The organism is Pseudarthrobacter sp. NPDC092424 (assembly GCF_044754925.1).
Lineage (GTDB): Bacteria > Actinomycetota > Actinomycetes > Actinomycetales > Micrococcaceae > Arthrobacter.
The window spans coordinates 110,742-168,026 of sequence record NZ_JBIVQC010000001.1 but is presented as its reverse complement, the minus strand read 5'-3'; the positions used below and the strand labels follow the sequence as shown (position 1 = coordinate 168,026).

At 67.5% G+C, this 57,285-nt stretch carries 48 protein-coding genes and 1 tRNA gene (2 of these 49 running past the window's edge); 17 read left to right on the top strand and 32 right to left on the bottom strand.

Translation table 11 applies throughout. The annotated features are described in order from the left end of the window. A protein-coding gene (locus tag ACIQCN_RS00855) for an MFS transporter (RefSeq protein WP_400604233.1) crosses the window boundary here: on the top strand, positions 1–1,107 show its 3' portion. 135 nt of this gene lie to the left of the window's left edge; the window shows 1,107 of its 1,242 coding nt (coding positions 136–1,242); its start codon lies beyond the left edge, outside the window; its stop codon occupies positions 1,105–1,107. 156 nt (positions 1,108–1,263) lie between these two features. After that, positions 1,264–1,767, top strand: coding sequence for an Lrp/AsnC family transcriptional regulator (locus ACIQCN_RS00850; protein ID WP_400603115.1), 504 nt, complete (start codon positions 1,264–1,266; stop codon positions 1,765–1,767). Positions 1,768–1,840: 73 nt separating this feature from the next. Here the strand turns inward: ACIQCN_RS00850 and ACIQCN_RS00845 are convergent, their stop codons facing one another. Beyond that, entirely contained in the window at positions 1,841–3,088 is a 1,248-nt protein-coding gene (locus ACIQCN_RS00845) for an MFS transporter (protein WP_400608930.1), read from the bottom strand. Positions 3,089–3,239: 151 nt separating this feature from the next. Here ACIQCN_RS00845 and ACIQCN_RS00840 point away from each other — a divergent pair, with 151 nt between their 5' ends. The 5 genes from ACIQCN_RS00840 (at position 3,240) to ACIQCN_RS00820 (ending at position 6,464) form a co-directional block, all read left to right on the top strand. Then, a complete protein-coding gene (locus ACIQCN_RS00840) occupies positions 3,240–3,725 on the top strand; it encodes an Lrp/AsnC family transcriptional regulator (protein ID WP_400603113.1) in 486 nt (161 codons plus the stop codon). Positions 3,726–3,774: 49 nt separating this feature from the next. Further along, positions 3,775–4,200, top strand: coding sequence for a DUF1761 domain-containing protein (locus ACIQCN_RS00835; RefSeq protein ID WP_400603112.1), 426 nt, complete (start codon positions 3,775–3,777; stop codon positions 4,198–4,200). A gap of 22 nt (positions 4,201–4,222) precedes the next feature. After that, positions 4,223–5,218, top strand: a complete 996-nt coding sequence (gene corA, locus ACIQCN_RS00830) for a magnesium/cobalt transporter CorA (RefSeq protein ID WP_400603111.1) — start codon at positions 4,223–4,225, stop codon at positions 5,216–5,218. Positions 5,219–5,220: 2 nt separating this feature from the next. Beyond that, a complete protein-coding gene (locus ACIQCN_RS00825; protein WP_400608928.1) occupies positions 5,221–5,736 on the top strand; it encodes a hypothetical protein in 516 nt (171 codons plus the stop codon). Between the two features lie 224 nt (positions 5,737–5,960). Further along, positions 5,961–6,464, top strand: coding sequence for a hypothetical protein (locus ACIQCN_RS00820; protein ID WP_400603109.1), 504 nt, complete (start codon positions 5,961–5,963; stop codon positions 6,462–6,464). A 48-nt stretch (positions 6,465–6,512) separates the two neighbouring features. Here the strand turns inward: ACIQCN_RS00820 and ACIQCN_RS00815 are convergent, their stop codons facing one another. From ACIQCN_RS00815 to galU, 5 genes are all read right to left on the bottom strand, one after another. Beyond that, positions 6,513–7,988 carry a hypothetical protein gene (locus ACIQCN_RS00815; protein WP_400608926.1) on the bottom strand — a complete coding sequence of 492 codons (1,476 nt, stop codon included), beginning with the start codon at positions 7,986–7,988 and terminating at the stop codon, positions 6,513–6,515. Between the two features lie 459 nt (positions 7,989–8,447). Then, a tRNA-Ala gene (locus tag ACIQCN_RS00810) sits at positions 8,448–8,520 on the bottom strand. 68 nt (positions 8,521–8,588) lie between these two features. Further along, positions 8,589–9,497 (bottom strand): hypothetical protein, encoded by a 909-nt coding sequence (locus ACIQCN_RS00805; RefSeq protein WP_400609323.1) that lies wholly within the window; start codon positions 9,495–9,497, stop codon positions 8,589–8,591. A gap of 105 nt (positions 9,498–9,602) precedes the next feature. Next, positions 9,603–10,223 (bottom strand): GNAT family N-acetyltransferase, encoded by a 621-nt coding sequence (locus tag ACIQCN_RS00800; protein WP_400608924.1) that lies wholly within the window; start codon positions 10,221–10,223, stop codon positions 9,603–9,605. A 4-nt stretch (positions 10,224–10,227) separates the two neighbouring features. After that, positions 10,228–11,133, bottom strand: a complete 906-nt coding sequence (gene galU, locus ACIQCN_RS00795) for a UTP--glucose-1-phosphate uridylyltransferase GalU (protein ID WP_400603106.1) — start codon at positions 11,131–11,133, stop codon at positions 10,228–10,230. Between the two features lie 42 nt (positions 11,134–11,175). Between galU and ACIQCN_RS00790 the strand changes: the two genes are divergently transcribed. The 3 genes from ACIQCN_RS00790 (at position 11,176) to ACIQCN_RS00780 (ending at position 13,072) form a co-directional block, all read left to right on the top strand. Next, entirely contained in the window at positions 11,176–11,832 is a 657-nt protein-coding gene (locus tag ACIQCN_RS00790) for a 5-formyltetrahydrofolate cyclo-ligase (RefSeq protein ID WP_400603105.1), read from the top strand. A gap of 135 nt (positions 11,833–11,967) precedes the next feature. Next, positions 11,968–12,240 (top strand): FmdB family zinc ribbon protein, encoded by a 273-nt coding sequence (locus ACIQCN_RS00785; protein ID WP_400608922.1) that lies wholly within the window; start codon positions 11,968–11,970, stop codon positions 12,238–12,240. Between the two features lie 97 nt (positions 12,241–12,337). Further along, positions 12,338–13,072: an RcpC/CpaB family pilus assembly protein gene (locus tag ACIQCN_RS00780; RefSeq protein ID WP_400608920.1), complete on the top strand. Its 735-nt coding sequence runs from the start codon at positions 12,338–12,340 to the stop codon at positions 13,070–13,072. A gap of 6 nt (positions 13,073–13,078) precedes the next feature. Here the strand turns inward: ACIQCN_RS00780 and ACIQCN_RS00775 are convergent, their stop codons facing one another. From ACIQCN_RS00775 to groES, 12 genes are all read right to left on the bottom strand, one after another. Next, a complete protein-coding gene (locus ACIQCN_RS00775) occupies positions 13,079–17,245 on the bottom strand; it encodes a DUF4011 domain-containing protein (protein ID WP_400608918.1) in 4,167 nt (1,388 codons plus the stop codon). Between the two features lie 129 nt (positions 17,246–17,374). Further along, entirely contained in the window at positions 17,375–18,964 is a 1,590-nt protein-coding gene (guaA, locus tag ACIQCN_RS00770; RefSeq protein WP_400603101.1) for a glutamine-hydrolyzing GMP synthase, read from the bottom strand. A gap of 72 nt (positions 18,965–19,036) precedes the next feature. Continuing rightward, positions 19,037–19,540: a DUF3817 domain-containing protein gene (locus tag ACIQCN_RS00765; protein ID WP_400603100.1), complete on the bottom strand. Its 504-nt coding sequence runs from the start codon at positions 19,538–19,540 to the stop codon at positions 19,037–19,039. Further along, a complete protein-coding gene (locus tag ACIQCN_RS00760) occupies positions 19,537–20,376 on the bottom strand; it encodes an SURF1 family protein (RefSeq protein ID WP_400608916.1) in 840 nt (279 codons plus the stop codon). Before ACIQCN_RS00760 ends, ACIQCN_RS00765 begins: the two co-directional genes overlap by 4 nt. 59 nt (positions 20,377–20,435) lie before the next feature. Beyond that, complete coding sequence (locus ACIQCN_RS00755) at positions 20,436–20,924, bottom strand: PTS sugar transporter subunit IIA (protein ID WP_400603098.1); 489 nt, start codon at positions 20,922–20,924, stop codon at positions 20,436–20,438. A 41-nt stretch (positions 20,925–20,965) separates the two neighbouring features. After that, complete coding sequence (locus ACIQCN_RS00750) at positions 20,966–22,705, bottom strand: glycerol-3-phosphate dehydrogenase/oxidase (protein WP_400603097.1); 1,740 nt, start codon at positions 22,703–22,705, stop codon at positions 20,966–20,968. 77 nt (positions 22,706–22,782) lie between these two features. Then, positions 22,783–23,919: a GuaB3 family IMP dehydrogenase-related protein gene (locus tag ACIQCN_RS00745; protein ID WP_400603096.1), complete on the bottom strand. Its 1,137-nt coding sequence runs from the start codon at positions 23,917–23,919 to the stop codon at positions 22,783–22,785. A gap of 89 nt (positions 23,920–24,008) precedes the next feature. Continuing rightward, positions 24,009–25,520: an IMP dehydrogenase gene (gene guaB, locus ACIQCN_RS00740; RefSeq protein ID WP_400603095.1), complete on the bottom strand. Its 1,512-nt coding sequence runs from the start codon at positions 25,518–25,520 to the stop codon at positions 24,009–24,011. Between the two features lie 234 nt (positions 25,521–25,754). Next, positions 25,755–27,878 (bottom strand): acyltransferase family protein, encoded by a 2,124-nt coding sequence (locus tag ACIQCN_RS00735; protein ID WP_400608914.1) that lies wholly within the window; start codon positions 27,876–27,878, stop codon positions 25,755–25,757. Between the two features lie 79 nt (positions 27,879–27,957). Then, complete coding sequence (locus tag ACIQCN_RS00730; protein ID WP_400608912.1) at positions 27,958–29,481, bottom strand: ATP-dependent DNA ligase; 1,524 nt, start codon at positions 29,479–29,481, stop codon at positions 27,958–27,960. Between the two features lie 93 nt (positions 29,482–29,574). Continuing rightward, the gene (groL, locus tag ACIQCN_RS00725; protein ID WP_400603093.1) at positions 29,575–31,185 is read right to left on the bottom strand and encodes a chaperonin GroEL; all 1,611 of its coding nucleotides are present in this window, start codon (positions 31,183–31,185) and stop codon (positions 29,575–29,577) included. Between the two features lie 76 nt (positions 31,186–31,261). Further along, positions 31,262–31,555 carry a co-chaperone GroES gene (groES, locus tag ACIQCN_RS00720; protein ID WP_003805290.1) on the bottom strand — a complete coding sequence of 98 codons (294 nt, stop codon included), beginning with the start codon at positions 31,553–31,555 and terminating at the stop codon, positions 31,262–31,264. Positions 31,556–31,781: 226 nt separating this feature from the next. Between groES and ACIQCN_RS00715 the strand changes: the two genes are divergently transcribed. After that, the gene (locus ACIQCN_RS00715) at positions 31,782–32,717 is read left to right on the top strand and encodes a DMT family transporter (RefSeq protein WP_400608910.1); all 936 of its coding nucleotides are present in this window, start codon (positions 31,782–31,784) and stop codon (positions 32,715–32,717) included. On the opposite strand, the gene ACIQCN_RS00710 is transcribed toward ACIQCN_RS00715, so the two are convergent. Further along, the gene (locus tag ACIQCN_RS00710) at positions 32,648–33,037 is read right to left on the bottom strand and encodes a hypothetical protein (protein WP_400603091.1); all 390 of its coding nucleotides are present in this window, start codon (positions 33,035–33,037) and stop codon (positions 32,648–32,650) included. The two genes, ACIQCN_RS00715 and ACIQCN_RS00710, sit on opposite strands and share 70 nt — an antisense overlap. A 53-nt stretch (positions 33,038–33,090) precedes the next feature. Between ACIQCN_RS00710 and ACIQCN_RS00705 the strand changes: the two genes are divergently transcribed. Further along, positions 33,091–34,341, top strand: a complete 1,251-nt coding sequence (locus tag ACIQCN_RS00705; protein ID WP_400608909.1) for an SAM-dependent methyltransferase — start codon at positions 33,091–33,093, stop codon at positions 34,339–34,341. On the opposite strand, the gene ACIQCN_RS00700 is transcribed toward ACIQCN_RS00705, so the two are convergent. Both ACIQCN_RS00700 and ACIQCN_RS00695 read right to left on the bottom strand, forming a co-directional pair. After that, a complete protein-coding gene (locus ACIQCN_RS00700; RefSeq protein WP_400609321.1) occupies positions 34,325–35,122 on the bottom strand; it encodes a shikimate 5-dehydrogenase in 798 nt (265 codons plus the stop codon). The genes ACIQCN_RS00705 and ACIQCN_RS00700 overlap by 17 nt on opposite strands. Before the next feature lie 58 nt (positions 35,123–35,180). Then, positions 35,181–36,608 carry a glycoside hydrolase family 3 N-terminal domain-containing protein gene (locus ACIQCN_RS00695; protein WP_400608907.1) on the bottom strand — a complete coding sequence of 476 codons (1,428 nt, stop codon included), beginning with the start codon at positions 36,606–36,608 and terminating at the stop codon, positions 35,181–35,183. A 374-nt stretch (positions 36,609–36,982) separates the two neighbouring features. Between ACIQCN_RS00695 and ACIQCN_RS00690 the strand changes: the two genes are divergently transcribed. Beyond that, positions 36,983–38,134 (top strand): glutamate--cysteine ligase, encoded by a 1,152-nt coding sequence (locus tag ACIQCN_RS00690; protein WP_400608905.1) that lies wholly within the window; start codon positions 36,983–36,985, stop codon positions 38,132–38,134. 105 nt (positions 38,135–38,239) lie between these two features. On the opposite strand, the gene tsaD is transcribed toward ACIQCN_RS00690, so the two are convergent. The 6 genes from tsaD to ACIQCN_RS00660 form a co-directional block, all read right to left on the bottom strand. Then, entirely contained in the window at positions 38,240–39,334 is a 1,095-nt protein-coding gene (gene tsaD, locus ACIQCN_RS00685; RefSeq protein ID WP_400603087.1) for a tRNA (adenosine(37)-N6)-threonylcarbamoyltransferase complex transferase subunit TsaD, read from the bottom strand. Continuing rightward, positions 39,331–39,828, bottom strand: coding sequence for a ribosomal protein S18-alanine N-acetyltransferase (gene rimI, locus ACIQCN_RS00680; RefSeq protein WP_400608903.1), 498 nt, complete (start codon positions 39,826–39,828; stop codon positions 39,331–39,333). Before rimI ends, tsaD begins: the two co-directional genes overlap by 4 nt. 41 nt (positions 39,829–39,869) lie before the next feature. After that, positions 39,870–40,535 carry a tRNA (adenosine(37)-N6)-threonylcarbamoyltransferase complex dimerization subunit type 1 TsaB gene (gene tsaB / locus ACIQCN_RS00675; protein WP_400608901.1) on the bottom strand — a complete coding sequence of 222 codons (666 nt, stop codon included), beginning with the start codon at positions 40,533–40,535 and terminating at the stop codon, positions 39,870–39,872. Continuing rightward, entirely contained in the window at positions 40,535–41,101 is a 567-nt protein-coding gene (tsaE, locus tag ACIQCN_RS00670; RefSeq protein WP_400603084.1) for a tRNA (adenosine(37)-N6)-threonylcarbamoyltransferase complex ATPase subunit type 1 TsaE, read from the bottom strand. Before tsaE ends, tsaB begins: the two co-directional genes overlap by 1 nt. Continuing rightward, the gene (alr, locus tag ACIQCN_RS00665; RefSeq protein WP_400608899.1) at positions 41,098–42,318 is read right to left on the bottom strand and encodes an alanine racemase; all 1,221 of its coding nucleotides are present in this window, start codon (positions 42,316–42,318) and stop codon (positions 41,098–41,100) included. Before alr ends, tsaE begins: the two co-directional genes overlap by 4 nt. A 66-nt stretch (positions 42,319–42,384) precedes the next feature. Beyond that, entirely contained in the window at positions 42,385–43,476 is a 1,092-nt protein-coding gene (locus ACIQCN_RS00660; protein WP_400603082.1) for a carbohydrate kinase family protein, read from the bottom strand. Between the two features lie 70 nt (positions 43,477–43,546). Between ACIQCN_RS00660 and ACIQCN_RS00655 the strand changes: the two genes are divergently transcribed. The 4 genes from ACIQCN_RS00655 (at position 43,547) to ACIQCN_RS00640 (ending at position 49,090) form a co-directional block, all read left to right on the top strand. After that, the gene (locus tag ACIQCN_RS00655; RefSeq protein WP_400608897.1) at positions 43,547–44,947 is read left to right on the top strand and encodes a 6-phospho-beta-glucosidase; all 1,401 of its coding nucleotides are present in this window, start codon (positions 43,547–43,549) and stop codon (positions 44,945–44,947) included. A gap of 72 nt (positions 44,948–45,019) precedes the next feature. Continuing rightward, positions 45,020–46,285 carry a D-inositol-3-phosphate glycosyltransferase gene (mshA, locus tag ACIQCN_RS00650; protein WP_400603080.1) on the top strand — a complete coding sequence of 422 codons (1,266 nt, stop codon included), beginning with the start codon at positions 45,020–45,022 and terminating at the stop codon, positions 46,283–46,285. A gap of 10 nt (positions 46,286–46,295) precedes the next feature. Continuing rightward, positions 46,296–47,972 carry a formate--tetrahydrofolate ligase gene (locus tag ACIQCN_RS00645; protein ID WP_400608896.1) on the top strand — a complete coding sequence of 559 codons (1,677 nt, stop codon included), beginning with the start codon at positions 46,296–46,298 and terminating at the stop codon, positions 47,970–47,972. 164 nt (positions 47,973–48,136) lie between these two features. Further along, the gene (locus tag ACIQCN_RS00640; protein WP_400604322.1) at positions 48,137–49,090 is read left to right on the top strand and encodes a DUF559 domain-containing protein; all 954 of its coding nucleotides are present in this window, start codon (positions 48,137–48,139) and stop codon (positions 49,088–49,090) included. A gap of 157 nt (positions 49,091–49,247) precedes the next feature. Here the strand turns inward: ACIQCN_RS00640 and ACIQCN_RS00635 are convergent, their stop codons facing one another. From ACIQCN_RS00635 to glgX, 5 genes are all read right to left on the bottom strand, one after another. After that, positions 49,248–50,333, bottom strand: coding sequence for an inositol-3-phosphate synthase (locus tag ACIQCN_RS00635; RefSeq protein ID WP_400608894.1), 1,086 nt, complete (start codon positions 50,331–50,333; stop codon positions 49,248–49,250). A 160-nt stretch (positions 50,334–50,493) separates the two neighbouring features. Continuing rightward, positions 50,494–51,534 carry an L-glyceraldehyde 3-phosphate reductase gene (gene mgrA, locus ACIQCN_RS00630; protein WP_400608892.1) on the bottom strand — a complete coding sequence of 347 codons (1,041 nt, stop codon included), beginning with the start codon at positions 51,532–51,534 and terminating at the stop codon, positions 50,494–50,496. 5 nt (positions 51,535–51,539) lie between these two features. Then, positions 51,540–53,321 (bottom strand): malto-oligosyltrehalose trehalohydrolase, encoded by a 1,782-nt coding sequence (treZ, locus tag ACIQCN_RS00625; protein WP_400608890.1) that lies wholly within the window; start codon positions 53,319–53,321, stop codon positions 51,540–51,542. After that, a complete protein-coding gene (gene treY / locus ACIQCN_RS00620) occupies positions 53,318–55,642 on the bottom strand; it encodes a malto-oligosyltrehalose synthase (RefSeq protein WP_400608889.1) in 2,325 nt (774 codons plus the stop codon). Before treY ends, treZ begins: the two co-directional genes overlap by 4 nt. Next, on the bottom strand, positions 55,639–57,285 hold the 3' portion of the coding sequence (gene glgX / locus ACIQCN_RS00615) for a glycogen debranching protein GlgX (RefSeq protein ID WP_400608887.1). It continues 609 nt past the right edge of the window; only the last 1,647 of its 2,256 coding nucleotides appear in the window; the start codon falls outside the window, past its right edge; the stop codon is at positions 55,639–55,641. The genes treY and glgX overlap by 4 nt, the downstream gene beginning before the upstream one ends.

Here is a 57,285-nt window from a genome sequence, read left to right as displayed (position 1 = left end):
ATCCTCGCCGCGGACCTCCGCATCACGGCCGCCGAAGCCGCGCTCACCATCTCCCTGGCCACTGTTGGCCTGGCCGTCACGGTGATCCCCTGGTCCTTCCTGGCGGACAGGATCGGCCGCATCCCGGCCATGACCTGGGGCATCTCGGTGGCCACGTTCCTGGGACTCGTGGTGCCACTGTCCAACAGCTTCGGCATGCTGCTGTCGCTGCGCCTCCTCGAGGGCATGGCGTTGGGCGGCATCCCGGCCATCGCCATCGCCTACCTGAACGAGGAAGTCACCAAGGCACACGCCGCGCTCGCCGCCGGCAGCTACGTTGCCGGTACCACGTTGGGCGGCCTCGCCGGCCGGCTCGTGGCAGGACCCGTGGGCGAACTCTGGGGCTGGCGCGCCGCGGCCCTGGCGGTGTCCGTGCTGGCGACGCTGGCCGCCGTCGCTTTCCTGGTGCTGGTCCCCCGGGCACGGGGCTTCGTCTCTATCCACGGCCCAGGCCTGCGCGGTGCCCTGCGGACGCTGGGCGGGCACTTGGCCAACATCCGGCTGCTGGCCCTCTACGTCCAGGCCTTCCTGATGATGGGCGGATTCGTCGCCGTCTACAACTACCTTGGGTTCCGGTTGTCCGGCGCGCCGTTTAGCATGCCGGCCACCCTGATCAGCCTCATATTCCTGGCGTACCTGTCCGGGACCGTGTCCTCGCGCTGGGCCGCCGGCATGACCCTGCGCTTCGGCCGGCGCGGCGTCCTGCTGGCCGGCCTGGCGCTGGCGACGGCGGGGCTCGCCTTGACGCTGACCAACCAACTGGCAGTCATCCTCGCCGGCCTGGTCCTTTTTACGGGCGGCTTCTTCGCAGCGCACAGCATCGGGGCCGGCTGGACCGGAGCGATTGCGGCGACAGGCCGCGCCCAGGCCGCCTCGCTGTACAACCTCGCCTACTACCTGGGGTCGAGCATCATCGGCTGGGCGGGCGGCCTGGCCTTCCAGGCGGCGGGCTGGAACGCCCTCGCCGCGGCGGTCATGGTCCTGGCGGTCACGACGGCGGTGCTGGTCGCCGTCGTCCATCCTCCCCGGGGCGAGCACGGCCCCGCCGACGCCCGCCGGGGCCGCTGACGCGCCCCAGGGAATGCCCGTGGGCGAGGAGGACGAATTTACCGGCCAGTAGCCCGTCCGGGTCAGCGCGAAATTCGGCGTGACGCGCCCGCGGCGTTCCTCCGGCGCGGAATCTGCCGTTTAGGATGAACAGCAGTAAAACTTCAAGGAGCCGCAGTGAGCACGAACGCCAGGAACACCAGGCCCGGGGCACCCCACGAACCGCTGGACGCGATCGACGAACGCCTGCTCGCAGCGCTGGTGGCGGACGCCCGCATCTCCAACAAGCAGCTCGCTGAACTGGTGGGCATCGCCCCCTCCACTGCCCTCATGCGCACCCGTGCATTGTCCGAGCGCGGCATCGTCCAGGGCTACGAGGCCAAGCTGAACCTTTCGGCGATCGGACGTTCCGTGCAGGCGCTGGTGGCGGTGCGGCTGCGGGCGCACGACCGGGACCAGATCGACCGGTTTACCTCCCGGGTCCCCCACCTTCCGGCGGTCCTGTCGACCTTCCACACGTCGGGCTCCGTGGATTACCTGCTGCACATTGCTGTGGGCAGCACCGAGGACCTCCGCGACTGGGTCCTGGACAACCTGGCGACGGATCCCGTGGTCGGCCACACCGAGACCACGCTGGTGTTCGAGCACATCCAGGGCAACCACGGCCCCATTCCCGGTTAGGTCGGGCACCGTATCGGACGCCTCCGTCAGGCCCGCCCGTCAGGGTTGCCGGCCAGACCGGCGCAGCGGTCCGTCAGGCAGCGGTGCGCCCGCGCACCGCCTGCACGAGTGTCAGAGCTGCCAGCCCCAGGGCAACGGCCCCGCACGTCCCCGCGAAGCCCGCTACAGCTGCGCCCAGGCCGAAAGCCCCAGCGGCCCAGCCGAGGCCCAGCACGGGCGCGGCGCTGCCCAGGTACGTAATTACGTAGACGGTGCTGATGATCTGTGCGTGCCGGGCGGGCTCCACCTGAGCCGCCACATTGTTGAAAACCGTCCGGAAGGCCAGGCCCTGGCCGGCGCCGGCCGTGATGCTGGCGGCCACCAGCAGTGTGGGACTGTGCCACTGGCCCGCGAAGCCCAGCAGCGCCACGGACACACCGAGCACCGCCAGGCCCGCCGGGACCACATAACGGCCGCGCACGCTGAGCAGCTGGCTCAGGGCCGACGCCGCCAGGGTGAGCCCAGCGAGCAGGCCGATTGCTGGCCGGGAATCGGTGCCGAGGACCTGGGCGAAGTAACCCGGCGCCAGCGACAATGCGAAGCCGAACACCGCAAAGCTGAGAAAGCCGACGGCGGAGGCGAGCCAGAATGCGCCTCGCGCCTCCCGGGACACCGACGGACGCCGCGGGGCCAGTGCCTGCAGCGGGCGCGGACCGGTGGGCAGCTGGATGGCTGGACGTGCCCGCAGCAGGTAGAGCGGCACCAGCAGCGCGGCCAGGACCACGGAATGGACGTAGTAGGGCGTTGACGTGGCATCCGGGAGGAGCGAAAGCATGCCGCCGATGACCGGGCCAGCGGCCACGCCCCCGGCGGAAGCAAGCAGTGTGAAGCGGGAGGCCCACTCCGGACGCTGCGGCAGCAGTTCGCGCAGTGCCGCCGCGCTGGCGCCGGTAGCCAGGCCCACGGCAGCACCCTGGAGTGCGCGGCCGGCGCTGAGCGCAGCCAGGCTTTGGGCCTCAGCAAAGATCCACCCACCGGCCAGGCCTCCCAGCACTGCAAGGATCAGGGCGGCCCTGCGGCCGATATGGTCCGACCAGTGCCCGGCCAGCATGAGGGTTGCCACGAGGGCCAGCACGTAGGTGGCGAACGCAGCGGTGACTCCCAGGCTGGAAAGGCCAAGCTCTTCCTGCAGGAGCGGATAAAGCGGCGTGGCGAGGTTGGCACCGACCAGGAGCACGAAAATGACCGCCCCCGCCATGACCAGGCGGGAGGTGGTGGAGGCATCCCAGCCCGCGGTGGTTGCCGAGGCGGGGCGCATGCGCAGTTCGCTGAAGACGGTCAATGTGGTGCCTTTGCTGAATCCGCGCAGCAGCAGTCCTTGTGGGGTGCGTGCGCGGGTGTACCTGTGATGGCTCCAGAATGCGGCACTCCTGCCTTATTGAGCGCTTATTCGTGGGATAATTGAGCAAAATATTCAAATCTATGCCCGCGCAATGCAGGAGAGTGACCATTTGAACACCCTGGACCCAACGGACCTGAAGATCCTCCTGGCCCTGGTCCGCGACCCCCGGGTGCAGATCGCGGAACTCAGCGAATCCCTGGGCATCGCACGAAACACGGCGCAGACCCGTGTCCGCAGGCTGCTGCGTGCCGGCGTGCTACGCCCCGGCGGCCGGGAGGTGGACCTCGAAGCTGTGGGCTATGACGTGCTGGCCTTCGTCACCATTGAAGTGTCCCACCGTGAATTGGACGGCGTAGTGGCCGCGCTCAGGCTGATCCCCCAGGTCCTCGAAGTGCACGAAATCTCCGGCCGGGGCGATGTCTGGTGCCGGGTCGCGGCCCGGGATACCCACAACCTCCAGGCTTCGCTGCGCCAGGTGCTGCGGATCAAGGGCGTCATCCGCACCGAAACCGTCCTGGCCCTGCACACGCACATCCCCTACCGCACCGATCCCCTGATCAGCGGCCTGGCCAGGTAACCGGCGGGGTAACGGGGCGGCGTGCACGGCGCAGACTAGGATTTCCTGCATGGATTGGCTCACTTACGCTTCACAGATCAATTGGCTGGCGGTGCTCCTGGCCTTTATCTCCACGCTCGCGGTGGGATTCATCTGGTACATGCCACCGGTGTTGGGCAACCGCTGGATGGCAGCGATCGGCAAGACCGAGGAAGACCTCAAGAACATCAGCGGAGGCCCCTGGCTCTGGCTGCCCATGATGCTGGCATCCGCCGTCACCGCCGTCCTCCTGGCTGTCCTGATGGCCGCCCTGGGCCTGGACAACGCCCTCGAAGGCGCCGTCTTCGGCCTCACCGCGGGCCTCGTGTTCCGTGCCGGCGGCCATGTCATCCACAACGGGTTCGCCGGGCGGCCGGCGGCAGTGACGCTGATCGATTCCGGACACGACCTCGTGGCCATGGCACTGGCAGGCGCAATCATCGGGGCGCTGTCCTGATGCGCCGGGTCCGGAGCCACGCGTGACCATCATTGACAACGCCGTCTATGTGGACGGAGTGCGGCATGCCGAACCCAAGAGCCTCGAGCAGACTTTCGAGACCCTCGCCGACCACGGCGGAATGGCCTGGATTGGCCTGTACCGGCCCACGGCCGATGAGATGGCGGCCGTGGCCGCGGAGTTCGGGCTTCACGACCTGGCGGTAGAGGACGCAGTCTCGGCGCACCAGCGGCCAAAGCTGGAGCGCTACGGGGACAGCCTTTTCACTGTCCTCCGCCCTGCCAGGTACCTGGACGAGACAGAGACGGTGGAATTCGGCGAACTCCACGTCTTCACGGGAAGCAACTTCGTGGTGACGGTACGCCACGCCGAAATGGCCGGAGTAGCCGGGGTGCGCCGCCGGCTGGAGTCCCGGCCGGACCTGCTGCGCCACGGCCCGGAAGCCGTGCTGTACGCGCTGCTGGACCGGGTGGTGGACGACTATGCCCCTGTGGTGGCCGGACTGGAAAACGACATCGACGAAATCGAGGACCAGCTCTTCAGCGGCGATACTGCCGTCTCACGGCGCATCTACGAACTGGCACGCGAGGTGATCCAGTTCCAGCGGGCCATCCACCCCCTGCCTGGCATGATGCAGCAGCTCAAGCGCGGGTTCGAAAAGTACGGGGTGGATTCGGAGCTCCAGCACAGTCTCCGCGATGTGGAGGACCATGTGGCCCGGGTGATTTCCCGCGCCGATTCCTTCCGCGAACTGCTGCAGAATGCCTTGACCTTGGACGGAACCCTGACGGCCAACCGGCAGAACGAGGCCAGCGCCCGGCAGAACGAGCAGGTCAAGAAGATCTCCTCCTGGGCCGCAATTTTCTTCGCCCCGTCGTTCGTCGCGGGCGTGTACGGCATGAACTTCGATCACATGCCCGAGCTCCACTGGCCCTGGGGTTATCCCATGTCCCTGGGGCTGATGCTGGCCACGGCAGTTGCGATGTACGGCATCTTCAAGAGAAAAGGCTGGCTGTAGGAGTGGCGCTCCGGGCACTCAGCCGGGGACGGATCATCGTGCCCGGCACCCCGCGCCAGCTGGGAACCTGCGGCCTGTTCCCGCCGTCGTCCGCCCAGCGCCGGCCTGTGGCGGCGGGCGGACGCATCTTCGATGCAAAGGCCTGCGTGCCCGGCTTCCTGTGGATCGGTTTCGGTGAACTGTGCGCCGCGGATGTCCCGGCCGGCGTGTTCACCGTGCTGGCAGCAGGGCACAGCTTGTGGGTGGTTGACGACGTCCCGCCGCCGGGCACTGGCACGGCCGGCCGAGCCCCGGCCGCGGCGTGGCAGCGTTTCGCGGACCTGCTGGAGGAACTGGCGGCCATGGATGCCGCACTGTTCCTCGCGGTGCGCGAAGTACCCGAATGGTCCGAAGCAGCCGGGTCCGCGACCGATCCGGAGGTGAGGGAGGCGCTGCTGCGAATTGGCGGCATGCTTTCCGGGCTTCCGCGGACGGAATCGCACGAACGCCTCGCCGTGGAAGGAATCTCCGGGTCCTAGCTGTGCTCACCAGGACGTTGGTTCCACCTGCTGATGGGTGGTTTGACAGCCACCGTCCGGGATCCGCCCGAGCTTCGCCCCCTGACGTGGGCAGTCTCTGTGGCTGGTCCGGTCCGACCACACGCTCTTCCACTGGCTCTTGACCTGAAGCTCTGGCGGGAGCACCATTCACGCACGAGCGCCTTTCCACCCGACGCCCCTCACCCACTACGGAAGGCATTCGCATGACACTCCTACGTTTCCTGGCACCAGCTGCCGCTGCCGTCATGGTGCTGGCTTCGGCGGCCCCGGGCGCCGCGGCCGCACCTGAACAATTCGGCCCGTTCGAGGAGTCATACTCCTTTACGGTTGACTGCGGACCCTTCGATGTGGCCATCAGCGGGACAGCGTCCACGCGCTACACGCGCTTCACCGACAGCGAGGGAAATGTCACCCGGGTCCAACAATTCGTATCGGCGCCGGCAGACACCTGGGTGAACCTGACATCGCAGGAGTCCATCGTCGTCAGGGGCAACTTCCTGCAAACGTGGGATGCATCGAACGGACAACTTGCCATCGTGGGCTTCCGCTATCTGGTAAATGAACCGGGCGATGGCGTGACAGTCCAGGAGGTCGGCAGGATCATTTACGCCGACCGGACCGAGCTGGAAGTGATAAGCATGACCGGCCAACACGAGGTCTACAGCGAAGAGCTGATTGGCCCCGCCTTCTGCGGAGAACTGGAGTAGACGGGTCCGGCGATAGCGGCCCCGTGGACTGAACCCCCTGCTGCGGCCCTATTCCGCCGCCACAGGGCAGATGCCCGGCGGGTTGGCGTTCACACATATGTTCTTCGTCCAAGTGTTCAACGTCCCCTCGTCGCGCGCGTCCAGCCGTCCATTGTCGAGCATGGTGTTTGATTCAAACGTGTTGTTCGATCCGCGCACCGAGATGCCGTCGCCTTCGTTCAGGTCCGTACCCTTGTTGTTGTTTGCAATGTTTCCCGTCACGATGTTGGCGTTGTTGTTGGCCGCCATGAACAGACCAACATCGTTCCAGCTGAGGTCGTTGCCGAGGATCCGGGTTTCCCTTGCGCGTGCAGCGGGGGTCATTGACAGGCCCGCTGTGGTCATCGTGAGAGCGTTGCCTTCGACGAGCACGCCGCTGGCGGTGTCAGCGGGGGCCACGGTCCGAGGTGCAAGGAACGCGACGTTGGCCCCGGTGAGATGGCTGATGCTATTGCCGAGAATGCTCAAGCCCTGATTCCTGCCGTATACCTCGACGCCCCTTGAAGTTATCACCGGTTGCCCGGGGACTTGTTCCGGGAATCTCACCGCCGGGTCCAACCCTGGATCCTGGTTCACTCTGTTGCCACCGATGAAGGTGCCGTCGGGTTGCTTCACTCCCCCGATGGTGACGTTGTTCGTGTTCTCCACACCAACGAAGAACCGATCCCGCCTCGAGTCATTGTCCCTGATCGTGACGCTTTCAGCGCCAGCGTAGCTCCAGCCAATCTCGTATACCTTGTCGTCCTGGCCATAGGACTTGTTGCCGGTGATGCTCACGTCCCTCATCACGTAGCGCTGGTTCGCGACACCGAAGTAGTTGTTCCGAAGGCAGTTGTTGGCGAAGACGGATGCGCGGCCATCCGTCGTACCCAGCTCGGTTGTGTAGATGCCGGTGGAGCCGAGCTCAACGCCGAGATAATTGTTCCGTATCAGGTTGTCGTGGATGTTGAAGCCGGAGTGGAGGTTGTCCGTCTCAATGGCCGCCTCATGCAAGGCCAGTGTTGAGGGCGACAATGGGAAAGGCCTTGCGGGGTTGTCAACTACCGTCGCCTGACTGTTGTTTTGTTCCTGCACCACGAGGCCGGACAGCTCGATGCTGTTGGCCTGCAGGCTCAGGATTGAATCGGCAACCTCCTCCGGGGCACCCGGAGGCGAGAGGATCGCAAAGCGTGCCGGGTCCAGCAGTCCGGTGAACTGCGCTTCGTCGGGCAGGAAGCAGTCCAGCCCCTTCACCGCCTCAACCGGCCCCTGGATGGTGATCTTTTTGGTGATGGTCACGCGCTCTGCATAGCTGCCCGGGCAGACCTTCACAGTATCGCCGTTCTTTGCTGCCGTAACCGCCGCGCCGATTGTCCTGTAGGCCTCTGGACCGCATTGTCCGCCGTCGTCGTCCACGACCAAGGTGACGGGTTCGGCGGCCGCGGCCGCAGGTGCGACGCTTATTGCCCCGAGGGCCGCACAGCAAAGCAATGCACTTCTTTTCATGGTGGGTTCCCCTGCTTTTCGTTGAGCTTCACTTCACCCTGGCCCCCATAGACGGGGCGGGGTCTGGCCACATCAACCGGAACCCGAACCACTGCGAGCCTGTTCCAGGGAGTGGCGAAGAGGCGGACGAGCAAGATGCGCGGCGCCGGCATCCCAAGGCTTGATCCAAATGTAGGAAGAATTTTATGACTCATAAAGGCCACCGGCCAGAGTAAATCCCTACAGGGAGGCAACACATAGCTGACTCTCACAAGCGCTCTGACTTCCACCCACGGAAGCAGGGCAGGGCGGTAGTCCGCTCCGCTCACACTCAAAGTTTGTTGACGCCGTGTGGCTGGAGAGTCAGCCGATCCCTCCCGGCTGAGCTTCCTTCGTCTAGGACGCCTCCGCCGAGGCCAGGCCGGGCATGAACGTGTACGCACACGAGTATCACAACGCCTGACAAAGGCTTACAAATTGTGGAGCTAAGGAGATTCGAACTCCTGACCTCTTCGATGCGAACGAAGCGCTCTACCAACTGAGCTATAGCCCCCGGCCGGTTGAACCGGTGACCTTAGGCTACAAATTTTCGCGGCCTAATGCCAACCGCCACGTCCGGTGTCAGGCGCGGCGGCGCTGCAGGACGTCGTCGAGGTTGCTCAGCGCGCTCTGCGCCTTGGTGAGCTGGCGGGGCTCGACGGCTCCGGACGGCTGGGCGGGAGCGGCCCCCTGCTTGAGGGACGGTTTACCGACCGCCTTCGGGGCTTCCGGCAGAGCCAGCGGTTCAGGCTCCGGACGCTCCGCTTTGGCGGCTTCCACATAGACGGGCTTGGGGACCTCAACAGGCTCCCACGGGGTGCCTGCGGGAACCGCAGGCTGGACCGGCGTGACGGTGTCGCCGGCGGCCAGGGCAACAGCCAGGGCGGCCTCCCGGAGTTCGACGGCGGTCAGCGGCTTGACATCGTTCTGGCCGGCTTCGGCGTCGAACAAGGGGCGTTCCGGCTTTTCCGCCGGAGCAGGCGCGGCGGCCGGCTTGGGCGGCACATGCGCGGAGGCGCGGGCGCTGCCGGCAGTCGCCGCCATAGCGTTTCGGAATGCGGTGTCTACCCGGCGCCGGCGGTCCCTGACTGCCAGGCGCCGCAGGATGAGAACGGACAGGATTGTCACGGCCAGGCAGGCCATGGTGAGCACGAAACTACCCAGTCCGAAGGCCAGCAGCACACCGGAGATTACGGCCGTGGCCAGGGAAAGCAGCCCGGCCAGGGCCAACGCCGTGCGGCCGTACCGGATGCGCAGTCGCCCGGCAGGGGCGGCGGCATCCTTGGCGGTTCCTGCGCTCGTCCTGGGGTCCATGGCTTTCTCCTGATGGGCTGCAATGTTCAACACGAGGCCTGCGGGACGGTCCGGGGTTCGGTCGGCCAGGGCATCCGCCGGCATGTCGCCGGCCGGCTGCAGCCGCTGCCGGTGGTTCCGAAGGACATATGGCGCGACCCACACAATCCAGAGCGCAACAGCAACCACAAGGATCACTGAGCTGCTAAGGGGAAAGTCCACACTCAAAACCGTATGAGTATCTGGGCGGCTGCACTCGCATTCGCGCCGGTGTGTCGTCCCTCTGCCACCAAATCATTGGATTTATGACGGACCGGCGGCGAGCCAGCGATTCAGCAGCCCTTCCGGCACCTCCTCGGCCGTGAGCGCGAAGGACCGGTGGTCCGCCCACTCGCCATTGATGTGCAGGAAGCGGGGCCGGTAGCCCTCATCCCGAAACCCCAGCTTTTCCACTACCCGCAGGCTGGGTCCGTTTTCCGGCCGGATGTTGATCTCCATCCGGTGCAGCCCCAGCGTCCGGAAGCAATGGTCCGTGGTGAGCGCCACCGCGGTGGGTGCGATCCCCTTGCCGGCACGCGCCTGGTCCACCCAGTAGCCCAGCGTGGCCATCATGGCCGAACCCCATACGATCGACGACACGGTCAACTGACCCACGATGGCGGGATGCCTGCGGCCGGGCACTCGCTCTGTGATCACAAAAGGGAGTGCCGTGGCCTGGGCCGCCTGCGCATTGAGGGACCGGACCATCTGGCGGTAATTCGGCAGGCCGCCGGCCGGGTCAGGGTTGGACGCCTCCCACGGGGCTAGCCATTGGCCATTGCGGGACCGGACCTCGGTCCATTCCTTTTTGTCCCGGTACCGGATGGGCCGCAGCACGAGGTCGCCGCATTCCAGTGTGACCGGCCAGATGGGGCTTAGCCGCACGGCGCTACTTCGACAGGCCGGCGGTGAAGCCGGGCAGCCATTCGCGCAGTCCCGGACCCAGGTCCTCGCTGTCGATGGCCAGCTGTACGCAGGCCTTGAGGTAGCTCAGCTTGTCTCCGGTGTCGTAGCGGCGGCCCCGGAAAACCACCCCATAAACTCCACAGCCGTCACCGTCGCCGGCGGCCAGTTCCTGCAGGGCGTCCGTCAGCTGGATCTCGCCGCCGCGCCCGGGACCGGTCCTTTCCAGGACGTTAAACACTTCCGGATGCAGGACGTAACGGCCGATCACTGCCAGGTTGGACGGAGCTTCCTCCGGCGAGGGCTTCTCCACGAGCCGGTTGACCCGGACGTACCCTTCGCCGTCGATCGCCTCGACGTCTGCGCACCCGTAGGCGCTGATCTGTGAAGGCTCCACCTCGATAAGGGCCACCACGGAGCCGCCAGTCCTGGCCTGGACGTCGATCATCGTGCCCAGGAGCTCGTCCCTGGCGTCGATGAGGTCATCACCGAGCAGGACGGCAAACGGCTCTTCACCCACGTGCTGGCGGGCGCGAAGGACAGCATGTCCCAAGCCATTGGGATCGCCCTGGCGGACGTAGTGGATGTCGCCGAGCTTGGTGGCGGCCTGGACGGCCTCGAGTTTCCGGGTGTCGCCCTTGTCCGACAAGGTCGACTCCAGGGACGGGACACGGTCGAAGTGGTCCTCCAGCGCCCGCTTGCTGCGTCCGGTGATCATCAGCACGTCCTGGAGACCCACGCTGACAGCTTCCTCCACGACATACTGGATGGCAGGCTTGTCCACCACAGGGAGCATCTCCTTGGGCATCGCCTTGGTGGCCGGCAGGAACCGGGTACCCAGTCCTGCAGCAGGAATGACGGCTTTGCGGACTCTCGGGCTACTGGTACTCACCGGACTAATCTAACGTCAGCGTCAAGCATTCAGTAACAGTGGATGCCCGGCGCATTCAAGGCGATCACGGAAGGCAGTAACGTGCACCAGGATTCAACATCAGCCAAGGACGCCATCCGGACGGCCCACCGGCGGCACAGGGCAGCCCTCACACCGCAGGAACGGGAAGCGGCCGCCGCGGCGCTGGCCCGAAACGGCCTGGCCTGGACGCGGTCCGTCACCGGCGACACGCCCGGCACCGTCTGCGTCTATCTCAGCGTGGGGTTCGAGCCACCAACGCTCCGGCTCATCGAAGCCCTGCACGGGGCAGGGCACAGCGTCCTGCTGCCCGTATGCGAACCGGGCCGGGAACTCGCCTGGGTGTATTGGGGCCCCGGTACCGAATACGAGCGGAGCCGCTTCGCTCCCATCCTGGAGCCTGTGGGCGAACGGCACGGGCCGGAAACCGCCGGCGGGGCCGCTGCCCTGTTCATTCCGGCCACCGCCGTGGACGTCGAGGGCAACAGGATCGGCCAGGGCGGGGGCTATTACGACAAGTTTCTGGGCCACCTGGCCACGGCCGGCAAGGAAATCCCGCTGGCGGCCGTGATCTACGACGAGGAACTGCTGCCCGCCGGGATCATACCGGCCGAGGCCTTCGACCGACCCGTGCCCGCCGTGCTCACCCCCGGCGGTTTCCGGGATCTCCCGGCGGCCTGACCCGTCGCGCAGCCGTTCTCCGGCAGATGATAGAATTGGCACTCAGGCCCTGCGACTGCTAATGCGGCGACCCGATAAACGGTTCCGCGGACCGGCAGCACGGGACCTCTCGTTTGTCCAAGAGGAGGAGCACCAGTGCCAACGTATGCATATGCCTGCAAGGATTGCGGCCATGCCTTCGACATTGTCCAGTCGTTCTCTGACAGCACTTTGACGTCCTGCCCTGAATGCGAGGGAACCCTGCGCAAGAAGTTCAACAGCGTGGGTGTGGTATTCAAGGGCTCCGGTTTCTACCGCACCGATTCCCGCGACGCCAAGGGCAGCACCGTTTCAGCCGCGCCGTCCGCACCGGCGGCGACCCCTTCGGCTGCCCCCGCAGCACCTGCTCCGGCGGCTGCTGTCAGCTGATCAGCCGGCGCGCTCCCGTCGACGGGCGCCCCCAGGCTTTTCCACATACGAAAACCGGTCCTGAGTTTTCCGCCGGCGCAGCTCCTACCGTGGGCTTATGCCTGCTTTCTTCCTTCGCAGCCGGACCAGCCCGCAACCGTCCGGCACCAGCCCGGGTAACCCCGCCGCACTCCGCCATGGATCCCGCAGGAGGCTTCCCGCACGGCTCACCGGCTGGGTTAACCGGAACCGGAGGCTCGCAGTGGCGCTGCTTCTATGCGCGGCAGCCGCCAGCGCCGTCCATCAACTGACGCCCGCGCCGCTGGACACGGCGGCCGCCGTCGCTGCCACGAGGGATCTGCCTGCCGGGGCCACCATGGGTGATGCCGACCTCGCGAACGTCCGGGTGCCTCCCGGGACGGTGGCCGAGGGCTTCTTCCGGCAGCGGGACCAGGCCATGGGCCGGCAGCTCGCGGGCCCCTTGCGGAAGGGACAGCTCCTCACCGACGCCCAGTTGGTCGGTCCGGGGCTCCTGGCCGGCACGCCGGTGGGCTCCGCCGCAGTTCCCCTGCGGATGGCAGATCCCTCCTCCGTCCGTCTGGTCTCCCCTGGCCAACTGGTGAATGTGGTGCTCACCGGTGCCGGCGGGTTTGAGGAAACGCGTCCGCCGGAAGTCCTGGCCAAGGGCGTGCCGGTCCTGTGGACGTCTGCCCAGGGTGGGGAGGGCGGCCAATGGCTGGGCACATCCGAGACGGAGGGACTGCTGGTGGTGGCTGCGGGGGCAGAGCAGGCCGCCCGCCTGGCGGGCGCCTCCACCCGCGGCAAGCTGTTCTTCGTCCTCGTTGGCCAGTAACCCGTGCTAGCCCCAGTGCGGCGGTCGCTGCTCCTTGAGCCACGCGTCGTGGTCCTCGTCGCGGTCCCCCCAAGCCCGCGGATCGTCCTCGGCGGCCTTGTCCGGAAGTACCCTGCCCTGGCCCGGCTGTGCGGCAGCCGAACCCCTGGACCCGGAATCCCCTGTGGCGGAGTTCCTGGTCACACCGTCCCTGGCAGCGGCATCCTTTGCAGCCGCATCGTTGGCAACAGCATCCTTTGCCATGCCGTCCTTCTTCGCTTCCGGGCTCACGCTGCCCGCCTCCTCTTCAAATGATGCACGGGGATCTGATTCCGCCGACCGGGCGGCGATGGCATCACGCAGGTCAATGCCATTCAAGGCCTGGTCCACGTCGTCGTCAAGGAACGCGGCGGCAGGCGCCGTCCTGCCGGGGAGGGCAACCCTTTCGAGCCCCAGATAGCCCGCGATCCGGTCTGCGCAGGACGATGGATCGGTGAACACCTCAATGGTCCACAGCGGCATGTACCGCCAGCCCAGGCGCTCCAGCAGCTGCGGCCGCAGCCGGCTCCGCTCGCGTACGCTCATGGTCCGGTACTGCTCCGTGCCGTCGGACTCGATGGCAACCGGCCTGGGAAGTTCCGCTTCATCCTGCCCCATGGTGCTCAGCGGGTCCGCCGCTGCAACGACGTCGATCGCGCCGTCGTACTGGTGCCATACCCGGGCGCCGCGGGCCCGGAGCCGGTCACCCAGGTCGGCTACTAGCGGGTCGGCGCCCAGCGCCTGTTCACTGGCGGCGGCGCGCGAGGCCGGGGTGCCCAGGTCGGTGTTGCCGGCGATCTCACGGTCCAGGAGCGTGTAGAGGTCCATGGCACCGTGCGTCAGCCGGGTGTGGTCCAGATCCTCCGGCCGGAAGCACGTCAGGACGTGCATGGAGCGGCGAGCGCGCGTCATGGCCAGTGCGAACTTTTCGCGGCCGCCCTCGGCGGACAGCGGACCGAAGCTGTGCAGCGCCCGGCCATGTGGCGTCCGGCCGAAACCGGGCGAGAAGATGACGTGGTCGCGCACCAGGCCCTGCGCACGTTCCAGGTCCACCACCCGGAAGGATTCAGGGCCGGCACCAAAGAAAGCCGACAGCCCGGGATGGTTGGGCAGCTGGAGGCGGATGGCTTCGCCGATCCGCGCCGCATGCCGCAGGCTGGCGGTGACTACGGCAAGGGAGGTCCGGGGGCGGGTCCGGGCGTGCTCGAAGACCAGGTGGACTACGCGGTTAACCTCCGCCGCCACGGACTCAACGCCCTCGTCGTTGGCGCTGGGCAGCCCTGTTCCGTCCGCGAGGTACTCGACCAGCAGGGAGCGGTCCAGCCCCGTGGCGGTCTGCCCTTCGGGCAGGAGGCGGAGGCCGCCGTCGTAGAAATTCTTGCTGAGCTGCAGGACCAGGTCCTCGTCCACCGCGCGGTACACGAAGTTCAGCCGCCACACGGGCAGCACCTCGGAGAGGGCGGTAAACGCGCTTTGCACCCGGTGGTGGGCAGCTTCACCGGGTGCGAGCCGCTCGACGCCGACGGTGAAGGTCCGGGGGCTGGCGATGCGGGCGTCCCCGAAGGCAACGACCTGGCGGGCGCGGGCGATCGAGGGCAGCACCGCCTGCAGGGAGGTTGCCTCGGCGTCGAGGATGACCACGGCGTCGAACCGCTGTTCGGCCGGGAGCAGGCCTGTCATCAGGTAGGGACTGACGGACCAGACCGGCACCAGGCTGGAGATCAGCTCGGGTGCCTGCGCCGTAAGGGCGGGCAGGGACACCCTGCCGTCCTTCAGCAGGCTTCGGAGCAGGGCGGCCTGGCGCGGGTGGGCCGCGATGGCGCTCCGCCAGCGCTCGGCGAGGTCCCAGCGCAGCCGCGCGGAGCCGCTGGCGATGTGGGCGTTGTCCGCGAGGCGGTACTCCGCTTCGAGCTGGCGGAGCGCCTCGCCGTCGGACATGGCAAGATAGTCGTCGCCGCTGATCATGGCTTCGAGCGCGGACTGCCACCAGGCCAGGTCCAGCTCGGCCGCGACGGATTCGGCCGGCACTTCGCGTTCGGCCAGGTCTGCCAGCAGCTCGCCCAGGCCGTGCTCGCGCATGTGCTCCACCAGCAGGGTCCGCTCGGGCAGGGTCTTGAGCGTCCCGGCGTCGGCGGAAAGCCGCCGCAGCCGGTCCATGAGTTCCGGATAAGGTACGGAGGCAAGTGCTGCGCCGGCGGCAGTGTGCCGCAGCGCCTCCCCCAACTGCTCAAGCTCACGGTCCAATGCCCGGTAGATGGTGTTCATCTCAGCGAGGCCGGACGGAACCGCCGGATGGCGCTGCGTGGTGGCATAGCCGTCCCACAGTCCGCGCTGCTCCTGGACCAGGACCAGGGAGCTGTGCAGGTCTGCGATGTGGACGCCGGGCCGGACATATTCCTTTGCCACACGGCGCAGACGGGAGCGTTGCATGGCGGTCAGCTCTATCCCGCGCTCACGGCGCCAGGCGGCGGGCGCCGTGGCCGAAATCAGGTCCGTGACGGGGCGGTCGAAGATGTCCGGGGTGAACTTGTCCAGGCTCTCACGGACGGCAAGCAGCAGCTCCAGCTGCTCACCCCACTCGGCAAATGAATTGCCCAGGCGGATCTCAGCGTGCTCCGCAACGGACTCCATGCGTTCCCGCAGGGCCGGCAGGCTCTTTTCGAGGGACCGGACCAGGTCCAGTGCCTCTTCGGTCTCCTTGCGCGTGAGCAGCCGGGCTCCGTGCCAGGGGCTGGTGGTGGAGGCTTTGCTGAAACTGCCCAGCTCGGCAGCCCGGCGGAGCCGGCCGGCCAGCTCTTCCCGATCACGGATGCTGTCCAGCACGCTCCGTTTGAGCCGCACCGTAGTGGCGGGTGCGGGGTGGATGGAGGTGAGTTCCGCCAGCGATTGCATCGCCTGGTAGGGCGAGCAGCCCCAGCGCTGCCGGACGTTGTGCAGGGAGGCCACGTGGTCCATCAGGGCGTGGCGGTGTTCCGTCAGCGTCTTGTGGAGGTTCTCCAGCTGGGGTTCAAGGGATTTTTCGTTCCGTACGATGGCCCTGACGAGCTGCGCCTTGAGTTGCTGCGGGGTCACGTTGCCGGAGAGCTGGAAAAGGATGGATTCCAGGCCCAGGGTGTCCAGCTGTCCGGACACTTCATTGAGGCTGGCGCGGCGGTCCCCCACCACCAGAACGGTCTTCCCCTCATCCACGAGGGCTCCGATGGTGTTGATGGCAGTCTGGGTCTGGCCGGTCCCCGGCGGCGTGCTGACCACCAGCGAATCCCCGGCACGTACGGCGTCAACCACGTACTGCTGGTCCCGGTCGGCGTCCAGCAGCAGGAGTTCGTCCCGGGGGTGCCGCTGGTCCAGTGGGGGGAAACGGGAAGGATCCGGTTCCTGGACGTCCACAACCTCGCCGCCGGCAGCGGTGGCCAGCGCCGAGACGATGGGGTTGGAATCGTTGATCCAGGGGTCGTCCAGGTTACCGGAGAGGTCCGCGAACGTGGACACCAGGAGGTTGTGCTGGGCTTCGGCGCCGTGGATGGGCCTGATAAGCGCGGCAAGCCGGTCCAGGACGGGCTGGGGGTCAAAGCGTGCCGTGCTGTAGGCCAGGCGGGTAACGGCGTTGACGTCGAACACAATCCCGTGGATGGTCTTCAGGTGCCGCACCAGGGCCGGATTGATGTGGGCCTGCTCGGTCAGTTGCAGTTCGAAGTCGTCCTCCCCCGGCCGGACGGTCAGGGTGACGGCCGTAAGCATGACCGGTGCGGAGATTCGTTGGGGCTTGCCGCCCACGGCGGAGGTCCACACGACCGTTCCGGCGGAGAGGTAACCGGCATCGATTCCGCGGTCGTTGGACAGCTCAAAGATCTTCGAGCGGATGTTCCGGGACGCGCGGGCTGCCACCAGGTACTGGTCCCGGTCGCGGATCAGCGTGGACAGGCGGGTCCGGCGCCCGGCCATGAGCTGGGCGAGCCCCGAGGGATGCGCGTGGGTCAGGTCAATGGACCCTTCGGGCGTCTTCGTGAAACGCAGCATGGTGTCCGCCCCGGTTACGGGTTTAAGCCCGGACAGCCATTTTCGCAGCTCTTCCGAGCCTTCCGGGTGGCCTTGACCAACTGACACTACTGCCTTCTTTTCTGCGTTTGCACCTGACGCCCTGGACCATACCGGCATAGATTCGAGCGTAGCCGCTATGACGCCGGACTGAGAGACCGCAACACTGCGGCAGGCTAAATTGCCGAGGATTTCACTGGGAAACAGCAGTGGCCGGCCTCCGTCAGCGGAGGCCGGCCACTCAGCGTGCTATTCCCACTCGATGGTGCCCGGTGGCTTGCTGGTCACGTCCAGCACCACGCGGTTGACGCCCTCCACCTCGTTGGTGATCCGGCTGGAGATGCGGGCCAGCAGCTCGTACGGGAGGCGGGACCAGTCAGCCGTCATCGCGTCCTCGGAGGACACCGGGCGGAGCACGATGGGGTGGCCGTAGGTGCGCCCGTCGCCCATGACACCCACGCTGCGGACGTCTGCCAGCAGGACCACCGGCATCTGCCAGACGTCGTGGTCCAGGCCGGAAGCGGTCAGTTCGGCGCGCGCAATGGCGTCTGCCTTGCGGAGCAGGTCCAGGCGTTCCTTGTTGACCTCGCCAACGATTCGGATGCCCAGCCCCGGGCCGGGGAACGGCTGGCGGCCCACGATTTCCTGTGGCAGTCCGAGCTGCGCGCCCACGGCGCGGACCTCATCCTTGAAGAGGGCACGCAGCGGCTCAACGAGCTCGAACTGGAGGTCCTCCGGGAGGCCGCCCACGTTGTGGTGGCTCTTGATGTTGGCCGCACCTTCGCCGCCGCCGGACTCGACGACGTCCGGGTACAGGGTGCCCTGGACCAGGAACTTAATCTTTTCGCCGTGCGCAGCGGCCTCGGAGATGATCGCCAGTTCAGCCTCTTCGAAGGCGCGGATGAATTCCCGGCCGATGATCTTGCGCTTGGTCTCGGGGTCGCTCACGCCGGCCAGCGCGGACAGGAAGCGTTCCTGTTCGTTGGCGACGTACAGCTTGACGCCGGTGGCGGCCACGAAGTCGCGCTCCACCTGCTCCGCTTCGCCTTCACGCAGCAGCCCGTGGTCAACGAAGACGCAGGTGAGCTGGTCGCCGACGGCGCGCTGCACCAGGGCTGCAGCCACCGCGGAGTCCACGCCGCCGGAAAGGCCGCAGATGACCCGGGCGTCCCCTACCTGCCGGCGGATGCGTTCCACCTGCTCCTCAAGGATGTTGCCGGTAGTCCAGTTGGGCTCCAGCTTGGCACCCTTGAACAGGAAGTTTTCGAGCACCTGCTGGCCGTAAGCGGAGTGCTTGACCTCGGGGTGCCACTGCACGCCGTACAGGCACTTTTCCTCGTTGGCGAATGCGGCCACTTCGGCACCAGCCGTTGTGGCCAGGACTTCGAAGCCTTCGGGGGCCTCATGGACCGAGTCGCCGTGGCTCATCCAGGTGTTCTGGTGCTGGGGCATACCCTCCAGCACGGAACGGCTCTCGCCCAGGATGGTGGTCTGGGTGGACCCGTATTCCCGCAGTCCGGTCTTGTCCACCTTGCCGCCGAGCGCGTTGGCCATCGCCTGGAACCCGTAGCAGATGCCAAAGACCGGGATGCCGGCCTCGAAGAGGTCCGCACCCACGGAGGGGGCGCCGTCGGCATAGACGCTGGAAGGTCCGCCGGAGAGGATAATTGCGGCAGGATTCTTGGCCAGGAGCTGCTCGGTGGTGTAGGTATGCGGAACCACTTCCGAATACACATTCGCTTCCCGGACGCGGCGGGCAATCAGCTGCGCGTACTGGGCACCGTAGTCAACAACCAGCACCGGCTTCTGGGAAGTCTGGGATGCAGTGGGAGTAGTCACCGTACTAGGGTACTGGCCGCCGTGACGCCCGCGCACCTCGAGGGGCCCGGCTGTGACGCAGGGAACGCCCGGTCAGTACCGCCGGGGCGCCTGCGGATTGGCCGCCAGTTCCGCCTCAACTTCGGCGTGGAACTTCTTTTCGACGATAAAGGACAGGAACGGCACCACGCCGCCAAGTGCCAGCAGGATCAGTTTGAGGAACGGCCAGCGCATCAGTGCCCACAGCCGGAAATTGGACATCAGGTACACCACGTACATCCAGCCATGCACGATGAGCACCGCGACGGACAGGTTGACCCCGCCAACCACTCCCTTGGGCTCGGCGTCCGCGAAACCGAAGCCGAACGGTTCGCCGGTCACCGCGTTGGTTCCGCCGGCGAAGAGGTACTGGCCGAATCCGTAGCGGGCCACCAGTTCTGCGCACAGGAGCAGCAGCATGCCGCCGGTGAGGTAAGCCAATACCTTGTAGAACCCCAGCGCCGAGCGAATTTGCGCTTCAGTGCCGCCGAAGCGCTTCTTGCGGCCGGTCGCGGTGGCTGCGTCCTGGGCGGGGGTGGCCGGTTTGGGATCGATCATTGCTCTACCTTTTGCTGTGGTTGGTCAGGGGTGGCCGGCGGCCCTGCGTCCGCTTCGTCCAGGGCATTCTCGAGGTCCCGCTGGTGGTCGTCCTTGACCAGGCGCCACCAAATAAAAAGGGCGAAGCCGGCGAACACCACCCATTCGAGCGAGTAAAACAGGTTGAGCCAGTTGATCTTCTGCGCCGGCGGCTGGGGACCGACCTCCAACGGAAGCATCGGGCCCTTGACGGCGGCGGGGCTGACGTCCGCGCCCCCGGCCACTTCGGCCGTGGCGGCGATGAAGCCCGGGTAGCTGCTGACTTCCCAATAGTTGATCAGCTCAGCCACGGATACCGCCGTCGCCTCGCCATGCCGCGGGGCTACTCCGGCCACCGGTGCCTCGGACGGCAGCAGCCGTCCGGTCAGTTCAATAACGCCCGACGGCGGTGCTGCCGCGTCACCGGGCCCGGCCACCCATCCGCGGGCCACCGGGATCCAGGTGCCGGTAGAGGCGGCCGTGCCGCTGAGCCGGGGAGCGCCGTCGACCACAAAAGCGGAAACCACCCAGAACCCGGTTTTCCCGTCCTTGAGGCGGTCCGGGACCAGGACCTGACGGTTGGGGTCGTACATTCCGCGGGCGCTGACCATTTGGTCCGCCTGGCTGCCCGGAAAGAACTCACCAGGCCTGATGGTGTCAGTAAGCGGCCGGGCCTGCTCGGTTGCGGGGTTGCCCGTTGCCTCGGGCTGCGTGGAGCGGCCGAACTGCCATTGGCTGAGCAGCACAAACACCCCGGAGATGGCGATGGCGAAGACGAAGCCCGCGATCCATCGGGGTTTAAGAGCTGTTTTCCACACCCCTTAACCGTACTTCGTTCTCCTGTAGAACAACTAAACGGGCGGGAGTTGGGGCAGCGTCAGTGATCGAAGAACACCAGGCTGGAATTGATCAGTTCGGCGATGACCTCAGCGTCATAGGCGCGGCGCAGTGATTCGCGGAAGGACTCCTTCGAGAGGGAGCGGGCCAGCGTGGCCAGCACCTCCAGATGATCCGAGAAGGAGCTGGCCGGGGTGGCAATCAGAAGCACAACTGTGGCGGGCCCGTCCGCGGCGCCGAAGTCAAGGGCGCGGCCATACTTGGTGATGCCTACCGCGATGGAGGTCTGCGAGACGAACTCGCTGCGGGCATGCGGCAGCCCGATGCCGCCGGGCAGTCCGGTGGCCAGCTGGTGCTCCCGCGCATTGACGTGGCGGAGGAACCCGTCCAGGTCCGAGACCCGTCCGGCGGCAAACAGGCGCTGGGCCAACTGGGCTGCGGCGTCACCTTTGTCGGTTGCGTCCAGCTCCAGGATGACCATCTCAGGCGTGGTGAGGTGGGCATCATAGCGGTCAAGTGGTTCCGCCAAGGCGTATCCCTTCAGTCGGCAATGCTGGTGCGGCCGGCCCCTCAGCGAAGCGGGACGATGTCTTCCACGCCCAGGCGGGCAGCATCCGCGGATTCGTCGTCAGGCTGCTGCTGGCTCAGGCGCTCGGCCTCCACGCGGGCAATGTAATGCCGGACTTCGTTCTCGCGCTGTGCCTCGCTCCAGCCCAGGACGTCACCCATAAGCTTAGCGACAACCGGCGCCGCGGAGACGCCGCGGTCCCACGCTTCGATGGATATCCTGGTGCGCCGCGTCAGGACGTCCTGGATGTGGCGGGCCCCTTCATGCGTGGCCGCGTAGACCGCTTCCGCCTGCAGGTAGTCGTCCGCGCCGGGCAGCGGCTCCGCCAGCCCAGGATTTTCCTCGATCAGGGCAAGGACCTCGGGCGTCAGTGAGCCGTACCGGTTGAGCAGGTGTTCGATCCGGGCCACGTGGACGCCCGATTCCGCGGCTGTGCGGTTCCGGCGGTTCCAGGCCGCGCGGAATCCGCTGGCGCCCAGCAGCGGAATGGTTTCGGTACAGCTGGGCGGCACGCGCTCGTCCAGGGTCCTGGTGGCCTCGTCCACCGCATCCCGCGCCATCACACGGTAGGTGGTCCACTTTCCGCCGGCAACCACCACCAGGCCGGGAACGGGGTGGGCCACCACATGTTCGCGGGAGAGCTTGGCGGTGGAATCGTTCTCCCCGGCCAGCAGGGGCCGGAGGCCGGCGTAGACGCCTTCGACATCCTCGCGCGTGAGGGGGCGCTTCAGCACACGGTTTACGTGCTCCAGGATGTAGTCGATGTCCTTGCTGGACGCGGCCGGATGCGCCTTGTCCAGGTCCCAGTCCGTATCCGTGGTGCCGATGATCCAGTGCCTGCCCCACGGGATCACGAACAGCACCGACTTCTCCGTGCGCAGGATCAGTCCCACGGTGGACTGGAACCGGTCCCGCGGCACCACTAGATGGATGCCCTTGGACGCGCGCACTTTCAACTGGCCGCGTTCGGTGACCATCGCCTGGGTTTCGTCGGTCCACACACCGGTGGCGTTGATGACCTGCTTCGCCCGAATGTTGAACTGTGTGCCGTCCTCGTGGTTGGCCACCTTGGCACCCACCACCCGCTCCCCCTCGCGCAGGAAGTCCACCACGGCCATCTGGTTGACAGCGTGTGCACCGTAGTGCGCGGCCGTCCGGACCAGGTTGGCCACGTACTTGGCGTCGTCCACCTGGCCGTCGTAGTACCGGATGGACCCTACGAAGGCGTCATCCTTGAGGCTGGGCGCAGCCCGCAGCGTCCCGCGCCTGGTCAGGTGCTTGTGGAAGGGCACTCCCCTGCTGTGGCCGCTGGAGACGGACATGGCGTCATATAGGGCGATGCCGGCGCCGACGTAGGGCCGTTCAATGAACGGCTTGGTCAGCGGGTACAGGAAAGGAACCGGCCGGGCCAGGTGCGGGGCCAGATCGGAGAGCAGCAGTCCCCGTTCCTGGAGTGCTTCCTTGACCAGCGCGAAGTCCAGCATTTCCAGGTAGCGCAGGCCGCCGTGGATCAGCTTGGAGGAACGCGAGGAGGTGCCCGCGGCCCAGTCGTTCGCTTCGACGATTCCCACGCTGAGGCCGCGGGTGACGGCGTCCAGCGCAGCCCCCGTGCCCACGATGCCCCCGCCGACGATGAGGATGTCCAGTTCCCTGCCGGGCTGCGCCGTCCCGCGCAGCCGCTGGATGGCAGCTTCCCTGGCTTGGGGACCCAGGATCCCCCCGTTTCCGCGGACAGTCTGCATGGAATGCCTCCAGTACCCCTAGTGCCGGTAGTAAACCCACACTACTTGCTTACGGGGCGCTTGGGGCCTCCGGTGCGTCAGTTGCCCTGATATGGGGAAACCACGACGTCGACCCGCTGGAATTCCTTCAGGTCCGAGTAGCCGGTGGTCGCCATGGAGCGGCGCAGAGCGCCAATGAGGTTGGAGGTGCCGTCGGTGTGGTGTCCCGGCCCGAACAGGACTTCCTCCAGCGGCCCAACAGTTCCCACGTTGGCACGGTCTCCGCGGGGAAGCTCCAGGTGGTGGGCTTCCTGCCCCCAGTGCCGGCCCCTGCCGGGCGCTTCCTCCGCGCGGGCCAGGGCACTGCCCAGCATGACCGCGTCCGCGCCCATGGCGATGGCTTTGACGATGTCGCCCGAGGTGCCCATGCCGCCGTCGGCAATGACGTGGACGTAGCGCCCGCCGGACTCATCCATGTAGTCGCGGCGGGCCGCGGCGACGTCCGAGATGGCCGAGGCCATCGGTGAGTGGATGCCCAGGGCGCGGCGGGTGGTGGTGGTGGCGCCGCCGCCGAAGCCGACCAGGACGCCGGCAGCACCGGTACGCATCAGGTGCAGTGCAGGGGTGTAGCCGGCCGCGCCGCCTACGATGACGGGAACATCGAGTTCGTAAATGAACTGCTTGAGGTTCAGCGGCTCGTGGTCCTTGGAAACGTGCTCGGCGGAGACGGTGGTGCCGCGGATGACAAAGATGTCGACGCCGGCGGCGACCACGGTCTTGTAGTGCTCCTGGGTGCGCTGGGGGGTGAGCGAACCAGCGACCGTCACGCCGGCGTCGCGCATTTCCGCTAGGCGCGAGGTGATCAGTTCAGGCTGGATGGGCGCCTTGTAGAGCTCCTGCATCCGGCGGGTCACGGCGGGGCTGTTGGTCTCGTCCTCCAGCTGCGCGATTTCGTCAAGGACCGGCTGCGGGTCCTCGTAGCGGGTCCAGAGGCCTTCCAGGTCCAGCACGCCCAGGCCGCCCAGGCGGCCGAGGGCGATGGCGGTCTGCGGCGACATCGCAGAGTCCATCGGGGCGCCGATCACCGGCATGTCGAACTGGTATGCATCGATCTGCCAGGAGACGGAGACGTCCTTAGGGTCGCGGGTGCGACGGTTGGGGACGATTGCAATGTCATCCAGGGAGTAGGCACGACGCCCACGCTTGCCACGGCCGATCTCGATCTCGTAAGTCACGTGACCACTTTACTTGACCATGCCGAAGGGGCCCGCCATGGCTGGAGTCCAGCGAGGGCGGGCCCCCTTATTCGGCGTCCCGGGGAGGATCAGCGCGAACCGTAGTTCGGCGCCTCCACCGTCATCTGGATATCGTGCGGGTGCGATTCCTTCAGCCCGGCCGGAGTGATGCGGACGAACTTGCCGCGCGCCTTGAGCTCAGCCACGGTGGGTGCACCGGTGTAGAACATGGTCTGGCGCAGGCCGCCCACCAGCTGGTACGCCACGGAAGCCAGCGGTCCGCGGTACGCGACACGGCCTTCGATACCTTCGGGGATCAGCTTGTCATCGCCGGAAACGTCAGCCTGGAAGTAGCGGTCCTTGGAGTAGGACGTGTTCTTGCCGCGGGACTGCATGGCACCGAGCGACCCCATGCCGCGGTAGGACTTGAACTGCTTGCCGTTGACGAAGATCAGCTCGCCCGGGGACTCGTCGCAGCCGGCCAGGAGGGAGCCCAGCATGACGGTGTCGGCTCCGGCGACCAGCGCCTTGCCGATGTCGCCCGAGTACTGCAGGCCGCCGTCGGCAATCAGGGGAACCCCGGCAGGAATCGCTGCCTTGGCGGACTCATAGATGGCGGTGATCTGCGGAACTCCGACGCCGGCCACCACGCGGGTTGTGCAGATGGAGCCCGGGCCGACGCCCACCTTGATGCCGTCCGCACCGGCGTCAATCAGCGCCTGGGCGCCTTCGCGGGTGGCCGCCTGGCCGCCGATGACGTCCACGTGGGCCGCCACGGGATCAGACTTGAGGCGGCGGATCATGTCAAGCACGCCCTGGGAGTGGCCGTTGGCAGTGTCCACGAACAGTGCATCCACGCCGGCGTCCACCAGAGCCATGGCGCGCTCCCAGCCGTCCCCGAAGAAGCCGATGGCGGCGCCCACGCGAAGGCGGCCCTCATCATCCTTGGTGGCCAGCGGGTACTGCTCCGCCTTGGTGAAGTCCTTGGTGGTAATCAGGCCCTTGAGGCGCCCCTGGTCATCCACCAGGGGCAGCTTCTCGATCTTGTTGGTGGCCAGCTTGTGCGAGGCCTCTTCGCGGCTGATGCCAACGTGGCCGGTGACCAGCGGCATCTTGGTCATGACGTCGCTGACCAGCCGCAGCGGGAAATCCGATTCCGGAACGAACCGCGTGTCGCGGTTGGTGACGATGCCCAGCAGGCGGTTGTCCTGGTCCACCACGGGCAGACCGGAGACGCGGTACTGCGCGCACAGGTCATCCAGTTCCCGGAGCGTGGCCTCGGGACGGATGGTCAGGGGATTGGTGATCATGCCGGATTCGCTGCGCTTGACCCGGTCCACCTGGTCCGCCTGGTCTGCGATGGACAGGTTGCGGTGGACCACGCCCAGGCCGCCCTGGCGTGCCATGGCGATTGCCATCCGCGATTCGGTGACGGTGTCCATCGCTGCCGAGAGCAACGGGGTCTGGACCGTGATGCGCTTGGAAATCCGCGAGGAGGTGTCGGCGTCGGACGGGATGACGTCCGTGTGGCCGGGAAGGAGCAGGACGTCGTCGTAGGTCAGGCCGATGAAGCCAAATGGATTGTGTTCGGGCTCGGTCATGAGTGCGCCTCTTACCTTGGTTGCTGGCGGGTAGGGGTTGCAGCTGATGACCAGCCCGTCATTACGGGACTGGCCTGTGCAGAACGTCGGCACCGCCCCGGCCAACGTACAGGTCCGGGGCAGGAAGTGTTGAGTAAATATTAGAACCTTGGCGCCGATCCCCCTATTCCGCGCAGCTGATGTGAGCAACTCCACGAAGCTGCCCGGGATCGGGCCGCACGTTGGCGGCTCCGGCTACTTCCAGCCGGTGGCGGCGAGCAGGCGTTCCTTGAACATGGGTGCCATGCTTTCCACGTAGGTCCGGCTCAGGTGGTTGTCGTCCTTGTAGACGTAGATGTTTCCCACCACCGCCGGGCACACACCGTCCGCGCAGATGAAGTCGCTCACGTCCATCAGGTGCAAACCCTTCACCTTGCCGCGGTAGTTCTCCAGCGGCGAGGGCTGAACCAGGGATTCGCCCAGCGGCGGATTGCACTCCGCTGCTCCGGCGCCGCTGCGCTGGGCGCACTCGGGCATGTTGAAGGTGAACCGCGGGTTGTCGCGGATGCCGATGATCTCGATTCCCGCGTCCGCGAACGGCTGTATCCCCTCCAGGTAACCTGGAACTTCCGTTTCATACGGCGCCACCTCGTGCGTCAGCGAGGCGACGGTGAAGACGGCGTCGGGCCGGTGCTCCAGGACATACGCGGAAGAGGCACTGTTGTAGGCGTTGCATTCGGCATTGCGCGCCTCCGATTCCGCACCGAAGCGGCAGGCCGGCATCAGGAGGGTGACCAGCTCCCAGCCGCGTTCGGCCGCCAAGGGCTCCAGCGCGGCCAGGTACTGCTGGGAGTGGGAGTCTCCCAGAACAACAATGCGCTTGGTCACGTTGCCCTCCGGCAGCTGCTGCCGGCAGCCCTCGAGGATGGGATCGTCGGTGGCGTTCGCGTCCACGCAGGGATCGCTGATGCCCGCCCAGTCGTCATCGAGGGCGGTGGGACCCGGGATGGTCCGCGCTTCGGGAACGGGCTGCCCGGCGTTTTCGGGGCTGAGTGCCGCGGCACCCGGCGTGAGCTCCTTGGGCTGGGCCGCCGTCGCGCTTTCCTCGGCGCTGAGGGTGGTCTGCCAGACCGCCACGGGGCCGGCCAGGAGGGCGCCGCAGGCAACCACGACGACGGCGTTCCGCCAGGTGCGCCGCTGCGGCCAGTGCCAGTCACGAAGGGGTTTCTCCACGAAGCGCGTCGTCAGCACCGCCAGCGCAATCGATGCACCCACAATCCACAGTCCCTGCGAAAGGTTGGGGTCCTGCACTCCCGTGGCGGCGAGCGAAAGGACCAGGATGGGCCAATGCCAGAGGTAGAGCGCGTAGGAGTTGTCACCCAGCGCCACCAGCGGCCGGCTGCTGAGGATCCGGTCCACGCCGAAGCGGCTGCCGCTTTGGCCGGCCACGATCACGGCCGCGGCGGCGAGGGTGGGCCACAAGGCTACAAACCCCGGGAAGGAGCGGTCCACAGTAAGAAGGAGGCCGCACGCGACCATCGCGGCGATGCCTGCCCAGCCCAGCAGGACGCGGACGGCCTTTCCGGGCTTGAGGTAAGGCAGCGACAAAGCCAGCAGCGAACCTAGGGCGAATTCCCACAGGCGCGTTCTGGTGTCGAAGTAGGCGTAGGCCTGGTTGGTGGCCGTCTGTTCCACGGAATAGGCGAGCGAGACGGCAAAAACGGTCCCGAACACGATCGCCAGCAGCCCCCGGTACGTCAGGCGGGAAACGGCAAGCCGGGCTCCGGGCACGCGGCCGGGAAGGCGACGGACCAACGGCAGGAGGGCGGCGCAGCCGGCAAGGATGAGCGGCCACAGGATGAAGACCTGGCCCTGGATCGACAGGGACCAGAAGTGCTGCAGCGGGCTGGCACCGGCGTGGTCCTGCGCGTAGTAGTCCACGGCAGTATCGGCCAGCAGCCAGTTCTGGCGGTACAGCAGGGATGCCCACGCCTGGTCCAGGACCTCCGGCCAGCGGCTCTGCGGCAGGAACAGCCAGGTTCCGGCCAGTACGCCAAGGATGACCACGACGGCGGCGGGCAGCAGCCGTTTGAACAGGTGCAGCCAGTGGGCGGCGAGCCGGAACGGGCGGCCGGACTCGGCCTTCCGGACAAATGAAAGCGTCAGCAGGAACGCCGAGATCAGCAGGAAAACATCCACTCCGCCGGAAACCCGGCCCAGCCACACGTGGTAAGCGACAACCATGAGGACGGCAAGGGCGCGCAGGCCTTGCACCTCAGGGCGGAAAGCCTGTTTTCGGTTGTTTTGTTGCTGCGCGGCACCTTCGTGCGGTGCGACTGTGGTCCTGAGATTCGACACGGATAACCCTTCGGAGCCCATCACAAACCCTCAAGTCTAGCCGAAATGGGCTCCCGGCCCCTAAACGGACCGTACCTTCGCGCAGCGACAAGCAGCCCGGTCAGGAGCGCAGCAGGGCCCGCAGAGCCTGGATGGTGTCCGCTTCGGCAGGCGTTTTGTCGTCCCGGTAGCGCTTGACCCGGGCGAACCGGAGGGCGATGCCGCCAGGGTAGCGCGTGGACTGCTGCACGCCGTCGATCGCTATTTCCACCACAGTGACCGGCTCCACCCAAAGCGTGTTGGCCGTCCGCCGCACCTCGATCTCCTGAAACCGCTGCGTCTGCCAGCTCAGCAGTTCGTCCGTGAGGCCCTTGAAGGTCTTCCCCACCATGACGTAGCCGCCGGGCTCGCCGAATTCGCCGGCGGGATCGAGGGCTCCGAGGTGCAGGTTGGACAGCAATCCTGTCCGGCGTCCCGACCCCCACTCGCAGGCAAGCACCACCAGGTCGTAGGTGAGCACCGGTTTGACCTTGATCCAGTTGGACCCGCGGCGGCCGGCCGCGTAGGGGGAGCCAACAGCCTTTACCACCACCCCCTCGTGTCCGGCGGCGAGCGCCTCGCGGGAGACGTTCTCGGCAGCCGCGGGGTCGGCTGTGACCTGCCCGGGGATCCGGTGGCCGGGCGCGATGCGTTCGAGCACCCCCAGGCGCACCGCCAGCGGCTCCTCCAACAGATCGCGTCCGTCGATGTGCAGCACGTCGAAGAACCACGGATGCAGTAGCGTGGCCCGCGCCGTGTCCGCTCCGAACCGCGACATGGTCTCCTGGAAGGGCCGCGGTGCACCGTCCTCCCCCAGCGCCAGGGTTTCCCCGTCGAGGATCACGTCGCGCACCGGCAGTCCCCGGACCAGGTCCGCCACCTCAGGCAGCCGGTGCGTCACCTCCGCCAGGGTGCGCGTGTAGATGCGTACGTCGTCGCCGGACCTGTGAACCTGGATGCGAGCGCCGTCGAGCTTGAACTCCACCGACGCCTCCCCCGTGGTCTCCAGCGCAGCCCGGACGGTGGATGCCGTTGCGGCGAGCATGGGCTGCACCGGGCGGCCGACGACGAGGCCCACCGCGTCGAGCTCGGCCTCCGTTCCGGTAAGCGCCAGCCGCGCGGTGCCGCCCAGGTCGCCGGAAAGCATCGCGGCGCGGCGCACCGCTTCAACGGGCCGCCGGGCGGCCCGGGCGACGGCGTCGGTCAGCACGCCTTCCAAGGCGCCGGTGCGCAGTTCACCGAGGAGGACGCCGGCAATGAAGGCCTGCTCCCGTTCCGTCGCGGCGGACATGAGGGTCCGAAGGGTGGCGATACGCTCCGCGGCGGACCCGGTTCCGGCCGTGCCGAGGAGGCGGTCCAACGCGGCGTCGACGTCGGCGATAGTCAGGCCCGGCACCGCCGCAGGCGTTCCCCGGGCGGCCGACATTCCGCGCCAGCCCACGCCCACCCGTCCCTGCCGCGGCCGTGCCGTGAGCATGCCGACGGCGGTGGCGATTTCGGCAGGTTCAAGCCGGCGCAGCAGCTCTGCGAGCGCCTCGACCTTGGCGAGCCGGGAGCGTGTGGATGAGACCGCGTCAGTGGTTTTCACGAGCTCGTCGAGCAGCATGGCACCAGTCTGCCACGGGCATGGCAAGAGCAGCGGCAGACAAAAAACCGGCCCGGCAAATGCCGGACCGGTTTTTTGCTGTATGGCCTTGCTTTAGTGGCTGTGGCCTGCGTGCTCGTCTTCCTCAGCCGGCTTCTCAACCACCAGGGTCTCGGTGGTGAGGACCAGGGCGGCGATGGAAGCCGCGTTGCGGAGAGCCGCGCGGGTCACCTTGACGGGGTCGATCACGCCTGCGGCGATCAGGTCCTCGTACTCACCGGACTTGGCGTTGAAGCCGTGGTTGGCTTCCAGTTCGCCGACCTTGGCCACGATGACGTAGCCGTCGAAGCCGGCGTTCTGCGCGATCCAGCGCAGCGGCTGGGTCAGTGCACGCCGGACGATGCCCACGGCAGCAGCCGCGTCGCCTTCGAGTGCCTGCACGGCAGGGTCCTCATCCAGTGCCTTCAGGGCGTGGATCAGGGCTGAACCGCCACCGGAGACAATGCCTTCTTCGAGGGCAGCGCGGGTGGAGGACACGGCGTCCTCGATGCGGTGCTTCTTTTCCTTCAGTTCAACCTCGGTGGCAGCGCCGACCTTGATGACACCGATGCCGCCGGCCAGCTTGGCCAGGCGCTCCTGGAGCTTTTCGCGGTCCCAGTCGGAGTCGGTGCGGGCCAGCTCGGCACGCAGCTGCGCGACGCGTGCGGACACGTCCTCGGCAGAACCTGCGCCGTCCACGATGGTGGTGTTGTCCTTGGTGACCGTGATGCGGCGGGCAGTACCCAGCACCTCGAGGCCCACGGTGTCCAGGCTGAGGCCAAGCTCCGGGGAGACAACCTGAGCACCGGTGAGGGTGGCGATGTCCTGAAGCATGGCCTTGCGGCGGTCGCCGAAGCCCGGGGCCTTGACGGCAACCACGTTCAGGGTGCCGCGGATGCGGTTGACGATCAGCGTGGAGAGTGCCTCGCCGTCAACGTCTTCGGCAATGATGAACAGCGGCTTGGACGACTGCAGCGCCTTCTCCAGCAGCGGCAGGAACTCCTGCAGCGAGGAGATCTTGCCCTGGTTGATCAGGATGAGGGCGTCCTCGAGGACGGCTTCCTGGCGGTCCGCGTCCGTGATGAAGTACGGGGACAGGTAGCCCTTGTCGAACTGCATGCCTTCGGTCAGGACCAGTTCGGTCTGGGTGGTGGAGGATTCCTCGATGGTGATCACACCATCCTTGCCCACCTTGCCGAAGGCTTCGGCAAGGAGCTCGCCAATTTCTTCGCTCTGTGCGGAGATGGCAGCCACACTGGCAACCTGGGTGCCCTCAACCGGACGGGCGTTCTCCAGCAGGCGGGCGGCGACGGCTTCCACGGAAACCTCGATGCCGCGCTTGATCTGGCCGGGAGCCGCACCTGCGGCAACGTTGCGCAGGCCTTCCTTGACCAGTGCCTGGGCCAGGACCGTTGCGGTAGTGGTGCCGTCACCGGCAACATCGTTGGTCTTGGTGGCAACTTCCTTGGCCAGCTGGGCGCCAAGGTTCTCGTAAGGATCGTCCAGTTCCACTTCGCGGGCGATGGTCACGCCATCGTTCGTGATGGTGGGCGCGCCCCACTTCTTGTCCAGGACGACGTTGCGGCCGCGGGGGCCGAGCGTCACCTTGACGGTGTTGGCGAGCTTATCGATGCCGGCCTCGAGGGCCCGGCGGGCAGCGTCATCAAACGCAAGCTGCTTTGCCATGGTGGTGTCCTTTCAAAGACAGAACCCCGCGCCGCCGGCCAGCGCAAACTGGACAGGCAGCACGGGGATCCGGAGGTTACTTAACGACGATCGCCAGAACGTCGCGGGCGGACAGCACGAGGTACTCGGTGCCACCGGTCTTGACTTCGGTTCCGCCGTACTTGGAGTAGATGACGACGTCGCCGACGGCTACGTCAACAGGTACGCGGTTGCCGTCCTCGAAGCGGCCGGGGCCAACTGCAACAACTTCGCCTTCCTGGGGCTTCTCCTGCGCGGAATCCGGGATCACCAGGCCGGAAGCCGTGGTCTGCTCGGCTTCGAGCGGGCGGACAACAATACGATCCTCAAGAGGCTTAATAGAGACCGACACTCGGACCTCTCCTTTTCGTCAGCAAATTCGTGGACTGGAAAGCTCTCCCGCACTGGCTGGCAAACCGTCGTCGCGGTGCCGGCAGCAGCCTGGCTGGCAGCTCTTCATGTGTTAGCACCCGCCTAGGGAGAGTGCTAATGAAGACTCTATGCACGGGTTAGCACTCGGTCAAGGCGAGTGCCAGATTTTCGTCACGGGCGGACGCGCGGGCCTGTAGATTTGAGCGGTGCGAGCTGCGATTTACCTGACCCTGGCCACCCTTTTCTGGGCCGGCAACTTCGTGGTGGGCCATGCCGCCGTGGAAACGATGGCTCCGTTGCAGCTGACGTTCTGGCGCTGGGCGCTGGCTGCGCTGCCGCTGCTGGTGCTGGCCCAAGTCATCGACCGGCCGGACTGGCGGGCCGTCCTCCGGCAGTGGCCGTTGCTGCTGTTGCTCAGTTGCCTGGGCATGACCGGCTACACGCTGCTGCTGTACAGCGCCCTGGGGCACACCTCGGCCCTGAACGCCTCGCTGGTCACCGCTGCCAACCCCGCCCTCATCCTGGTGCTGGCCGTGGTGCTGTTCCGTGAGCGGCCGGCCCCGGCCAGCTGGCTGGGAGTCGCGCTGGGCCTGGCGGGCGTCCTTCTGGTCCTGACCGGAGGGGAACTCCACCGCCTGCTGACGTTCTCCCTCAAGGCCGGGGAACTGCTGATCCTCGCCGCCATCACGGTGTGGGCAGGCTACACGGTCCTGGCCCGGCGGCAGTCGCTGCCTGCCATCACGTCCACGGCCGTCCAGGTGGCCATGGCGGCCGTCGTCCTGGCTCCCGTCGCGGCCGCAACCGGAGCAGGCCTGCCGTCGGCTCCCGCCGAGGCATGGTCCCTGGCGTTCATCGTGGTCTTCCCGTCGCTGGGCTCGTACCTGCTGTGGAACCTGGCCCTGACCCGGACATCGCCGGCGAATGCCGGGAACTACCTGAACCTCATTGCGGTGTTCACCGCCATCATCACGGTGCTGCTGGGCCGGCCCATCAGCGTTACGCAGGTCCTGGGCGGGGTCCTGGTGATATCAGGGGTGTTCCTGACCAGCGCCGGGCAGCGGCCGGGCGGGCCTCAGCGGCCCAGGTCCTCGAAGTCGACGTCCTCGTCGCCGTCGCCGGTTGCCTGGTTGCGTCCGCGGTAAAGTACGACGGCGGCCGCCGCGGCAGTCAGCAGCGACACCACCAGGACCACCATGCCGCCGGCACGGGCTCCTGCGTAGAGTCCGCGGATGTCGCGCGCCTCCTGTGTGTCGTCCTGGATGCTGTTGCCGCCCACGGAGTAAACGGTGGCATTGAACGCGTCCAGCATGAAGATGATGACCAGCAGCGCCAGGCAGACCACGGCCACCGTGGCGGCGGCGATCAGCGCCGGCCGGGCAAACCGCAACGGGCCCTTGTGCACGGCCCCGGTGTCCGTTGGGTCGTCCATACCGTCCTGCCGGGGTCCCGCTGCGTCGTTCATGCCATCAACCCTATCCGCATCGGACGGGATACTCCTCCACTAGGCTGGAACCCATGGCTGAAGCTCCCCAGGACCAGATTGCGCCGCTGCTCACCCCCGAAGGCTGGGACCTGCTGGGCTCCCTGGGCCCGTACCGCGAGGACGAGTCCTTCGGGCTCAATGCAGCCCTCCGGAAGGCAGGCCACTCCCCCGCCCTGGTTTCCGCTGTCCTCACGCAATCGCGGCTCCGGACCCGGGCCGAGGCAAAGTTCGGCGAGTTCGCCTCCCGGATGCTCTTCACCCAGGCAGGGCTGGAGCAGGCCACACGGCTGAACGTCGCGGCCCGCCATGCGCAGCGCTTCGCCGCCGCCGGCATCCGGCACGTGGCGGACCTGGGCTGCGGACTCGGCGCAGACTCCCTGGCCATGGCCTCGCTGGATCTCACCGTCACCGCCGTGGAAATGGACGAAACCACGGCCGCCTGTGCCACGGTGAACCTCATTCCCTTCCCCAACGCCACGGTGGTCCACGCGGACGCCACATCGGTTTCCCTCGAAGAAGCCGACGGCGTCTGGCTGGATCCCGCGCGCCGCGTCACCTCCACGTCCGGCACCCGGCGCATCTGGGATCCGGAGGCCTTCTCCCCGCCGCTTTCCTTCGTGGAAGCACTGGCCGCCACCGGCAAGGCGGTGGGCGTGAAGATGGGCCCGGGAATGCCGCACGAGTCCGTTCCCGCCGACTGCGAAGCCCAGTGGGTATCCGTGGGCGGTGACGTCACGGAGGTGACGCTGTGGTTCAACGCGGTCAGCAGGCCCGGCGTCCGCCGCGCCGCCCTGGTCCTCGGCCCGCAGGGAGCGGCCGAGGTTACCAGCGGCGAGGACTTCGGTGCGGGCCCGGGGGCGGCCGTGGGAGCGGTGGAGGGCTACCTTTACGAACCCGACGGTGCGGTGATCCGCGCGGGGCTGGTGGCCGACGTCGCGCTCCAGCTGGGCGGGCACCTGGTGGATGAGCACATCGCCTACTTCTGCGCGCCGGAACTGGTCGAGACGCCCTTCGCGCGCGCCTACCGGGTCCTGGAGGTCATGCCCTACAACGTCAAGGCGCTCAAGGCATGGGTGAAGGACAACGGCATCACGGTGCTGGATATCAAGAAGCGCGGCACGGCCGTGACCCCGGAGGAGCTCCGCAAGCAGCTGCTCCCCTCCGGCAAAGCTGCCCGGAAGGGTGCCGGAACGTCCGCCACCCTGGTGCTCACCCGCATCGGCGAGGAGCGGGTGGCCGTCGTGGTGGAACCGGCCCCAAGCGCAGCTACTGCGCCCGCATGAACTCCTCGGCCGCGCGCACCTGCTCCGGCGAAGGCCGGATGCCGGTGTAAAGGACAAACTGTTCCAGCGCTTGGATGGTGGCCACCTCCGCCCCGGTAATCACAGGCTTGCCGGCGGCGCGGGCGGCCCGGATCAGTGGTGTTTCGGCGGGAAGTGCCACAACGTCGAAAATCAGCCGTGCGGCGTCGACCGTTTCCTGCGGGAAGGAAAGCGCCTCCGCCTCGGCGCCTCCGGCCATGCCGATGGGCGTCACGTTGATGATCAGGTCCGCCGTGGCGCCCTCCAGCGCCGGCTGCCACCGGAAACCGTACTGCTCCGCGAGCGCCCGCCCGGCGGCCCCGTTCCGCGCGATGATGGTGACATCGCCGAAGCCTGCATCGCGCAGGGCAGCAACCGTGGCTTTGGCCATGCCGCCGGCGCCCTGGACAAGAACCGAATAGCCGGTAGGCACCGCATTAGCGGCGAGGAGCTGTTCGATGGCGGTGTAATCCGTGTTGTACGCCGTGAGGTGCCCGTCCGTGTTGACGATGGTGTTCACCGAGTCGATCGCCTGGGCGGAAGGATCCATCCGGTCCACCAGCGCGATCACGTCCTCCTTGTACGGCATGGATACGGCGCAGCCCCGGATGCCCAGGCCGCGGACCCCGGCGATGGCCTGCTCCAGGTTGGCCGGAGCGAACGCCTTGTAGATCCAGTTCAGGCCAAGCTGCCCGTACAGGTGGTTGTGGAAGCGGGTCCCGTTATTACTGGGGCGCGCGGACAGGGAGATACACAGGGTCATGTCTTTGTTCAGAATGGGCACGGAACCATTTAACCCCCTGCGGGGTGTTACCGGCGCGTCAGCGGCAGCCCGTACCCACAGGGTAGCGTCCGACGGCGGCCGGCAGCTTCCCAGGGGCTGTCGCCTTCCCGGCCAGCACCGCGGCCAGTGCGTCGAACGCGCCCGGGGTCCGTCCGTAAAGCGCCAGCTTCACCGGGGCCGTGGACCCGGCGATGGCCCAGGGCGCGTCCAGCGCCACCGCAATATCGCCCTTAGCCGGCCTGCCGCCGAAGCCCACGAGGTTCACCACGGGGCCGGAACCGACCCTGAGTCCCGCCCGGCCTGCAGCAGCGGCGAACAGCGCCCGGTCGCGTGGGGCCCCGCCCGTCACCCGCACAGCGCCCGGAACCATCGGGCCCCTGCATTCGCCGGCCAGCACGGTGATGGCGGCGGCCGAGACGCGTGAAGACATGCCCGCCCCGCTTCCCGGCGCCGCGCCGCCGGGTGCACCGGCGCGCCCGCGCCAGTGCATCATGGTGGCCACGCGGACGGCTGCCTCGTCCAGCCGGGCCGCGGAGAGCCTGCCGTTTTTGACCGCCCGGACCACGGCGGCGTGGGCCTTGGCTGCATCCGCGGGCATGAGCAGCAGGTCGGCGCCGGCGGCCAGCGCCATGACGGCGGCTTTCCCGTCCGGGTACTTCCCCTTGACGGCGGACATGTTCAGGGCGTCGGTCACGGCCACGCCCTCGAAGCCCAGGTCCCGTAGCGCGCCGTACGTGGCCTGGGACAACGACGCCGGAACGCCCGGTTCCAGCGCGGGCACTGCTATGTGCCCGGTCATCACCATCGGCACGCCGGCGCCGACAGCGGCCCGGAAAGGCTTCCAGTCGCGCGCTTCGAGCTGCTCCAGGGTTGCACCCTGGACGGGAAGGCTGCGGTGCGAATCGGCCGTGACCGAGCCATGGCCGGGAAAGTGCTTGGCAGCGGGCAGTACGCCGGCCTCGAGCAGGCCGCGGGAGAACTCCACTGACAGGGCGGCTGCCGCTTCCGGGTCGGCCGAGAAGGACCGGGCACCGATCGTGGGGTCGTTGGGCCCGATGGTCACGTCGGCGCCCGGGGCAAAGTCCACGTTGAAGCCCAGGTGGGCCAGCTCGGAGGCCAGCGCCTTCCCCGCCAGCCTGGCCAGCGCACCGTTCCCGGCTGCCCCGTAGCTCATGGGCGCGGGCCATTCAGTCAGCGGCCGGCCCAGGCGGGACACCAGCCCGCCCTCCTGGTCCACAGCGATGATGCCGGGCCAGGCCCGTCCGGCAGAGGCCTTGGCGAGCCGCCGGTTGAGAGCCTGCATGGTGGCCGGTTTGACCGCCCCGGAGGCGTCCAGGGGAACGTTGTCCCCCATGATGATGGACCCGGCCAGGTGCAGGCGCTCAACCACCTGGGCGTGGGCCTCCACGTCCGTGCCCGTGAAGAACGGCAGGATCACCTGCCCGGCCTTTTCCTCTGGCGTCATGGCCGAGACCGCTGCGGCGGCCGCTTCCGCATCCTGCCGTTGGGGTCCCCAGCCGAGGGGTCGGGAACGGGGATCCGGTGACGGGGAGGAAGTGGCGGGGACCGGCGTGCGCTGTGTCCCGGAGGGCGCGGCGGGGCTTGAAGCGGCCGACGGCGGCGGGCCGGGCACGGGGGCCGGGGTACAGGAAGCGAGTACTGCTGCTGCGGTTGCCGCGGCCAGGACGGGGACGCTGGTGTGAAGACTCTCACGGTACTGCCGGAACGGGGCCATCACTACGATGCTACCCCTGCACTAGACTGGGACCATCCGTTCGCCTGCCGGCAGCAGCCTGTCAGCGGCACCAGCCAGCGGCAAACAGGACAGTGAGGAAACGCGTGGAGATCGACTTCGCTGCTTCGAGGCAATCAACCCTGGGGGTTGAATGGGAGCTTGCTTTGGTGGACGGCCGCACCGGCGAGCTCGCCTCCGTGGCCAACGAAGTACTCCGCGGCGTCGCATCCCGGCATCCCGAGCTTAATGAGGACGACGAGCACCCTCATATCAAGCAGGAACTGCTGCTGAACACAGTGGAACTGGTCACCGGCGTCTGCGAGACCGCCGCCGAGGCGAAGGAAGACCTCAGCCGGTCCGTGGCGGCAGTCCGCGAAATCACCGATCCCATGGGCGTGGAGCTGTTCTGCGCCGGCAGCCACCCGTTCAGCCCCCCGCAGCTGCAGCCGGTCACGGACAAGGCCCGGTACGCCAAGCTGATTGACCGGACCCAGTGGTGGGGCCGCCAGATGGTTATTTACGGGGTGCACGTCCACGTGGGCCTGGACCGCCGGGAGAAGGCACTGCCTGTGCTGGACGGGCTGCTCAACTATTTCCCGCATTTCCAGGCACTGTCCGCGTCCAGCCCGTTCTGGGGCGGCGAGGACACCGGCTACGCGTCGCAGCGCGCCCTGATGTTCCAGCAGCTGCCCACCGCAGGCCTGCCCTTCCAGTTCCGTTCATGGGACGAATACGAGTCCTACGTCCAGGACATGTTCACAACGGGGGTCATCGACGCCATCTCCGAGATCCGCTGGGACATCCGCCCGGTTCCGGCCCTGGGGACCATTGAGATGCGCATCTGCGACGGGCTGGCGACTCTGGAGGAGGTGGGGGCCGTGGCCGCGCTGACCCAGTGCCTGGTGGACGAGTTCTCCACCACCCTGGACAATGGCGGAACCATCCCCACGATGCCGCCGTGGCACGTGCAGGAGAACAAGTGGCGCGCTGCCCGGTACGGGATGGACGCCATCATCATCCTGGACGCCGCGGGACGGGAACAGCTGGTCACGGACCACCTGCTGGAGACGCTGAACCGGCTGGAGCCCGTGGCCGCCAAGCTGCGCTGCTCCGACGAACTTGCTGACGTGGAGAAGATCATCCGCCGCGGGGCCGGGTACCAGCGCCAGCGCCGGGTGGCCGAAGAGAACGGTGGCAACCTGCAGGCCGTGGTCCTGGACCTGGTCCGCCAGATGCGCAGCGGTCCGACAGCCTGACTCCTGGGTCCGGCCCCTGCCCCCGGCTCCTCCCTCCCGTTGCTCTATCAGTTATGGTCCCTGAAACAGCGCTTTAGGGGCACAACTGATGGAGCAGGTCGGGGTCTAGGCGGGGAGGGACACCGAGGTGACCGGCAGCGACGAATCCGGGGCGAACTTGATGCCGCTCGGCGCCACTCCCGCCATCACCAGCTGGGCACCCAGGGCAGCCACCATGGCGCCGTTGTCCGTGCACAATCCCAGCGGCGGCACATGGAGCCTGATCCCGGCGGACGTGCAGCGCTGCCCGGTCAGTTCGCGCAGGCGCGAGTTCGCCGCGACCCCGCCGCCCAGGAGAACGTCCTTGATGCCCTGTTCCCGGCAGGCCAGGACGGTTTTGGCGGACACCACGTCAACCACTGCTTCCTGGAACGCCGCCGCAATGTCGGCCACGGGAACTTCCTCGCCGCGCGCCTCGAACTGCTCCACGCACCGGGCTACCGCGGTCTTCAGGCCGCTGAAGGACCAGTCGTAACGGTGCGGTCCGGGTTCCTCCGCCGTGCCCATGTATTTAGGCTGCGTGAGGCCGCGCGGGAACCGGATGGCCTTCGGGTTGCCTTCCCGGGCCGCTTTGTCGATGGCAGGACCGCCCGGATAGCCGAGCCCGAGGATCCTGGCCACCTTATCGAACGCCTCGCCCGCCGCGTCATCGATGGTGGAGCCGAGGAGCACCACGTCGTCCGTGATGCTGTTGATGCGAAGGATTTCCGTGTGCCCGCCGGAGACCAGCAGGGCGCCGAGATTTTCGGGAAGTTTGGGCGTCGCACCGGCCCCCGGTCCGCCGTCGAGCAGGCCCACGCCCACATGCGCCACCAGGTGGTTGATGGCATAAAGCGGCTTACCCGTGGCTACCGCCAGTGCCTTGGCCGCGCAGACGCCCACCATGAGCGCACCGGCCAGGCCCGGGCCGGAGGTGACTGCAATGGCGTCGATGTCCTCCAGCGTGACGCCGGCATCGTCCAGCGCCTCCTGCAGGGTGGGGACGAATGCGTCCAGATGCGCCCGGGAGGCGATCTCCGGGATGACGCCACCAAACCGCACGTGCTCGTCCATGGAGGAGGACACGGTGTTGGTCAGCAGCGTCGTGCCGCGGACGATTCCCACCCCGGTCTCGTCACAGGACGATTCGATCCCCAGCACCAGGGGCTGCGAGCGGTTCATGGCTGGCCTGCTTCCTTGTTGGCCTGGTTGGCGTTCGTTTGGTCCGCATTGACCTGGTCGTCGCGGCCGTCCGCGAGCTGGAGCCGCATGATGAGTGCATCCACACCGTCGCGGTAATAGCGCGGACGGACGTGGATCTGCTCGAAGCCGAAACGCAGGTACAGCCGCTGGGCGCGCGGGTTGTCCGCGCGCACCTCCAGCAGCACGTCCGAGGCCCGCCGTTGCCGGGCCTCGTCAATCAGGGTGGTCAGGAGGGTGCTGCCGATGCCGCGGCCTTCGGCTTCAGGGACGACGGCGATCGTCTGGACGTCCGCGATGGGCTCGATGCACATGAGTCCTGCATAGCCCACAATGCCGGCAGCGCCCTCAGCAACCACATAGCTGCGGGTTTCCGGCTGGGACAGTTCGTCCACGAACATCTGCAGCGGCCACGCATCCACCGGGAAGAGCCGCTGTTCCAGCGCATGGACGGCGGCGACATCGTCCATGGTCATCCCTCGGAGGGTGACACCGGAGGCGCCGGCTGCCGGGCCCGTCACAGCGCACGCTTCCGGGGACCGGGCACCTGGGCGTCCGATTCGCGCAGGTACAGCGGCGTGGAATCCAGCAGCGTACCGCCGGTGGTCATTCTGGCCAGCGCAAACCGGCCAAGGTGGGCGGCGTCCGGCTGCTGCCGGGCGAACCCCGGATCGGCTTTCAGCACATCAGCGTAAAGGCCCGCGCCGGCGCCGAACGCCGGCAGGTCCGGCAGGTCCGCGGCGAAGCCGACGTGCGGGCCGTCCACCAGCTGCGGAAGCCCGCCGTCCGCGTGGGAATACCGTGCCCAGTACACCTCCTTGCGTCGGGCGTCCGTCACCACCAGGAAGTCGCCCGCCGCGCTGGCTGAATCGGCAACCTCCAGGGCAATGGCGTCCAGGCTCATCAGCCCGTGCAGCGGCTTGCGCCAGACGAAGGCGAGGGTGCGGGCGGTGGCGATACCGGAGCGCAGCCCGGTGAACGGGCCCGGCCCCACCCCGGCGACGAGCGCGTCGATGTCCGCTCCGGTGACGCCGGCCCTGGCCAGCATCGTTCCAATCCCGGGAGCCAGCACCTCGGCATGGCTGCGGGTGTCCTCAGTGGCGAAACCTGCCACCACGCCGTCCGTGGAGTGGACCAGGGCGGCGCTGGCAACGGCCGAAGTATCGATGGCCAGGATGAGCATCAGCGGGCTCCTTCCAGGTCCGGGGCGGCTGGCCAGCGCGGACCGTAGCCACGCATCACGATGGTCCGCGGCTCGTCCACGTCCGCTTCCTCGAAGTCCAGGACGTCACCGTCCGTCGCCTCCCGAACCGCTCCGCCCATGGCGCGGTGCAGGTCGATCTCCAGCCGGCTCTCGCTCAGGTGTTCCACCCGGTCCCGGCCCCACTCCACCACCGTGACGGCGGTGTCCATGGTGTTTTCCAGGTCGATGTCGTCAATCTCTGCCGCCGAGCCCAGCCGGTACGCATCCACATGCACCAGGTCCGGCCCGCCGGGGCGGGGGCCGTCCGGCAGGTTGGGATGGATCCGGACAAGGACAAACGTGGGGGAAATGACCCCGGCGCGCACGCCCAGGCCCTCCCCCAGGCCCTGGGTGAACGTGGTCTTGCCGGCACCCAGCTCGCCGGAGAGAACCAGGAGGTCCCCGGGCCTCAGCACCCCGGCGAGCCGGGCGCCGAGGGCATGGGTCCGGTCCGCCGTGGTGGCGCTCAGCGTCTTTTCCCAGTTCGGCGCGGCGGTGCCGCTCATGGCGTCGCCTCCGGCGCGGAGACGGCACGGGGGTCCGCCTCGTTGATGAACCGCCGCGGAACCCGCGGGCTGATGCGGGTGACCACCTCGTAGTTGATGGTCCTGGCGGCCCGCGCCCAGTCGTCGGCGGTGGGGCCGCCGTCGGCTCCGTCCCCGAAAAGTTCGGCTTCGGCGCCCAGCAGCCCGGCGCCTGCTTCCGGCGAGCCGCCGAGGTCGATGACCATCTGGTCCATGGCGATGCGGCCCACCACGGGGTACGTCCGGCCGGCGAGCCGGACCGGTCCGCCCGTAGCGATGCGCGGAACGCCGTCGGCGTAGCCCACGGGTATCAGCGCGAGTGTGCTGGGGCCTTCGGTGTGGTAGCGGAGGCCATAGGAGACACCCTGCCCGTCCGGAACGGCTTTGCACTGCGACACCAGCGTGCGCAGCGACATGGCCGGCCGCAGGCCGAGCTCCGCGGACGTCGTGCCCTCGAACGGCGAGAGTCCGTAGATCCCCAGGCCCACCCGGACCAGGTCGAAATGGGTGTCCGGCCGGGAAAGCGTGGCAGGCGTATTGGCCAGGTGCCGGACTTCGGGGTCGATCCCGGCGTCCTCGGCGAGCGCCAGCACTTCCCGGAACGCTGCCAGCTGCTGGTCCGTTTCGGGCCGCTCGGGTTCGTCCGCAACGGCGAGATGCGAGAAGATGCCCACCACGCGCAGCAGGCCCTGGTCCTGGTACTCCACGGCCTGTCCGAGCAGCCGGTCCCATGCTTCCGGGGCAGCGCCGTTGCGGCCCAGGCCGGTGTCCACCTTCAAGTGGATGCGGGCAGGGCGTTCCTGTTCGCGCGCCGCTGCCACGATGTAGTCCAGCTCCCAGCCCGAGCAGCCGATGTCGATTCCCGCCGCCACGGCAGCGCCGAAGTTGCTTTCGGTGGTGTGCAGCCACGCCAGCAGGGGTGCGTCGATGCCGGCGGCACGGAGGGCCAGTGCCTCGGAAATGTGGGCGACGCCCAGCCAGGCGGCCCCTGCTTCGAGGGCGGCACGGGCCACGGGGACGGCGCCGTGCCCGTAGGCGTCCGCCTTGACCACGGCCATGACCTTGGCAGGCGATGCGGCGGCGGCGAGCCTCCGGACGTTGTGGCGGATGGCATCGAGGTCGATTACTGCGGAGCGCTCGTGGCGCGGCTCCCGTCCGGGGGCAGTACTGAATTCTCCGGTGGTTGCGGGGTTAGTCACCCTAGTGATTCTAGTGCGGGGCCTTCCGGCCGAATAATCGGCGCCGCGCACGCAGCGGTCCAGTCCTCAGGCGTCCGAAAGGTGGGCGATCGTGGCGGCGGCCCTGCGCTGGGCGGCCAGGGGAACGTCCTGGATGATCTCCGCAAGGAACGCGAACCGCCGCAGCCATTGGCTCATCTGCCGCTCCGGGCGGGCGTTGGCGCGCTTCCACCAGTCCGCGATATCGCCCCAGCCCGGAGCAGCCAGCGACCCGCCCACTTCCTGGACCGCCAGCGCGGCGCAGAGGTTGGCGAACCTCAGCCTGTTTCCCAGCGGCCAACCGGCCAGGCTGCCCACAATGAACGCGGCATCGAAGCAGTCGCCGGCGCCGGTGGGGTCGTAGGCCTTGACGGGAAGCGAGGGCACCCACTCCTCCTCCCCCGTTTCGGAGTCCACCGCCATGGCGCCCTGCGCGCCCAGGGTGACCACGGCCACGGGCACCCGGTCCGCGAGCGCATACAGGGCGCTCCACGGATCGTCCTTGGCGGTGAACGCCATGGCCTCGCGCTGGTTGGGCAGGAACGCGTGGAAGTACTGGAGATTGTCCAACCTCACCGGCGCCCACTCACCGCTGGGATCCCAGCCCACGTCCCCGAAAAGCTTCACCCCGGCCTGGTGCGCGGCCTTGGCCCAGGGCTCGATCTCCAACCCCACCTCCGCGATCCCGGCAAGCGTCGGCGGCGGCTGACCGATCAGCTCCGAGGACGTGACAGGGGCGGCATGGCCGTGGGTGACCATTGAACGGTCCCGGTCCACGCACAGCGAGACGGTTACCGGCGAGTGCCACCCCGGGACGCGTCGGGACAGGCTGAGGTCTATGCGTTCCTGGCCGGAGAGGATCTTCCAGTTGGAGTCGCCGTAACCGTCGTCCCCGAACGCAGCGGCCAGGCCCGTGCGCAGGCCCAGGCGTGCGGCCGCGATTGCCTGGTTGGCCACTCCGCCGGGGCAGCTGCCCATCCCGTCGCTCCAGATTTCGGTGCCGGGTTCAGGGCCGTGCGGCAGCCCGGTGAAAATGATGTCCTGGAACACGGTGCCGGCCAGGAGCAGGTCGAATCCCTCCTGGGCGGCAGGGCGGACGCCGGCCAGGGGATCGAACGGGCGGGCTGGAATCGCGTCCATGTCCGGCACACTACGCCCTGCCGCTGACATCCGGTAGGGCCTGTCCCGCCCCGCGCCTAGACTGCTTCCTATGCGGCTTCTGATTGCAGGCGGCGGGGGTTTCCGGGTGCCCCTGATCTACCGGGCTCTGGTGTCCGGTAGATTCGCCGGCCTGGCCACGGAACTGGTGCTGTTCGACGTCGATCCCGCCCGGCTGGCGGCCATCCGCGCGGTCCTGGACAGCATGCCGGCGGGGCCGGATGGCGGGTTGCGAATCCACACCACCACCAATGCCAGGGAAGGGCTGGCCGGGGCGGACATGGTATTCGCCGCCATCCGGCCCGGCGGAACGGCAGGGCGCGTAGCGGATGAGACCGTGGCCCGGGGCCTTGGCCTGCTGGGGCAGGAAACCACCGGCGCCGGAGGCATCTCCTATGCCCTGCGCACCATTCCGCACATGCTGGAGCTCGCCCGGCAGATGAGGGAACTCTGCCCGGACGCGTGGCTGATCAACTTCACCAACCCGGCCGGGATGGTCACGGAGGCACTGGCGCCGCTGCTGGGCCGCCGGGTCATCGGCATCTGCGATTCGGCGGGCGCGCTGGTGCACCGCGCGGCGCGCGCGGCGGGGGTGGAACTTCCGGCAGGAACGCTCGACGGCGTGGGCTACTACGGGCTGAACCACCTCGGCTGGCTGTACCGGCTGGAGTCGGGGGGCCGGGACGTCCTGCCGGACCTTCTGGCTGATCCCGCGGCCCTCCAATCCTTCGAAGAGGGCCGCCTCTTCCCACAGGCGTTCCTGACGGAACTGGGGGCCCTGCCCAACGAGTACCTCTATTACTACTACCGGCACGATGCCGCGCTGCGGGCCATGGCAGCCATGCCCCGGACGCGGGGAGAAAGCATTCACCGGCAACAGGCGGACCTGTACCCGCGCATGGCGGCGGCGGGCCGGGACGCCTACCGGATATGGGAGGACGCGCGCCTCTCCCGCGAGGAAGGGTACCTCGCCGAGGCCCGCCAGGGCGGAGAGCGCCGGAATGAGGAGGACCTTGCGGGAGGAGGCTACGAACAAGTGGCACTGGCCGCTATGGCGGCGTTGTCCGGCCGCGGCGAGGCGCAGCTGATCCTCAACACGCGGAACGGTCTTGAGCCCGCGGGCCTGTCCAGGGCTGAACCGGCCGCCGCCCTGCCCGCCATTCCGGGCCTGCCCGCGGGCGCCGTCGTCGAAGTTCCCTGCACGGTGACCGCCGACGGCGCAGCACCGCTTCCCCAGGCGGCCCCGCCCGAACACCGGCTCAACTTGCTCCGAAGCGTCAAGGCCGTGGAGGGGCTCACCGTTCGCGCGGTGACGGAAGGCAGCAGGGAAGCAGCGCTCGAGGCGTTCGCACAGCACCCGCTGGTCGGGTCGGCGGACCTGGCCGCGCAGCTGCTTGCCGGGTACGAAGGCGCATTCCCGGAGCTGGCCCGGATGTGGGGCGGCCGGGAGTAGGTGAGGAGTAGTGTTTTATCGAATGCGCATTGAACCGGAGCCCGCGCGGCCCGGCGCCCGGAAGGAGGTCCCATGGCACTGATCCGCAGGGTCGCACTGCTCTCCCTGCACACGTCCCCCATGGAACAGCCCGGATCCGGCGACGCCGGCGGCATGAACGTCTACATCCGTGAGCTCGCATCGTCGCTGGCGGAGGCCGGCGTGGAGGTGGAGATCTTCACCCGCGCCACTTCGGCCGGCCAGCCCGCCGTCGAACACCCCGGTCCGGGTGTCTGCGTCCACAACGTCCTCGCCGGCCCGCCGCGCAAGATTCCCAAGGAGGAATTGCCCGGGCTGCTCCACAGCATGGTCGCCGAAATCGAGCAGATCCGCCGGCGCCAGCCGCACGGCCGCTACGACGTCATCCACTCCCACTACTGGGTGTCCGGGATTGCCGGGCTCGAGCTCTCCGCGCTGTGGGGCGTGCCACTGGTCCACACCATGCACACCATGGCCAAGGTCAAAAACGAACTTCTCGAATCCGGCGAGCAGCCCGAGCCGCGGCGCCGTGAACTGGGCGAACACCGGATTGTGGACGGAGCTGCACGGTTGATTGCCAACACCAGTTCCGAGGCCGCCGAGCTCGTGTCGCACTACGGCGCCGGGTACGAGCGGATCGACATCGCCCCTCCCGGCGTGGACCTGGGAACCTTCACCCCGGCCTTCCGCGCCCGCGCCCGGAAGGAACACGGGATAGGTGAGGAGCAGTTCCATCTGGTCTTCGCCGGCAGGATCCAGCGCCTTAAAGGGCCCCAGGTGCTGGTCAAGGCTGCGGCGCTCCTGCGGCGCCGCCGGCCGGACATCGACCTGCGCGTCACCATCCTCGGCTCGCTCAGCGGCAACAAGGAATTTAACCTTCGCTGCCTGATCGCCGAGGCAGGAATGGACGACGCCGTCACTCAGCTTCCGCCGGTTAAGGCGCCTGAGCTGGCGGCCTGGTTCCGGGCTGCGGACGTGGTGGTGATGCCCTCCTTCAGCGAGTCCTTTGGCCTGGTGGCGCTGGAAGCACAGGCCTGCGGGACCCCGGTGGTCGCTACCCGGGTGGGCGGCCTCTCACGCGCCATCTTCCACGGCCGCACGGGTTTGCTCGTGGACGGGCACCACGCCGCCGACTGGGCTGACGCCCTGGAAGCGCTGCACGACGACCCCGAAACCCGCCGCGATATGGGGAGGGCCGCAGCGATCCGCGCCCAGAACTCCGGCTGGTCCCGCACCGCCGCCATCACGCTCGAAAGCTACCACGCCGCCGTCGACAACCAGGTGGGGCCCCGGCTTGTTCCGGCGGTCCCCGCGTCCTGACAGGAGAGCAATGACCGCCCTTCCCACCGACCTGGAAATAGCGCGCGCAGCGCGGATCCTTCCCATCGAGGACATCGCGGCCGCCGCCGGGGTCAACGCGGAGGCGGTGGAGTACTACGGACGGTACAAGGCGAAAATCGACCCCGCACGCCTGGCTGCGCCCGTCCCGCACGGAAAGGTGGTGCTGGTTTCGGCGGTCTCCCCCACGCCGGCGGGTGAGGGAAAGTCCACCACTACGGTGGGGCTCGCCGACTCCCTCGCCCGCGCCGGTCATAAGGTGATGATCGCGCTTCGGGAGCCGTCACTGGGGCCCGTCCTGGGCATGAAGGGTGGCGCCACCGGGGGCGGCTACTCCCAAGTGCTGCCGATGGATGAAATCAATCTGCACTTCACCGGGGACTTCCACGCCATCACCTCCGCCAACAACGCGCTGATGGCTCTGGTGGACAACCACATCTACCAGGGCAATGCGCTGAACATCGACCCGCGGCGGATGACATTCAAACGCGTGTTGGACATGAACGACCGGGCCCTCCGCGAGGTGGTCATCGGGCTGGGCGGGCCCACGCAGGGTGTGCCGCGGCAGGACGGGTTCGACATCACCGTGGCATCCGAGATCATGGCGGTATTTTGCCTGGCCACGGACCTGGCGGACCTTCGCAGCCGTCTGGGCCGCATCACCTTCGGCTACACGTACGACCGCTCTCCTGTGACGGTGGCGGACCTCGGAGTGGAGGGCGCTCTGACATTGCTGTTGAAGGAGGCCATCAAGCCGAACCTGGTCCAGACCATCGCGGGTACCCCGGCGCTGGTCCATGGCGGGCCCTTCGCGAACATCGCCCACGGCTGCAACTCGCTGATTGCCACCCAGACGGCACGTCGGCTGGCGGACATCCTGGTCACCGAGGCGGGCTTCGGCGCGGACCTGGGCGCAGAAAAGTTCATGGACATCAAGGCGCGCTTCGGCGGCCTGGCTCCCTCCGCCGTGGTGGTGGTGGCCACCGTGCGGGCCCTGAAGATGCAGGGCGGGGCAGCCAAGGACCAGCTCACCACGCCGGACCTGGCGGCTCTGGAGGCCGGCGTCTGCAACCTGCAGCGGCACGTGCGCAACGTCGAAAAGTTCGGGGTCGTTCCGGTGGTGGCGATTAACCGCTTCGGTTCGGACTCGGCCGAAGAACTCGACTGGCTGCTGGCGTGGTGCGCCGCTGAGGGCGTCCCGGCCGCGGTGGCGGATGTCTGGGGCCGCGGCGGAGGGGGGGACGGCGGCGACGAACTCGCTGCCCTTGTGGCTGACGCCGTTTCGCGGCCGAACAACTTCCACCACCTGTACCCGCTGGAGCTTCCTGTGGAGGAAAAGATCCGCACCATCGTTCAGGAGGTATACGGCGCCGACGGCGTGGACTTCTCCGTTCCTGCCCTTAAGCGCCTGGCCGAGATTGAGCGGAACGGCTGGGGCGGCCTGCCCGTCTGCATGGCCAAGACACAGTACTCCTTCACTGACGACGCCACCCGGCTCGGCGCTCCCAAGGGCTTTACCATCCACGTCCGCGACCTGCTGCCCAAGACCGGGGCAGGCTTCATCGTGGCGCTGACCGGTGCGGTGATGACCATGCCCGGCCTGCCTGCCGCCCCCGCGGCGATGCGCATGGACGTGGACGCAGAGGGCAACCCGGTCGGCCTCGCCTAACCCGCCCCTCCCCGTTGACCCTCTCTCACCTAACGCAGCTTCCCCGGAGACCCTCTCTCACCTAACGCAGCTTTCCCGGAGACCCTCTCTCACCTCGCTAAATCGATCGGACCGCCTGTGGATAACTTCTGCAGGCTCGCGCCGTTTCAGGGCACAATGCCAGCATGCGGAAGCAGGACGTTTTACCCGGGGCGTTAGCCACAGCCCCCTTTACTTTCGACTCAGCCCGGACTGCCGGCGTCACCTTGAACCGGCTTCGCCGGAAAGATGTGATCAGCGTTGGCCGCGGGCTTTATCGGCCCGCCGCGTGGAATTTTGATCTGGAGGGCGCCGCCCGGGCGCTGTCGCAGGCCTCGCCGGGAGCATGGATCTCGCATGTCACCGCCGCCAGGCTTCGGTGCCAGATCCTGCCGCCCTGGCTTGCCGATTCCACGGAGCTTCACCTGAGCAAACCCCGTTCGCTGCCATCCGTCCGCCGGAAGGGGGTGCTGGGCCACACCATCCTCACAATGGACAACGAAATCGAAGGGGTAGACGGTATCCGCCTGAGCACACGCTCGCGGACCTGGCTCGATATGGCTCGAACCTTGCCCCTCCGTGATCTGGTGGCGATGGGCGACGAACTCATCCGCGTCCCTCGGCTGGAGTTCGAAGGAAGAACACGCCCCTATGACACGATCACCGGGCTTCGTGAGCTGGTGGGCCGCCATCCGAACCTGCAGGGCGTCGTGCGGGCCCGGGAAGCGCTCGATCTCATGCGCGTGGGTGCCGACTCAGCGCCAGAATCGTTCCTGCGCCTGGCCATTGCCGATGCCGGACTGCCTGAACCCGAACTCCAAGTGCTTTTGCGCGCTGGGGATGCCGTATCGCCATCGGCCGATATGGGTTACCGTCACCGCCGGATCGCAATCCAGTACGACGGCGGACACCACCTCGGTGCCGAACAGATGCTCAGCGATCGCCGACGGGATAAAAGCTTTGAAGCGGCGGGATGGACCGTGCTGGTTGTCGGCAAGGACGATCTCGCGGACAATTTCGACGGTGCAGTGTCAAGAATCAAGCGGGCACTGCGTAAGCGCCGGCTCGACCATCCCCAGGCAACGGGCTTCGCCGGTTAGCGGGTGAGAGAGCGTCGCCAGAAAACCGGCACTAAGTGAGAGAGCGTCGCCGGCAGGCGCACACGGCGAGATTTCGGACTTAAACCCGTGACGCTCCCCCACGGAATGAGAGAGCGTCACAGGAAAACCCACATTATGTGAGAGAGCGTGCAGGGGGTTAGCGTTCCAGGTCGCCGCGGATGAAGGCCTCCACCTTTTCGCGGGCAAGGTCATCGTTGAACTGCTCCGGCGGGGACTTCATGAAGTAGCTTGACGCCGAGAGCAGCGGGCCGCCGATGCCGCGGTCCAGGCCGATTTTGGCGGCGCGGATGGCGTCGATGATCACGCCCGCGGAGTTCGGGGAATCCCAGACCTCCAGCTTGTATTCCAGCGACACGGGGGCGTCACCGAAGTTGCGGCCTTCCAGGCGGACGAAGGCCCACTTGCGGTCATCGAGCCACTGGACGTAGTCAGACGGTCCGATGTGGACGTCCTTCGCAGCAAGTTCGGCTTCGACGTTGGAGGTCACGGCCTGCGTCTTGGAGATCTTCTTGGACTCAAGGCGGTCCCGCTCCAGCATGTTCTTGAAGTCCATGTTGCCGCCGACATTCAGCTGGTAGGTACGGTCCAGCGTGACGCCGCGGTCTTCGAACAGCTTGGCCATGACCCGGTGCGTGATGGTGGCACCGATCTGGCTCTTGATGTCGTCGCCAACGATCGGCACACCGGCGGCAGTGAACTTGTCGGCCCACTCCTTGGTGCCGGCGATGAACACGGGCAGGGCGTTGACGAACGCAACGCCGGCGTCGATGGCTGCCTGGGCGTAAAACTCGGCAGCATCCTGGGAACCGACGGGCAGGTAGCACACCATGACGTCGACCCTGGCGTCCTTGAGTGCCTGAACCACGTCCACGGGCTCTTCGGTGGATTCCTCGATGGTCTCGAGGTAGTACTTGCCCAGGCCGTCCAGGGTGTGGCCGCGCTGGACAGTGACGCCGGTGGGCGGCACGTCCGCGATCTTGATGGTGTTGTTTTCGCTGGCGAGAATGGCATCTGCAAGGTCAACGCCGACCTTCTTGCCGTCGACGTCGAACGCGGCGACGAACTCAACGTCCCCTACATGGTACTGGCCAAACTCAACGTGCATCAGGCCCGGAATCGTGGCCTTGGGGTCTGCGTCCCGGTAGTAGTGGACGCCCTGGACCAGCGAAGCGGCACAGTTTCCTACGCCGACGATAGCAACACGAATCGGATGTGAAGACACGGAACTCCTTTGAGGACAAACGTCAGCCGCCGGATCCTGCCGAGGAATTAAGTACGACGGCGGCCGGCCGGCACGGCGCCGCGCGGCGCCTTTTCATACTACCCAACTGAGTGGGGCCGGGGATTGTTCCCCGGCCCCGCTCCGTAACATCAGCAAGCGGTCAGACCGGCTGCTTCCAGAGGTTGATGTCGGACTCCACCGCGAACTCGTCGATCGCTGTCAGCTCTTGTGCGGTGAAGGAGAGGTTATTGATGGCCGATACCGAGTCCTCGAGCTGTCGGACGCTGGAGGCACCCACCAGGGCCGAGGTCACCGGGGAACCCTTGGGCTGGTCCCGCAGGATCCAGGCAATGGCCATCTGCGCCAGTGACTGGCCACGGCCTTCCGCGATGCGGCTCAGCCCGCGTACCCGGTTCAGCTTCTCCTCCGTAATGGAGTCCTGGGCCAGGGACCGGCCCTTCGCGGCCCGCGAGTCAGCGGGAATGCCGTTGAGGTAGCGGTCCGTGAGCATGCCCTGGGCGAGCGGGGAGAAGGCAATGGAGCCTGCGCCCACCTGGTCCAGTGCTTCGTACAGGTTGGGCGTGCCGTCCTCGGTCCAGCGGTTCAGCATGGAGTAGCTGGGCTGGTGGATCAGCAGTGGTGTGCCGAGCTCTTTCAGGATCCGGGCGGCCTCCAGCGTCTGCTGGGGCGTGTAGGACGAGATGCCCGCGTAGAGGGCCTTGCCGGACCGGACCGCCTGGTCCAGGGCGCCCATGGTTTCCTCCATGGGCGTCTCCGGATCCGGCCGGTGGCTGTAGAAGATGTCCACGTAGTCCAGGCCCATGCGCTGCAGCGACTGGTCCAGGCTGGACAGGAGGTACTTCCGGGATCCCCACTCCCCGTAGGGTCCTGGCCACATGAGGTAGCCGGCCTTGGTGGAGATAACCAGTTCATCCCGGTACTGCTTGAAGTCGTCCCGCAGGTGCCGGCCGAAGTTGGTTTCCGCGGAGCCCGGCGGCGGCCCGTAGTTGTTGGCCAGGTCGAAGTGGTTCACGCCGAGGTCGAAGGCGCGGCGCAGGATGTCGCGCTGGACCTCAAAGGGCATGTCATCGCCGAAGTTGTGCCACAGGCCCAGCGAGATGGCCGGGAGGCGCAGCCCGCTGCGCCCGACGCGGCGGTAGGGCATGGAATCGTAGCGGTTGTCCGCTGCTGAATAAGTCATGCGTTCTATCCTGTCAGGTTTGTGGTGACGATCACGGCACTCCACGGCGCCAGTTCGGCGGTGTCGCCATCCAGCCCCGAACCGGCGTCGGTAGCAAGGAGGACCTGGCCTTCCGCGCCGTCCAGCCTGGTCTTCGCATCGGAGAAATTCAGCAGCACCTCAACGCTCCCGCGCCTGAACCGCAGCCAGTGCGCGTCGTCGTCGTACGTCACCTCGGTCTCCGCAAACCCGCCGCCGGCAAGGTCAGGATGCTGCCGCCGCAAGGCGGTCAGGGAGCGGTAGAGCTCCAGCAGCCGCGCGTGGTCGTCGGTCTCCGCCTCTGACCAGTCCAGCCTGGACCGGCGGAACGTCTCCGGATCCTGGGGATCGGGTACGACGGCGGGATCCCACCCCATGCGCTCAAACTCCCGGATACGCCCTTCCGCGGTAGCCCGTCCTAGCTCCGGCTCCGGATGGGAGGTGAAGAACTGCCAGGGGGTGGTGGCCCCGTATTCCTCTCCCATGAACAGCATGGGGGTGAACGGCGAGGTGAGGGTGAGCACCGCGGCTACGGCGAGCTGCCCGTAGGACAGCGACTGCGAGAGCCGGTCTCCCGTGGCGCGGTTGCCGATCTGGTCGTGGTTCTGGCTGCAGACCACCAGCGCTGCCGGATGCACCAGGGAAGTGTTGATGGGCCGCCCGTGGTGCCGGCCGCGGAAGCTGGAGTAGCTACCGTCGTGCAGGAATCCGTCCCGCAGGACCTTGGCCAGCACGCCCAGGGAGTCGAAATCGGCGTAATACCCGGTGGTTTCGCCGCTGACGTTCACGTGGACCGCATGGTGGAAGTCGTCGCTCCACTGCCCCGCCAGCCCGTAGCCGTTGGCGTCCCGCGGGTAGAGCAGGCGCGGGTTGTTCAGGTCCGATTCGGCGATGAGCGTCTTGGGCAGCCCTGTTTCCGCGGCCACGGCATCACCCAGCACGCCCAGGTCCTCGAGGATGTGCACGGCCCGCTCGTCCCGCAGCGCATGCACCGCGTCCAGCCGCAGCCCGTCCACGTGGTAGTCGCGCAGCCACAGCGCGGCGTTGTCAAGGATGTATTCGCGGACCACGTCGGAGCCGGGACCGTCCAGGTTCACCGAGTCGCCCCAGGTGTTGGCATCGCCCTGCTTCAGGTACGGCCCGAACCGGGGAAGGTAGTTGCCGCTGGGGCCCAGGTGGTTGTAGACCACATCCTGGATAACGCCCAGCCCGGCAGCGTGCGCGGCGTCCACGAAGCGCTGGTACGCCGCGGGTCCGCCGTAGCCTTCGTGAACGGCGTACCACTGCACGCCGTCGTAGCCCCAGTTGTGCGTACCGTTGAAGCCGTTCACCGGGAGGAGCTCCACGAAGTCAACGCCCAGGTCCGCCAGGTAGCCCAGCTTTTCGGCAGCGGCGTCCAGCGTACCCGCAGGCGTGAAGGTACCCACGTGGAGTTCGTAGATCACCGAGCCCTGCAGGTCCTTGCCGCGCCAGCCGGAGTCCTGCCAGGCGTGGTCGGCCGGGTCGAAGGTCCGGGACAGGCCGTGGACGCCGGACGGAACGCGGCGGGACCGCGGGTCCGGCAGCGGGTGGCTGTCGCCGTCCAGCAGGTAGCCGTAGTCCAGTTCGCCCTGCGCAGGGGCGTCGGCGGCGGTCCACCACCCCTCCGCGCCGGGTGCAAACTCCCTGCGCGTCATCGGGTATTCCCGGCCGCCGGCCAGCAACACGACAGACGAAGCCTCCGGCGCCCACACGTCGAAACGCCCTGGCCCGCTGTTTTCCACGGTCATCCTTGTTCCCCCTCCACCGGCACCAGCAGCGCCACCGGGTAGGTACCCAGCACGTCCGCCACGCTAACGGTGCCGGGCCCGTGCACGGCACCGGTCAGTTCGTCACGCATCACAGCGGGAAGTACGACGGCGGTGTCCCGCCACCCGCCCGCCTCTTCCAGCCCCGCCGGGAGCCGGGTAGCCAGGGTCACCGCCCCGGGCGCTCCGTCGCCCCGGGAGAATCCGAGCAGGTGCCCGGCGGCGGCTCCGGTGGCACGCACGGGGGCGTAACCCTGGAACAGCTCCGGCCGGTCCCTGCGCACCCGAAGTGCCCGCGAGGTGACCAGGAGCTTGGCAGGTTCCGTGCCGGACGCAGGCAACGTCCCGCCGTCGAGCTTCTCCAGCTCCGCCTGCCGGACCGCAAAGTCCACCGGCCGCCGGTTGTCCGGATCGGTCAGGGACCGTTCCCAGAATTCGCTGCCCTGGTACACATCGGGGACCCCCGGCATGGTCAGCTGGACCAGCTTGGCAGCCAGCGAGTTGGAGGCGGCGTAGGCATCGATGCGCGCCACGAAGTCCTCGATCACCGTGGCGACGCGGCCGTCGTCGAACGCTGCGTCCACGGCGGCCCGGACGCGGGACTCGAAGTCCTCGTCCGGTGCAGTCCAGGTGGTGGAGTTGCCGGCCTCGCGCGCTGCCTTTTGGGCATAGCCCTGGAGCCGTTCCCGGCTCGCGGGCCAGGCGCCGATGACGGCCTGCCAGAGCAGGTTCTCGTACGGTCCGTCGGGAACCGGGGCGAGCTCACGCAGGGAAGCGAGCGTGCCGGCCCATTCGTCCGGCAGTTCCGCGATGACGGATATCCGGGCCCGGGCGTCCTCGCTGCGCTTGGTGTCGTGAGTGGACAGCGTGGTCATGGACAGCGGCACTTCCGCCAGGCGCCTGCCCATCCGCTCATGGAACTCGTCCGTGGACACGGCGAATTCGGTGGGTTCGGCACCCACTTCGGTGAGCGTACCCAGCCGGGTGTAGCGGTAGAACGCGGTGTCCTCCACGCCCTTGGCCATGACCATGCCGGAGGTCTGCTGGAACCGCACCGCGATGGGGTTGGCGGGGTCCAGCAGGAGCGGCAGGAGGGTTCCCACGGGCACCTCCAAGTCCGGCCGGTGCGCGGCTGCGGATTCGCACGCCTCCTTGAGGACCTCCGCACCCGTGGGCAGGTAGGTCCGGTACACCGGGAAGGAGGCGATGATCTCGGCGATGGCATCCGCGGCGTCGTCGATGGCGAGGCCGTGCGATTCCGGCACCAGGCGGGCCAGGCGCAGGACCTCGGCGCGGAGGATGCCGTCCGCTATCATGCGCTTGGTGCCCCGGATCATCTCCGCGTAATCGGCAGGCCCGGAAGTTCCGCGCAGCGAAGCGTCCAGCGCATCCAGGGCGGCCTCCCCCGCCGGGTCCACGAACACCCGGTCCACGTCCGCGAGCGCGTCGTAGCCGGTGGTGCCCTCTGTGGCGAACTCGCCAGGCAGGGATTCCCCCGGTTCCAGGATCTTCTCCACCAGCACGTACGCGCCGCCGGTGAGGTCCTTAAGCCAGCGCAGGTAGCCGGCGGGATCTGCGAGCCCGTCCGGGTGGTCCACGCGGAGCCCGTCAACGAGACCCTCGCGGAACCAGCGTCCCACCTCCGCATGGGCCCCCTCGAAGACTTGGGGATCCTCCACCCGGATCCCGGCCAGCGTGGTCACGGCGAAGAAGCGGCGGTAATTCAGCTCGGAGTCGGCCCGGCGCCAGTCCATCAGCTCATAATGCTGGCGGCTGTGCACGTCCCGGGGTGAATCGCCCTCGGTGTACGTGCCGGGGGCGATCGGGAAGCGGTGGTCGTAGTAGCGGAGCTCGCCGTCCACCACGTCCAGCTTGTCCAGGTCGTCATCGGAGCCGAGCACAGGCAGCCGGATCCGTCCGCCGGCAAGGTCCCAGTCGACGTCGAACGCGTCAGCGTACGGTGACTCCCGCCCCTCCCGCAGCAGGGACCACCACCAGGGGTTCTGCGGCGGCGAAGCAACGCCCACGTGGTTCGGGACAATGTCCACCAGGACGCCCATCCCGTGTTCGCGTGCCGCGCGGGACAGCGCCAGCAGGCCCTCGGGCCCACCGCGTTCCGGGTCCACCGCGGACGGGTCGGTCACGTCGTAGCCGTGGTCCGAGCCCTGCTCCGCGGTGAGGATCGGTGAGAGGTAGACCCAATCCGCCCCCAGCGACTTCAAATACGGAACCGTGTCCGCGGCGTCGAAGAGCGTGAAGCCGCGGCGGATCTGGAGCCGGTAGGTGGATGCCGGCACCCTCACTTGGAATCCGCCTTTCGCGCGCCCACCTTGGTGGTCTTGCCCGGTTCAGCGACGACCGGTGCGCTGAGGGATTCGTTTTCGCTGGTGGACGTCTGGGACAGCGCAGCCAGTGAGGCGGCGACGGAGTGGTCCGGCTCCACCTCCTCCACGGTATGCGCACGCAGCACCACCAGGGATTTCGCCTCGACAGGCAGGGGCTCGCCAGCGGCCACGGGTGCAGTGTCCGCGTTGTGCCCGGCCGTATCGATGATGACATCCCAGGCGGGGGCGAATTCGTCGGCCGGAAGGGTGAACTTGACCGTGTCGTCGTGGGCGTTGAAGTACAGCAGGAAGTTCACGTCGGTGATCCGGCGGCCGCGGCTGTCCTTGCCCTGGATGCCGTCACCGTTGAGGAACACACCCACAGAGCGGCCGAATCCGCTGTCCCATGCCTCCGGTTTCATGGTTTCACCGGACGGGTCAAGCCAGACGATGTCCGGCAACCGCTCGCCTTCGCCCCGGAGCACAGGCCGGCCGTCGAAGAACCGGCTGCGGCGGAACGTCGGATGCTTTGCCCGCAGGGCGTTGACTGCAGCGGTGAACTCCACCAACGGCTGGTCGATGCTGTCCCAGTTGATCCAGGTCAGCTCGGAGTCCTGGCAGTAGCCGTTGTTGTTGCCCTGCTGGGTCCGGCCCATCTCGTCGCCGTGCAGCAGCATCGGAACGCCCTGGGACAGGAGCAGCGAGGCGATGAAGTTCCGCTGCTGGCGGGCCCGGAGCGAAAGGACCGCCGGATCGTCAGTAGGCCCTTCCGCACCGCAGTTCCAGGACCGGTTGTGGGACTCGCCGTCGTTGTTGCCCTCGCCGTTCGCCTCATTGTGTTTCTCGTTGTAGGACACCAGGTCCGCCAGGGTGAAGCCGTCGTGTGCGGTGACGAAGTTGATGGATGCCACGGGACGCCGTCCCGAGTGTTCGTACAGGTCCGCTGAGCCGGTGATGCGGGAGGCAAATTCGCCAAGGGTAGCGGGTTCGCCGCGCCAGAAGTCGCGGACCGTGTCGCGGTACTTGCCGTTCCACTCGGTCCACTGCGGCGGGAAGTTGCCCACCTGGTAGCCGCCCGGGCCCACGTCCCAGGGCTCGGCGATGAGCTTGACCTGGGAGACAACCGGGTCCTGCTGGATGAGTTCGAAGAAGGTGGAAAGCTTGTCCACGTCGTAGAACTCGCGGGCCAGGGTGGACGCGAGGTCGAAGCGGAAACCGTCCACGTGCATCTCGGTGACCCAGTAGCGCAGCGAGTCCATGATGAGCTGCAGGGAATGCGGGTGCCGGACGTTAAGGGAGTTGCCCGTGCCCGTGTAGTCCATGTAGTGCTTTTCGTCGCCGTCCATGAGGCGGTAATAGGCGGCGTTGTCGATGCCTTTGAAGGACAGCGTGGGGCCCAGGTGGTTGCCCTCGGCGGTGTGGTTGTACACCACGTCCAGGATCACCTCTATGCCCGCCTTGTGGAGCGAACGGACCATGGCCTTGAAGTCCTGCACCTGCTGGCCGGTGTCCCCGGTGGAGCTGTACGTGTTTTGCGGGGCGAAGAAGCCGATGGTGTTGTAGCCCCAGTAGTTGTTCAGTCCCTTGTCCTGCAGGGTCCCATCGTTGACGAACTGGTGCAC

Excerpts from the sequence above, each read along its gene's own strand:
- ACIQCN_RS00840 (WP_400603113.1), top strand. The coding sequence starts at position 3,240 with ATGCAGGAGAGTGACCATTTGAACACCCTGGACCCAACGGACCTGAAG.
- ACIQCN_RS00835 (WP_400603112.1), top strand. The coding sequence starts at position 3,775 with ATGGATTGGCTCACTTACGCTTCACAGATCAATTGGCTGGCGGTGCTC.
- ACIQCN_RS00820 (WP_400603109.1), top strand. The coding sequence starts at position 5,961 with ATGACACTCCTACGTTTCCTGGCACCAGCTGCCGCTGCCGTCATGGTG.
- ACIQCN_RS00815 (WP_400608926.1), bottom strand. The coding sequence starts at position 7,988 with ATGAAAAGAAGTGCATTGCTTTGCTGTGCGGCCCTCGGGGCAATAAGC.
- ACIQCN_RS00790 (WP_400603105.1), top strand. The coding sequence starts at position 11,176 with ATGCCCGGCGCATTCAAGGCGATCACGGAAGGCAGTAACGTGCACCAG.
- ACIQCN_RS00780 (WP_400608920.1), top strand. The coding sequence starts at position 12,338 with ATGCCTGCTTTCTTCCTTCGCAGCCGGACCAGCCCGCAACCGTCCGGC.
- ACIQCN_RS00775 (WP_400608918.1), bottom strand. The coding sequence starts at position 17,245 with ATGCCGGTATGGTCCAGGGCGTCAGGTGCAAACGCAGAAAAGAAGGCA.
- ACIQCN_RS00765 (WP_400603100.1), bottom strand. The coding sequence starts at position 19,540 with ATGATCGATCCCAAACCGGCCACCCCCGCCCAGGACGCAGCCACCGCG.
- ACIQCN_RS00750 (WP_400603097.1), bottom strand. The coding sequence starts at position 22,705 with ATGCAGACTGTCCGCGGAAACGGGGGGATCCTGGGTCCCCAAGCCAGG.
- guaB (WP_400603095.1), bottom strand. The coding sequence starts at position 25,520 with ATGACCGAGCCCGAACACAATCCATTTGGCTTCATCGGCCTGACCTAC.
- ACIQCN_RS00735 (WP_400608914.1), bottom strand. The coding sequence starts at position 27,878 with ATGGGCTCCGAAGGGTTATCCGTGTCGAATCTCAGGACCACAGTCGCA.
- ACIQCN_RS00730 (WP_400608912.1), bottom strand. The coding sequence starts at position 29,481 with ATGCTGCTCGACGAGCTCGTGAAAACCACTGACGCGGTCTCATCCACA.
- groL (WP_400603093.1), bottom strand. The coding sequence starts at position 31,185 with ATGGCAAAGCAGCTTGCGTTTGATGACGCTGCCCGCCGGGCCCTCGAG.
- ACIQCN_RS00710 (WP_400603091.1), bottom strand. The coding sequence starts at position 33,037 with ATGAACGACGCAGCGGGACCCCGGCAGGACGGTATGGACGACCCAACG.
- ACIQCN_RS00705 (WP_400608909.1), top strand. The coding sequence starts at position 33,091 with ATGGCTGAAGCTCCCCAGGACCAGATTGCGCCGCTGCTCACCCCCGAA.
- ACIQCN_RS00700 (WP_400609321.1), bottom strand. The coding sequence starts at position 35,122 with ATGACCCTGTGTATCTCCCTGTCCGCGCGCCCCAGTAATAACGGGACC.
- ACIQCN_RS00695 (WP_400608907.1), bottom strand. The coding sequence starts at position 36,608 with ATGACGCCAGAGGAAAAGGCCGGGCAGGTGATCCTGCCGTTCTTCACG.
- tsaD (WP_400603087.1), bottom strand. The coding sequence starts at position 39,334 with ATGAACCGCTCGCAGCCCCTGGTGCTGGGGATCGAATCGTCCTGTGAC.
- rimI (WP_400608903.1), bottom strand. The coding sequence starts at position 39,828 with ATGACCATGGACGATGTCGCCGCCGTCCATGCGCTGGAACAGCGGCTC.
- tsaB (WP_400608901.1), bottom strand. The coding sequence starts at position 40,535 with ATGCTCATCCTGGCCATCGATACTTCGGCCGTTGCCAGCGCCGCCCTG.
- tsaE (WP_400603084.1), bottom strand. The coding sequence starts at position 41,101 with ATGAGCGGCACCGCCGCGCCGAACTGGGAAAAGACGCTGAGCGCCACC.
- ACIQCN_RS00660 (WP_400603082.1), bottom strand. The coding sequence starts at position 43,476 with ATGGACGCGATTCCAGCCCGCCCGTTCGATCCCCTGGCCGGCGTCCGC.
- ACIQCN_RS00655 (WP_400608897.1), top strand. The coding sequence starts at position 43,547 with ATGCGGCTTCTGATTGCAGGCGGCGGGGGTTTCCGGGTGCCCCTGATC.
- mshA (WP_400603080.1), top strand. The coding sequence starts at position 45,020 with ATGGCACTGATCCGCAGGGTCGCACTGCTCTCCCTGCACACGTCCCCC.
- ACIQCN_RS00645 (WP_400608896.1), top strand. The coding sequence starts at position 46,296 with ATGACCGCCCTTCCCACCGACCTGGAAATAGCGCGCGCAGCGCGGATC.
- ACIQCN_RS00640 (WP_400604322.1), top strand. The coding sequence starts at position 48,137 with ATGCGGAAGCAGGACGTTTTACCCGGGGCGTTAGCCACAGCCCCCTTT.
- mgrA (WP_400608892.1), bottom strand. The coding sequence starts at position 51,534 with ATGACTTATTCAGCAGCGGACAACCGCTACGATTCCATGCCCTACCGC.
- treZ (WP_400608890.1), bottom strand. The coding sequence starts at position 53,321 with ATGACCGTGGAAAACAGCGGGCCAGGGCGTTTCGACGTGTGGGCGCCG.